This is a genomic window from Pseudomonas sp. MWU12-2345, assembly GCF_023242385.1.
Taxonomy (GTDB): Bacteria; Pseudomonadota; Gammaproteobacteria; order Pseudomonadales; family Pseudomonadaceae; genus Aquipseudomonas; species Aquipseudomonas gingeri_D.
The window spans coordinates 1-57,473 of the sequence record NZ_JALLJA010000021.1; the positions used below are offsets into that span (position 1 = coordinate 1).

At 63.5% G+C, this 57,473-nt stretch carries 49 protein-coding genes and 1 other RNA gene; 29 read left to right on the forward strand and 21 right to left on the reverse strand.

All coding sequences use genetic code 11. From position 1 onward, the window contains the following. Positions 1 to 38: 38 nt before the first annotated feature. From M5C71_RS28810 to M5C71_RS28820, 3 genes are all read right to left on the reverse strand, one after another. Entirely contained in the window at positions 39 to 1,586 is a 1,548-nt protein-coding gene (locus M5C71_RS28810) for a phosphoenolpyruvate carboxykinase (protein ID WP_177100931.1), read from the reverse strand. 179 nt (positions 1,587 to 1,765) lie between these two features. Then, the gene (gene hslO / locus M5C71_RS28815; RefSeq protein WP_248769331.1) at positions 1,766 to 2,668 is read right to left on the reverse strand and encodes an Hsp33 family molecular chaperone HslO; all 903 of its coding nucleotides are present in this window, start codon (positions 2,666 to 2,668) and stop codon (positions 1,766 to 1,768) included. A gap of 134 nt (positions 2,669 to 2,802) precedes the next feature. Further along, a complete protein-coding gene (locus M5C71_RS28820) occupies positions 2,803 to 3,207 on the reverse strand; it encodes a S4 domain-containing protein (RefSeq protein WP_248769332.1) in 405 nt (134 codons plus the stop codon). A 218-nt stretch (positions 3,208 to 3,425) separates the two neighbouring features. Between M5C71_RS28820 and M5C71_RS28825 the strand changes: the two genes are divergently transcribed. Further along, complete coding sequence (locus tag M5C71_RS28825) at positions 3,426 to 3,908, forward strand: ATP-dependent zinc protease (protein WP_103497980.1); 483 nt, start codon at positions 3,426 to 3,428, stop codon at positions 3,906 to 3,908. Next, on the forward strand, positions 3,905 to 4,810 hold the full coding sequence (rimK, locus tag M5C71_RS28830) for a 30S ribosomal protein S6--L-glutamate ligase (protein WP_100942049.1): 906 nt from the start codon (positions 3,905 to 3,907) through the stop codon (positions 4,808 to 4,810). Before M5C71_RS28825 ends, rimK begins: the two co-directional genes overlap by 4 nt. A 3-nt stretch (positions 4,811 to 4,813) precedes the next feature. Here the strand turns inward: rimK and M5C71_RS28835 are convergent, their stop codons facing one another. Both M5C71_RS28835 and ompR read right to left on the reverse strand, forming a co-directional pair. Beyond that, positions 4,814 to 6,127 (reverse strand): ATP-binding protein, encoded by a 1,314-nt coding sequence (locus M5C71_RS28835; RefSeq protein WP_152736753.1) that lies wholly within the window; start codon positions 6,125 to 6,127, stop codon positions 4,814 to 4,816. A gap of 132 nt (positions 6,128 to 6,259) precedes the next feature. Beyond that, positions 6,260 to 7,000: a two-component system response regulator OmpR gene (gene ompR / locus M5C71_RS28840; protein ID WP_100942051.1), complete on the reverse strand. Its 741-nt coding sequence runs from the start codon at positions 6,998 to 7,000 to the stop codon at positions 6,260 to 6,262. Between the two features lie 339 nt (positions 7,001 to 7,339). Between ompR and M5C71_RS28845 the strand changes: the two genes are divergently transcribed. From M5C71_RS28845 to gshA, 3 genes are all read left to right on the forward strand, one after another. Next, on the forward strand, positions 7,340 to 9,664 hold the full coding sequence (locus M5C71_RS28845) for a Tex family protein (RefSeq protein ID WP_177100929.1): 2,325 nt from the start codon (positions 7,340 to 7,342) through the stop codon (positions 9,662 to 9,664). Further along, positions 9,664 to 10,047, forward strand: a complete 384-nt coding sequence (locus tag M5C71_RS28850) for a PaaI family thioesterase (RefSeq protein WP_103499807.1) — start codon at positions 9,664 to 9,666, stop codon at positions 10,045 to 10,047. Before M5C71_RS28845 ends, M5C71_RS28850 begins: the two co-directional genes overlap by 1 nt. A 199-nt stretch (positions 10,048 to 10,246) precedes the next feature. Further along, positions 10,247 to 11,830, forward strand: coding sequence for a glutamate--cysteine ligase (gene gshA, locus M5C71_RS28855; RefSeq protein ID WP_103499806.1), 1,584 nt, complete (start codon positions 10,247 to 10,249; stop codon positions 11,828 to 11,830). 177 nt (positions 11,831 to 12,007) lie between these two features. Here gshA and argA read toward each other — a convergent pair whose 3' ends face one another. Both argA and argE read right to left on the reverse strand, forming a co-directional pair. Then, on the reverse strand, positions 12,008 to 13,306 hold the full coding sequence (gene argA, locus M5C71_RS28860; RefSeq protein ID WP_103495539.1) for an amino-acid N-acetyltransferase: 1,299 nt from the start codon (positions 13,304 to 13,306) through the stop codon (positions 12,008 to 12,010). Positions 13,307 to 13,450: 144 nt separating this feature from the next. Then, entirely contained in the window at positions 13,451 to 14,611 is a 1,161-nt protein-coding gene (gene argE / locus M5C71_RS28865) for an acetylornithine deacetylase (protein ID WP_103495538.1), read from the reverse strand. Positions 14,612 to 14,769: 158 nt separating this feature from the next. Between argE and M5C71_RS28870 the strand changes: the two genes are divergently transcribed. The 7 genes from M5C71_RS28870 (at position 14,770) to M5C71_RS28900 (ending at position 27,349) form a co-directional block, all read left to right on the forward strand. Further along, positions 14,770 to 16,137, forward strand: coding sequence for a CYTH domain-containing protein (locus M5C71_RS28870; protein ID WP_248769333.1), 1,368 nt, complete (start codon positions 14,770 to 14,772; stop codon positions 16,135 to 16,137). A 383-nt stretch (positions 16,138 to 16,520) separates the two neighbouring features. After that, complete coding sequence (gene bcsQ, locus M5C71_RS28875) at positions 16,521 to 17,591, forward strand: cellulose biosynthesis protein BcsQ (protein WP_248769334.1); 1,071 nt, start codon at positions 16,521 to 16,523, stop codon at positions 17,589 to 17,591. Then, positions 17,588 to 19,789, forward strand: a complete 2,202-nt coding sequence (gene bcsA, locus M5C71_RS28880; RefSeq protein ID WP_248769335.1) for a UDP-forming cellulose synthase catalytic subunit — start codon at positions 17,588 to 17,590, stop codon at positions 19,787 to 19,789. Before bcsQ ends, bcsA begins: the two co-directional genes overlap by 4 nt. Further along, positions 19,786 to 22,086, forward strand: a complete 2,301-nt coding sequence (bcsB, locus tag M5C71_RS28885) for a cellulose biosynthesis cyclic di-GMP-binding regulatory protein BcsB (protein WP_248769336.1) — start codon at positions 19,786 to 19,788, stop codon at positions 22,084 to 22,086. The genes bcsA and bcsB overlap by 4 nt, the downstream gene beginning before the upstream one ends. 23 nt (positions 22,087 to 22,109) lie before the next feature. Beyond that, positions 22,110 to 26,006, forward strand: a complete 3,897-nt coding sequence (locus M5C71_RS28890) for a cellulose synthase subunit BcsC-related outer membrane protein (RefSeq protein ID WP_248769337.1) — start codon at positions 22,110 to 22,112, stop codon at positions 26,004 to 26,006. 18 nt (positions 26,007 to 26,024) lie between these two features. Then, positions 26,025 to 26,684 (forward strand): SGNH/GDSL hydrolase family protein, encoded by a 660-nt coding sequence (locus M5C71_RS28895; RefSeq protein WP_103495531.1) that lies wholly within the window; start codon positions 26,025 to 26,027, stop codon positions 26,682 to 26,684. After that, positions 26,681 to 27,349: an alginate O-acetyltransferase AlgF gene (locus M5C71_RS28900; protein ID WP_248769338.1), complete on the forward strand. Its 669-nt coding sequence runs from the start codon at positions 26,681 to 26,683 to the stop codon at positions 27,347 to 27,349. The genes M5C71_RS28895 and M5C71_RS28900 overlap by 4 nt, the downstream gene beginning before the upstream one ends. A 4-nt stretch (positions 27,350 to 27,353) precedes the next feature. Here M5C71_RS28900 and M5C71_RS28905 read toward each other — a convergent pair whose 3' ends face one another. After that, complete coding sequence (locus M5C71_RS28905; protein WP_103495529.1) at positions 27,354 to 27,830, reverse strand: Lrp/AsnC family transcriptional regulator; 477 nt, start codon at positions 27,828 to 27,830, stop codon at positions 27,354 to 27,356. Positions 27,831 to 27,969: 139 nt separating this feature from the next. On the opposite strand from M5C71_RS28905, the gene M5C71_RS28910 reads away from it, so the two are divergent. From M5C71_RS28910 to M5C71_RS28935, 6 genes are all read left to right on the forward strand, one after another. Continuing rightward, a complete protein-coding gene (locus tag M5C71_RS28910) occupies positions 27,970 to 28,308 on the forward strand; it encodes a hypothetical protein (RefSeq protein ID WP_103495528.1) in 339 nt (112 codons plus the stop codon). 143 nt (positions 28,309 to 28,451) lie between these two features. Further along, the gene (locus tag M5C71_RS28915; protein ID WP_248747216.1) at positions 28,452 to 30,233 is read left to right on the forward strand and encodes a type II/IV secretion system protein; all 1,782 of its coding nucleotides are present in this window, start codon (positions 28,452 to 28,454) and stop codon (positions 30,231 to 30,233) included. 112 nt (positions 30,234 to 30,345) lie between these two features. Then, positions 30,346 to 31,266: an SPFH domain-containing protein gene (locus M5C71_RS28920; protein WP_100942067.1), complete on the forward strand. Its 921-nt coding sequence runs from the start codon at positions 30,346 to 30,348 to the stop codon at positions 31,264 to 31,266. Between the two features lie 10 nt (positions 31,267 to 31,276). Continuing rightward, positions 31,277 to 31,726 carry an NfeD family protein gene (locus M5C71_RS28925; RefSeq protein ID WP_103496107.1) on the forward strand — a complete coding sequence of 150 codons (450 nt, stop codon included), beginning with the start codon at positions 31,277 to 31,279 and terminating at the stop codon, positions 31,724 to 31,726. Between the two features lie 67 nt (positions 31,727 to 31,793). Continuing rightward, positions 31,794 to 32,114 (forward strand): DUF2388 domain-containing protein, encoded by a 321-nt coding sequence (locus M5C71_RS28930; protein ID WP_103496106.1) that lies wholly within the window; start codon positions 31,794 to 31,796, stop codon positions 32,112 to 32,114. 238 nt (positions 32,115 to 32,352) lie between these two features. Then, positions 32,353 to 33,492 carry a DegT/DnrJ/EryC1/StrS aminotransferase family protein gene (locus M5C71_RS28935; protein ID WP_103496105.1) on the forward strand — a complete coding sequence of 380 codons (1,140 nt, stop codon included), beginning with the start codon at positions 32,353 to 32,355 and terminating at the stop codon, positions 33,490 to 33,492. A gap of 78 nt (positions 33,493 to 33,570) precedes the next feature. On the opposite strand, the gene gcvH is transcribed toward M5C71_RS28935, so the two are convergent. The 8 genes from gcvH to M5C71_RS28975 all read right to left on the reverse strand — a co-directional run bounded on the left by gcvH (position 33,571) and on the right by M5C71_RS28975 (position 42,459). Continuing rightward, positions 33,571 to 33,954: a glycine cleavage system protein GcvH gene (gene gcvH / locus M5C71_RS28940; protein ID WP_103496104.1), complete on the reverse strand. Its 384-nt coding sequence runs from the start codon at positions 33,952 to 33,954 to the stop codon at positions 33,571 to 33,573. Between the two features lie 59 nt (positions 33,955 to 34,013). Next, positions 34,014 to 35,096 (reverse strand): glycine cleavage system aminomethyltransferase GcvT, encoded by a 1,083-nt coding sequence (gcvT, locus tag M5C71_RS28945; protein WP_248769339.1) that lies wholly within the window; start codon positions 35,094 to 35,096, stop codon positions 34,014 to 34,016. A 155-nt stretch (positions 35,097 to 35,251) separates the two neighbouring features. Beyond that, on the reverse strand, positions 35,252 to 36,868 hold the full coding sequence (locus tag M5C71_RS28950; RefSeq protein WP_248769340.1) for an iron ABC transporter permease: 1,617 nt from the start codon (positions 36,866 to 36,868) through the stop codon (positions 35,252 to 35,254). A 1-nt stretch (position 36,869) separates the two neighbouring features. Then, positions 36,870 to 37,871, reverse strand: coding sequence for an extracellular solute-binding protein (locus M5C71_RS28955; RefSeq protein ID WP_248769341.1), 1,002 nt, complete (start codon positions 37,869 to 37,871; stop codon positions 36,870 to 36,872). A gap of 108 nt (positions 37,872 to 37,979) precedes the next feature. Then, entirely contained in the window at positions 37,980 to 39,197 is a 1,218-nt protein-coding gene (locus M5C71_RS28960; RefSeq protein ID WP_247263088.1) for a 2-octaprenyl-3-methyl-6-methoxy-1,4-benzoquinol hydroxylase, read from the reverse strand. A 157-nt stretch (positions 39,198 to 39,354) separates the two neighbouring features. Beyond that, on the reverse strand, positions 39,355 to 40,542 hold the full coding sequence (gene ubiH / locus M5C71_RS28965) for a 2-octaprenyl-6-methoxyphenyl hydroxylase (RefSeq protein ID WP_248769342.1): 1,188 nt from the start codon (positions 40,540 to 40,542) through the stop codon (positions 39,355 to 39,357). Then, a complete protein-coding gene (pepP, locus tag M5C71_RS28970) occupies positions 40,539 to 41,873 on the reverse strand; it encodes a Xaa-Pro aminopeptidase (RefSeq protein WP_248769343.1) in 1,335 nt (444 codons plus the stop codon). Before pepP ends, ubiH begins: the two co-directional genes overlap by 4 nt. Before the next feature lie 31 nt (positions 41,874 to 41,904). Next, the gene (locus M5C71_RS28975; RefSeq protein ID WP_100942078.1) at positions 41,905 to 42,459 is read right to left on the reverse strand and encodes a YecA family protein; all 555 of its coding nucleotides are present in this window, start codon (positions 42,457 to 42,459) and stop codon (positions 41,905 to 41,907) included. A 145-nt stretch (positions 42,460 to 42,604) separates the two neighbouring features. Between M5C71_RS28975 and M5C71_RS28980 the strand changes: the two genes are divergently transcribed. The 4 genes from M5C71_RS28980 (at position 42,605) to M5C71_RS28995 (ending at position 44,030) form a co-directional block, all read left to right on the forward strand. Next, entirely contained in the window at positions 42,605 to 42,814 is a 210-nt protein-coding gene (locus tag M5C71_RS28980; protein ID WP_100942079.1) for a TIGR02449 family protein, read from the forward strand. Further along, a complete protein-coding gene (locus M5C71_RS28985) occupies positions 42,811 to 43,128 on the forward strand; it encodes a cell division protein ZapA (RefSeq protein WP_103496097.1) in 318 nt (105 codons plus the stop codon). Before M5C71_RS28980 ends, M5C71_RS28985 begins: the two co-directional genes overlap by 4 nt. A 31-nt stretch (positions 43,129 to 43,159) precedes the next feature. After that, a non-coding RNA gene (gene ssrS, locus M5C71_RS28990) (6S RNA) lies at positions 43,160 to 43,338 on the forward strand. Positions 43,339 to 43,424: 86 nt separating this feature from the next. Then, positions 43,425 to 44,030 (forward strand): 5-formyltetrahydrofolate cyclo-ligase, encoded by a 606-nt coding sequence (locus M5C71_RS28995; protein WP_248769344.1) that lies wholly within the window; start codon positions 43,425 to 43,427, stop codon positions 44,028 to 44,030. 33 nt (positions 44,031 to 44,063) lie between these two features. Here the strand turns inward: M5C71_RS28995 and M5C71_RS29000 are convergent, their stop codons facing one another. After that, a complete protein-coding gene (locus M5C71_RS29000; protein WP_103496095.1) occupies positions 44,064 to 44,222 on the reverse strand; it encodes a hypothetical protein in 159 nt (52 codons plus the stop codon). A 184-nt stretch (positions 44,223 to 44,406) separates the two neighbouring features. Between M5C71_RS29000 and M5C71_RS29005 the strand changes: the two genes are divergently transcribed. The 4 genes from M5C71_RS29005 (at position 44,407) to M5C71_RS29020 (ending at position 49,905) form a co-directional block, all read left to right on the forward strand. Next, a complete protein-coding gene (locus M5C71_RS29005; protein ID WP_248769345.1) occupies positions 44,407 to 44,856 on the forward strand; it encodes an EVE domain-containing protein in 450 nt (149 codons plus the stop codon). A 245-nt stretch (positions 44,857 to 45,101) separates the two neighbouring features. Beyond that, entirely contained in the window at positions 45,102 to 46,067 is a 966-nt protein-coding gene (locus tag M5C71_RS29010; RefSeq protein WP_248769346.1) for a biotin/lipoyl-binding protein, read from the forward strand. After that, the gene (gene rbbA, locus M5C71_RS29015; RefSeq protein WP_248769347.1) at positions 46,064 to 48,787 is read left to right on the forward strand and encodes a ribosome-associated ATPase/putative transporter RbbA; all 2,724 of its coding nucleotides are present in this window, start codon (positions 46,064 to 46,066) and stop codon (positions 48,785 to 48,787) included. Before M5C71_RS29010 ends, rbbA begins: the two co-directional genes overlap by 4 nt. Then, positions 48,787 to 49,905: an ABC transporter permease gene (locus M5C71_RS29020; protein WP_152736728.1), complete on the forward strand. Its 1,119-nt coding sequence runs from the start codon at positions 48,787 to 48,789 to the stop codon at positions 49,903 to 49,905. The genes rbbA and M5C71_RS29020 overlap by 1 nt, the downstream gene beginning before the upstream one ends. 2 nt (positions 49,906 to 49,907) lie before the next feature. Here the strand turns inward: M5C71_RS29020 and M5C71_RS29025 are convergent, their stop codons facing one another. Continuing rightward, positions 49,908 to 50,324 carry a flagellar basal body-associated protein FliL gene (locus tag M5C71_RS29025; RefSeq protein WP_103496090.1) on the reverse strand — a complete coding sequence of 139 codons (417 nt, stop codon included), beginning with the start codon at positions 50,322 to 50,324 and terminating at the stop codon, positions 49,908 to 49,910. A gap of 156 nt (positions 50,325 to 50,480) precedes the next feature. On the opposite strand from M5C71_RS29025, the gene M5C71_RS29030 reads away from it, so the two are divergent. After that, positions 50,481 to 51,458: an NADPH:quinone oxidoreductase family protein gene (locus M5C71_RS29030; RefSeq protein WP_248769348.1), complete on the forward strand. Its 978-nt coding sequence runs from the start codon at positions 50,481 to 50,483 to the stop codon at positions 51,456 to 51,458. A gap of 110 nt (positions 51,459 to 51,568) precedes the next feature. Continuing rightward, positions 51,569 to 52,162: a flagellar basal body-associated protein FliL gene (locus M5C71_RS29035; protein WP_248769349.1), complete on the forward strand. Its 594-nt coding sequence runs from the start codon at positions 51,569 to 51,571 to the stop codon at positions 52,160 to 52,162. An 18-nt stretch (positions 52,163 to 52,180) separates the two neighbouring features. Here the strand turns inward: M5C71_RS29035 and M5C71_RS29040 are convergent, their stop codons facing one another. The 3 genes from M5C71_RS29040 to M5C71_RS29050 all read right to left on the reverse strand — a co-directional run bounded on the left by M5C71_RS29040 (position 52,181) and on the right by M5C71_RS29050 (position 56,554). After that, positions 52,181 to 53,266, reverse strand: a complete 1,086-nt coding sequence (locus M5C71_RS29040; RefSeq protein ID WP_248769350.1) for a CyaA/EF/ExoY family adenylyl cyclase toxin — start codon at positions 53,264 to 53,266, stop codon at positions 52,181 to 52,183. 217 nt (positions 53,267 to 53,483) lie between these two features. Further along, complete coding sequence (locus M5C71_RS29045) at positions 53,484 to 54,131, reverse strand: gamma-glutamylcyclotransferase (protein WP_103496086.1); 648 nt, start codon at positions 54,129 to 54,131, stop codon at positions 53,484 to 53,486. Between the two features lie 26 nt (positions 54,132 to 54,157). Continuing rightward, positions 54,158 to 56,554: a TonB-dependent receptor gene (locus M5C71_RS29050; RefSeq protein ID WP_248769351.1), complete on the reverse strand. Its 2,397-nt coding sequence runs from the start codon at positions 56,552 to 56,554 to the stop codon at positions 54,158 to 54,160. A 307-nt stretch (positions 56,555 to 56,861) separates the two neighbouring features. Between M5C71_RS29050 and M5C71_RS29055 the strand changes: the two genes are divergently transcribed. Then, positions 56,862 to 57,344, forward strand: a complete 483-nt coding sequence (locus tag M5C71_RS29055; RefSeq protein WP_248769352.1) for a sn-glycerol-3-phosphate transporter — start codon at positions 56,862 to 56,864, stop codon at positions 57,342 to 57,344. Positions 57,345 to 57,473 lie beyond the last annotated feature (129 nt).

Genomic DNA, 57,473 nt, shown 5'->3' on the forward strand with positions numbered 1-57,473 from the left:
CGAAGGGCGGTTTTCTTGAGGCGGATAACCAGACTCGATTACAACTTCGGCCCAGCCGCCTTGATCGCGTCGCTCACGTCGAACTTCTTGAAGTTCTCGATGAACAGACCCGCCAGCGCTTTCGCCGCTTCGTCGTAGGCAGCCTTGTCAGCCCAGGTGTTGCGTGGGTTCAACAGGCCAGTCTCGACGCCCGGTACGGCCAATGGCACGTCCAGGTTGATGGTGTCCAGGTGCTCGGTCTCGGCACCAATCAACGCGCCGCTCTGGATCGCGGCAATCACGCCACGAGTCGTCGGGATATTGAAGCGCTTGCCAACGCCGTAGCCGCCGCCGGTCCAACCGGTGTTGACCAGGTAGACCTTGGAACCGAAACCACGGATACGCTTGATCAGCAGTTCAGCGTATTCGCCAGCCGGACGCGGGAAGAACGGCGCGCCGAAGCAGGTGGAGAAGGTCGACTTGATGCCGGCGCCCGAACCCATTTCAGTCGAGCCCACCAGAGCGGTGTAGCCGGACAGGAAGTGGTAAGCGGCCTGTTCTTCGCTGAGGATCGACACCGGTGGCAGTACGCCGGTCAGGTCGCAGGTCAGGAAGATCACGGCGTTTGGCTCGCCACCGAGGTTTTTCGGTGCGCGTTTTTCGATCAGTTCGCGCGGGTAGGCCGCACGGCTGTTCTGGGTCAGGCTGTCGTCGGCGTAGTCGGCCTTCTTGTTGGCGTCCAGCACGACGTTTTCCAGCACGGCGCCGTGCTGGATGGCTTTCCAGATCACCGGCTCGTTCTTCTCGGACAGGTCGATGCACTTGGCATAGCAACCGCCTTCGATGTTGAACACCACGCCCACGCCCCAGCCGTGTTCGTCGTCACCGATCAGGTAACGGCTTTCGTCAGCCGACAGGGTGGTCTTGCCGGTGCCCGACAGACCGAAGAACAGGGTCACGTCGCCTTCTTCGCCCATGTTGGCCGCGCAGTGCATCGGCAGTACATCGACGGCCGGCAGCAGGAAGTTCTGCACCGAGAACAGGGCTTTTTTCATCTCGCCGGCGTAACGCATGCCGGCGATCAGGACTTTCCTGGCCGCGAAGTTGAGGATCACGGTGCCGTCGGAGTTGGTGCCGTCACGCTCTGGCACGCACTCGAACTCCGGCACGTTGAGGATTTGCCACTCGTCCTTGCCACCGGCGTTGTACTGGCCGGCTTCCGGGTTGATGAACAGGCAACGGCCGAACAGGTTGTGCCAGGCAGTACCGGTGGTCATCTTGACCGGCAGGTAGTGCGCCGGGTCGGAACCGACGTGCACGTGGGAAACAAAACGCTCGCGCTCGCCGATAAAGGCTTCAACGCGGTTCCACAGGGCATCGAACTTGTCGGCCGGGAACTTGCGGTTGATCGGGCCCCAGGCAATGGCGTCCTGGGTGGAAGGCTCTTCGACGATAAAACGGTCGACCGGCGAACGACCGGTACGGTGACCGGTGCGCACGACCAGCGCGCCGGTGTCGGCGAGTTCGCCTTCACCACGAGCCAGGGCTTCTTTTACCAGATCGTCAACACTCAGATCGGTGTACACGGCATTGTTTGCTTGCGTCATGAGATTCCCCGTCGGCCACTGGCCGAGTGCTCCAAACGTTTTGTAGTAGAAAGTCGTGCACTACTACCGCGAAAAAAGTGGGCCGGATTATGCCAGAAAAGCCCAAAAAGAGTAGGGTCCTCCTGTCAGAACGCCCGTTTTCTGTCGTTTGACAGGAGATTTACCTGCGCTGAACCGTTTTAGTGACGAGTATCTGACGGGGTGTCGACGCCGGCACCGGCGAACAATTGCGAAACATCGGCGGCGTCGAACAGGTAACGCTGGTTGCAGAACTGGCAATCGACCTCGATATGGCCACCGTGTTCGACCACCAGTTGCTGCGCATCTTCCAGCCCCAGGCTGACCAGCGCGTTGCCCGAACGCTCCCGCGAACAGCTGCAATGGAAACGCAGCGGCTGGAGGTCGAACAGGCGCACGGCCTCTTCGTGGTAGAGGCGGTGCAGGACGGTTTCGTTGTCCAGGCTCAGCAGCTCGTCAGCGGTCAGGGTGCTGGCCATGGCGGTCAGGTGCTGCCAGCTGGCGTCGCGCTCTTCCTGCTCGCGCAGGTGGTCGGCGGGCAGTTGTTGCAGCAGCATGCCACGGGCACGGCGACCGTCGGCGTGGAGCCAGAAGCGTGTGCCGACCTGCTGGGACATGACGAAGTAGTTGGTGAAACACTCCGACAGGGTTTCGCCGTCCAGGTCGACAATGCCCTGGTAGCGCTGGCCCTGGGTCGGATCGACGGTCAGGGCGAGGACGCCATTGGGCATCAGGTCGGCCAGGGTCGCGTCAGCCGGGATCAGTGCCTCGTCGTAGCGAGCCAGACCACGGATCTCGCGCTCGCTGGAGCATTCGATCATCAGCAGCGGCACCGGGCCTTCGGAACGCGCCTGGAGAATCAGCAGGCCGTCGAACTTCAGGGTACCGACCAGCAACGACGCGGCGGCCATCAGCTCGCCGAGCAGTTGCGCGATAGGCTCCGGGTAGGGGTGCTTGGCCAGTACTTCGGCGTAGCTGCGCTCCAGCGACACCAATTCGCCGCGGGTGTCGCTGTCATCGAAGATGAAGCGCTGGGTGTAGTCGGTGTCCGGTAGGTCTGACATAGGTATCAATTCTGGAAGTAGGAATAGGGGTGTTCTGCCCAGGGAAGTGAGCATTTTATGAACAAACGGGATTTGTACCAAGCAACATGGGGGCGAATGGCGCTCAGTCAAGGACTGAGGCGACGCGCTGCGCCCTATTCGGCGCCGCTGCCACGAAACTTGAACAGATCGCGTCGCTGTTTCTTGCTCGGCTTGCCGTCGGTGGTCAGGCCCAGCGCACCGGCCTTGCGTTGCGCCGCCGCGGCTTCGCGCTTGGCCAGGCTCTGCTCGGTCTCAGCATAGAGCGTCTGCGCTTCGGGAGCGCCGCGACGGACCAGCGACAGCGCCTGCACCACCACGGTCCGTTCGTCGAAACCGGTGCGAATCTGGATCTCGTCGCCCACCCGTGGCTCCTTGCCCGGCTTGCAGCGCAAGCCGCGACAATGCACCTTGCCGCTTTCAATCGCCGCCTTGGCCAGGGCACGGGTCTTATAGAAGCGCGCCGCCCACAACCACTTGTCCAACCGAACCTTGTCGTCCTCTTCCGCTTTCTGCGCCACTGTCCTTCCTCAAACTGAAATATTGTCGAACTGTACTACCGTTGCCGTCGAAGCTGAATGGTCCTGGCCAGTCTAGAATGCCAGGTGATCCAGGGGGTAATTTCACGACCTGAAACAGGTCGCAGAGATAACTATCGCCATTTACCCGATATTCTGCGTGAATACCGCAATTACGGCTGCCGGGCAGCCAGAGCGCCTTTCTCCACCGGTTGAGCATTTTGAAGACATTTGACCATTTGACTGTTGTGGGTCTGCGCGAGTGGGTGGCGCTTCCGGATTTGGGAGTCGCCGGCCTGCGGGCGAAAATCGACACCGGTGCCAGCACCTCCAGCCTGCACGCCACCGAAATCGAGCCCTTCGAGCGCGACGGTGAGAAGTGGGTGCGTTTCACCGCCCACCTGGGCAGCGTGGTGCAATTGCGTCACCGCCGCTGCGAAGCGCCGTTGCTGACGATGAAGACCATCAAGAGCTCCAACGGCCATGCCCAGGTGCGTTATGTGATCGCCACCACCCTGGCCCTGGGCGACCGGGTCTGGCAGGTGCAGTTCACCCTCGCCTGCCGCAAAGCCATGCGTTATCGCCTGTTGCTCGGTTCCAAAGCCCTGATCGATGGCCAGTTGGTGGTCAATCCAGAGCACAAATACGTTCAAGACAAGCCGGTTTTCCCGGTCACTACTACCTCTGCCACAGGTGTTGCATGAAGATCGCTGTGCTGTCGCGTAACCCGCGTCTGTATTCCACTCGTCGCCTGGTAGAGGCCGGCGTTGCCCGCGGCCATGAGATGGTGGTGGTCGACACCCTGCGAGCCTATATGAACATCGCCAGCCACAAGCCGCAGATCCACTATCGCGGCAAGCCCCTGGAGGGTTTCGATGCGGTGATCCCGCGGATCGGCGCCTCGGTGACCTTTTATGGCTGCGCGGTGCTGCGCCAGTTCGAAATGATGGGGGTGTTTCCCCTCAACGAGTCGGTGGCCATCGCTCGCTCGCGGGACAAGCTGCGTTCGCTGCAGTTGCTGTCGCGGCGCGGGATCGGCTTGCCGGTGACCGGTTTTGCCCACTCGCCGGACGATATTCCCGACCTGATCGCCATGGTCAACGGCGCACCGCTGGTGATCAAGGTGCTCGAGGGCACCCAGGGTATCGGCGTGGTGCTGTGCGAAACGGCGACGGCGGCGGAGTCGGTGATCGAGGCGTTCATGGGCCTGAAGCAGGACATCATGGTCCAGGAGTACATCAAGGAAGCCGGTGGTGCCGATATCCGCTGCTTCGTGGTGGGCGACAAGGTGATTGCGTCGATGAAGCGCCAGGCCAAGCCCGGGGAGTTCCGCTCCAACCTGCATCGTGGCGGCAGCGCCAGCCTGATCAAGATCACCCCGGAAGAACGCATGACCGCGATTCGCGCGGCCAAGGTGATGGGCCTGAGCGTGGCCGGGGTGGATATCCTGCGCTCCAATCACGGCCCGCTGGTGATGGAGGTGAACTCCTCGCCTGGCCTTGAGGGCATCGAGGTGACCACCGGCAAGGATGTGGCCGGGATCATCATCGAGCACATCGAGAAGAACGGCGGCCCGAACATGACCCGGACCAAGGGTAAAGGCTGATTTCTACACCGCGTCGCGAGGCAGCATCAACCCCAGCGGCAAACGAACCCGCGCTTCCAGGCCGCCACCGGTGCGGTTGCGTAGTTCGACATTGCCGCCATGCATCGAGGCGATCCGCCTGACAATCGCCAGCCCCAGGCCCGTGCCCTTGCCGCCACGGGCCTTGTCGCCCCGGGTGAAGGGATTGAAGATGCCTTCCAGCTCCGCCGGATCAATCCCCGTCCCTCGGTCCATGACGCTCAGTACCACGTACGGCGCGCTGCTGTCGCCCGAAACATAGGCCGCCACTTCCACGCCCTCGCCGGCATGGTGCAAGGCGTTGCCGATCAGGTTATTCAACAGCCGCTTCATCGACACCCGGCGCAACGGGAACGGCTGGATCGGTTGCAACCGCGTGCGTACCCGCTCTTCGCTCTGGTTATAGGGCGCCACCACTTCGCGCACCAGCTCGCTCAGGTCGACCTCTTCCACCGACTCGTCGCGACCGTCGCGGATAAAGGCGAGGAACTGGTCGAGGATGGCGTCCATGTCCTCGATATCCCGGACCATCTCATCGCTGAGATCGTCATGACTGCCCATCAGCTCCAGTGACAGACGCAGCCGCGTCAACGGCGTACGCAAGTCATGGGACACACCTGCCAGCATCAACTCCCGTTCTCGACCCGCCTGTTCGACGTCCTCGGCCATCTGGTTGAAGGCCCGGTACACCTCGGTCATTTCGCTGGGGGTATCACTGATCGGCAGCCGTACGCTGCGCCCCTGGCCGAGTTGCCGCGCGGCATCCACCAGACGCTTCAACGGCTGGTTGAGCTGACTGACAAAGATCCACGCCGATGCGGTGGAGAGCAGCCCGATGGCCAGGAACCAGCCCAGCACGCTCCAGATTTTCTGCCCGCGCAGCGGATGCGGATACAGCGGCACTTTCAGCCAGCCGGCACCCAGGCTCGGCGCCCGCACCCAGAGGGCCGGCGGCGAGTGCATGCGCAACCGCACCTCGGTGTCGGCACCCAACTCGGCCTGCATCTGGCGCTGGTAGATCTCACTGTAGGGCCAGTGCTGTTCACCTTCCGGCACCCCACCGCTGACCACCCGGATCAAGCCGGCGGCATCGGCGATCTTGTCGCGATCGTCCTCGTCCGCCGCCCAATAGGCACGCAGGGTCAGGGCCACGCCGTGACTGTACTGACGGTCCACCAGCACGTCTTCGTTCATCAGCAGGTACACCAGGGTCAGTGCCTTGGAGAACAGCACGACGATCAGCACCAGCCAGAGGGTACGGGCGAAGAAACTTTGGGGGAACCAGAGAGGGGTTTTCATGGGCAGCCGCTGGACACTTTGCAGAGGCGAGCGGGCGGGCTCGCATATTGCGGATTGCGACTCGCCCGGGGTTTACCCGGGCGAATCGTTCCTACCGATCAACAGGCACCCGTCAACAGGCACCGGGCATCGTCACTTGGTCGCGGCGCCGTCCGGCACGAACACGTAACCCACGCCCCAGACGGTCTGGATATAGCGCGGCTTGGACGGATCCGGTTCGATCATGCGGCGCAGACGGGAGATCTGCACGTCAATGGAACGCTCCAGCGCATCCCATTCACGACCACGGGCCAGGTTCATCAGCTTGTCGCGGGTCAGCGGCTCGCGGGCATGCATGACCAGCGCCTTGAGCACGGCGAACTCGCCGGTGGTGAGCATGTGCACTTCTTCGCCGCGCTTGAGTTCGCGAGTGGCCAGGGACAGCTCGTAGTCACCGAAGGTCACGCTCTCGTCTTCGCTGCCCGGTGCGCCCGGCACCGGTGCCGACTGGCGACGCAACACCGCCTTGACCCGGGCCATCAGCTCATCGGGGTTGAAGGGTTTGGCCAGGTAATCGTCGGCGCCCAGCTCCAGGCCCTTGATCCGGCTCAGCTCATCGCCCTTGGCGGTGAGCATGATGATCGGCACCTGGTTGTTCGCCGCGCGCAGGCGACGGCAGGCGGTCAGGCCGTCTTCGCCGGGCAGCATCAGGTCGAGGACCACCAGGTTGAAAACTTCACGGGACAGCAGGCGGTCCATCTGTTCGGTGTTCGCCACTGCGCGGGCGCGATAGCCCTTGCTGGTGAAAAAACGTTCCAGCAGGCTGCTCAGCCCGGGATCGTCATCAACGATGAGTATTTTTTCGCCTTCAGCAGGGTTTGCAGTGCTGCTCATTGGATGCTCCTTTGATCTCGGCACGCATTATGGGCCCAGCGGCCCTTATCCGTATCCGGTGCATTGTTAGCAGATTTTTCCTCAACTACCAGTAAACGCTCTAAAGGCACAGCGCGGGTGCACAATCCCCGCAAGCCCGGAACGCTGGTTATAATGCGCCGCCTCTTGTCTCAGGCAACGTCTGATCATTGCTGTGGCGTGCCGCTCTTTATTTTCCAAGGCACACAGCAATGTGCTGATTTCATGGGTCTCAAGGCTGCCTTTTGATCCCAAACCAGATTCGTCCCGATGGCTTGAGAGCCTCGACGCGTCTGCTTTCACACTTTGTCAGGTGGTTTTATGGACAGCATCAACAGCCGCATCGCCGAAGAACTCGGCGTCCGCCCACAACAGGTCGAAGCGGCCGTCGCTCTACTGGATGAGGGCTCCACCGTGCCCTTCATCGCGCGCTACCGCAAGGAAGTGACCGGCAGCCTGGATGACATCCAGCTGCGTCACCTGGAAGAGCGCCTGCGCTACCTGCGAGAACTCGACGAACGGCGCATCAGCATCCTCGCCAGCATCGAGGAGCAAGGCAAGCTGACTCCGGAATTGGCCCGCGATATCAAGCTGGCCGACACCAAGACCCGCCTCGAAGACCTTTACCTGCCGTACAAGCAGAAACGCCGCACCAAGGGCCAGATCGCCCTGGAAGCCGGCCTCGGCGAGTTGGCGGACGGCCTGTTCAACGACCCGATGCTGAATCCGGAAGTCGAAGCCGCGCGCTTCGTCGACGGTGAAAAAGGCGTAGCGGACGTGAAGGCGGCCCTGGAAGGCGCCAAGTACATCCTGATGGAACGCTTCGCCGAAGACGCCGGCCTGCTGGACAAGCTGCGCAACTACCTCAAGCAGGAAGCCACCCTGAGTGCCCGGGTCATCGCCGGCAAGGAAGAAGAAGGTGCCAAGTTCCGCGACTACTTCGAACACGACGAGCCGCTGAAAAGCATGCCGTCGCACCGCGCCCTGGCGATTTTCCGTGGCCGCAACGAAGGCATCCTCAGCTCCGCGCTGAAGGTCGGCGACGAGCAGCCGGGCAGCATGCACCCGTGCGAAGGCATGATCGGCCAGCAGTTCGGCATCCAGAACCAGAACCGTCCCGCCGATAAATGGCTGGGCGAAGTGGTGCGCTGGACCTGGAAGGTCAAGCTCTACACCCACCTGGAAACCGACCTGCTGGGCGAGCTGCGCGACGGCGCGGAAACCGAGGCGATCAATGTGTTCGCCCACAACCTGCACGACCTGCTGCTGGCCGCCCCGGCCGGCCCGCGCGCCACCCTGGGCCTCGACCCGGGCCTGCGTACCGGCTGCAAGGTCGCGGTGGTGGACTCCACCGGCAAGCTGCTGGACCACGCCACCGTCTACCCCCACGTGCCACACAACAAGTGGGACCAGACCCTCGCCGTGCTCGCCGCCCTGTGCGCCAAGCATTCGGTGGACCTGATCGCCATCGGCAACGGCACCGCCAGCCGCGAAACCGACAAGCTGGCCGCCGAGCTGATCAAGAAATACCCGGCCATGAAGATGACCAAGGTCATGGTGTCCGAAGCCGGCGCCTCGGTGTACTCGGCCTCTGAACTGGCCTCCAAGGAATTCCCCGACCTGGATGTGTCGATCCGTGGCGCCGTGTCCATTGCCCGCCGCCTGCAGGACCCGCTGGCCGAGCTGGTGAAGATCGACCCGAAATCCATCGGTGTCGGCCAGTACCAGCACGACGTGTCCCAGCTCAAGCTGGCCCGTGGCCTGGATGCGGTGGTGGAAGACTGCGTGAACGCCGTCGGCGTCGACGTGAACACCGCCTCGGTGGCGTTGCTGGCGCGGATTTCCGGCCTCAACCCGACCCTGGCACAGAATATCGTCAACCACCGCGATGAAAACGGCGCGTTCAAGACCCGCGCCGCGCTGAAGAAAGTCGCCCGTCTGGGCGAGAAGACCTTCGAGCAGGCCGCCGGCTTCCTGCGGGTGATGAACGGCGACAATCCGCTGGACTCCTCCGCCGTGCACCCGGAAGCCTACCCGCTGGTGCAGCGCATCGCCGCAGAAACCGACCGCGACATCCGTTCGCTGATCGGCGACGCCAGCTTCCTCAAGCGCCTGGACCCGAAGAAATTCACCGATGAAACCTTCGGCCTGCCCACCGTCACCGACATTCTCCAGGAATTGGAGAAGCCGGGCCGCGACCCGCGTCCCGAGTTCAAGACCGCAGCGTTCCAGGACGGCGTCGAAGACCTCAAGGACCTGGAGCCGGGGATGATTCTCGAAGGCGTGGTGACCAACGTCACCAACTTCGGTGCCTTTGTCGATATCGGCGTACACCAGGACGGCCTGGTGCACATTTCGGCGCTGTCCGAGAAGTTCATCAAGGACCCCCGTGAAGCGGTGAAAGCCGGCGATGTGGTGAAGGTCAAGGTCATGGAAGTCGATATCCCGCGCAAACGCGTCGGCCTGTCGATGCGCATGAGCGACACCCCGGGCGAGAAAGTCGACGGGGCCCGTGGCTCGCGTCCGGGCTCGGCACCACGGCCGTCGCAGAACAGCGCGCCGCGCAAGGAAAGCACCCCGGCCGCGCCAAGCAACAATGCCATGGCTTCGCTGTTCGCCAACGCAAAACAGTTGAAGAAACGCTGATGGACATTCCTGAGGGCCTCACCCAGAGCGCTTTCAGCGAGATGCTCGGCTGCCGCCTGCAACGCCTGGAAACCGGTGTTGCCGAGGTGGCCCTGGCGCTGGAGCCGCACCTGCGCAATCGCGGCAACGTGATGCACGGCGGGGCGATTTTCAGCCTGGTGGACATCACCATGGGACTGGCCTGCTCCAGCTCCCATGGTTTTGACCAGCGCAGCGTGACCATCGAGTGCAAGATCAACTACATGCGGGCGGTGGCCGAGGGCGAAGTGTTGTGCGTCGCCACGGTCATCCACCCCGGCCGCCGCACCCTGGTGGTCGAAGCCGAAGTGCGCCAAGGCGACAAACTTGTCGCTAAAGCACAAGGCACCTTCGCTGTTCTCTAGCCGCCCTGGCTCGATTTGGGTTAATTTCGACACTGTGAAAGCAGTGTCGGGGTTTTCCCTTTCACTGCCTCCGACCCAGGGAGGAAGTGTCGGCGTTTTCTGATATTTACCAGGCGACCACGCCAGTTCTCAACTTCACCCTTGTAGACCGTCTTGCCCACCCCCATATTGGGGCGACCGACGCGTGAAGGAATCCAACTTGAGCGAACTTCTCAACCGCCGCCTGGCTCTGCTCGGCGAGCGCGACCACCTCTCTCTGCTCGAACAGTGCCTGCACGGCATCGAGCGTGAATGCCTGCGCGTCACCGGCGTTGCTCGTCTGGCGCAGACACCGCACCCCGAAGAGCTGGGCTCCGCACTGACCAACGAACAAATCACCACCGACTATTCCGAGTCGCTGCTGGAGTTCATCACTCCCGCCCTGGCCGACCCGGCGGACACCCTGGCCAGCCTGGACAAGATCCATCGTTTTGCCTACAGCAAGCTCGGCAACGAGTACCTGTGGAGCCCGTCGATGCCTTGCCCGTTGCCGGCGGAAGAAGATATTCCGATCGCCTATTACGGCACCTCGAATATCGGCAAGCTCAAGTATGTGTACCGCCAGGGCCTGGCCCTGCGCTACGGCAAGACCATGCAGTGCATTGCCGGGATTCACTACAATTTCTCCCTGCCGGAACAGCTCTGGCCCGTGCTCAAGCAGGCAGAGGGTTTCGTCGGCACGGACCGCGACTACCAGTCGCTGGCCTACATCGCGATGATCCGCAACTTCCGCCGATACAGCTGGCTGCTGATGTACCTGTTCGGTGCATCGCCGGCCCTGGACGCCGGTTTCCTGCGCGGGCGTGCCCATTCGCTGGAACAGTTCGACGCCGATACGCTGTACCTGCCCTACGCCACCAGCCTGCGCATGAGCGACCTGGGTTACCAGAGCAACGCCCAGGCCGGCCTGACGCCCTGCTACAACGACCTGGACAGCTACATCGACAGCCTGCGCAAGGCGGTGGCCACTCCCTACGCACCTTACGTAGAGATTGGCACACACAAGGATGGTGAGTGGGTACAGCTCAACACCAACATCCTGCAGATCGAAAACGAGTACTACTCCAATATTCGCCCCAAACGCGTGACCTACACCGGCGAGCGGCCGATCCAGGCGCTGATGGCCCGTGGCGTGCAGTATGTCGAGGCGCGCTGCCTGGACATCAACCCATTCCTGCCGACCGGTATCGATCTGACCGAGGCGCGTTTCCTCGATGCGTTCCTGCTGTATTGCGCGCTGAACGACAGTCCGCTGTTCGAAAACAACGAGTGCGGCAATGCCACCTCGAACTTCCTCAGCGTGGTCAAGGAAGGTCGGCGCCCGGGCCTGCAATTGCAGCGTCGGGGTGAGGCGGTGGGCCTGAAGGAATGGGCCAACGAGTTGCTGGAGAAGATCGCGCCGCTGGCGGCGTTGCTGGACCGCAGCCATGGTGGTGATAGTCACGCCAAGGCGCTGGACGAGCAGCTTGCCAAGGTCAAGGATTCGTCCCTGACACCATCGGCCCAGGTGTTGGCGAGCATGACCGCGCACAAGGAAAGCTTCGCGCAGTTCTCGATGCGCCAGAGCCAGGCCCATGCCGAGTTCTTCCGCAGTCAGCCGTTGAGCAAGGAAGAACAGGCCGGCTTCGAGGAAGCGGCCCGTAAATCCCTGGTGCAACAGGCTGAGCTGGAACAGAACGAGGTGGGGGATTTCGACGTGTTTGTCGGGTCGTACCAGGCGAGTATTCTGGCAATCAGTAATTGATGCGGCGTCTTCATTGACGCCTTCGCGGGCAAGCCCTGCTCCTACAGTTCCGTGTCCTACACAAGGTCAGTGGTCGACGACGTACTGTAGGAGCAGGGCTTGTCGGGACGCCGCACCGCCGCGAAGAGGCCCTTGAGACCGACAAAAAACCTCAAGGACCAGACCCGCTCATGAAGATCAGAGGGCTTTTTCGAAGATCTTCGAATTACGCTGATAGTTGTACAGCGAAGCCCGCGCGCTCGGCAGCCGTTCCACACTGCTCGGCTCAAAGCCACGCTCACGGAACCAGTGTGCCGTACGGGTCGTCAGCACGAACAAGGTCTTCAATCCCTGCTCCCGCGCCCGCGCTTCAATCCGCTCCAACAGCTCATCGCCGCGACCGCCATGGCGATACTCCGGGTTCACCGCCAGGCACGCCAACTCCCCCGCCTCTGAATCGGCAATCTGATACAACGCCGCACAGGCAATGATCATCCCCTCGCGCTCAACCACGCTGAACTGCTCGATCTCACGCTCCAGCACTTCCCGCGAACGCCGCACCAAGATGCCCTGCTCTTCCAGCGGGCTGATCAGGTCGAGCAAACCGCCGACATCTTCAATAGCCGCCTCGCGCACCAGTTCGAACTGCTCCTGGGCCACCAGCGTACCGCCGCCGTCACGGGTAAACAGCTCGGTCAACAGCGCGCCATCCTCGGCATAACTGACGATATGGCTGCGCGCCACACCGCCACGACAGGCCTGCGCCGCCGCATCCAGCAGCTCGCCCTGGTAATCGTTGCCCAGGCGCAACAGATGCGCGGGCACCTGCTGCGGACGCAGCTCGCGGACCAGCTTGCCATTTTCATCGATCAGGCCGTGATCGGCGCCGAACAGCAGGAGTTTTTCCGCCTCCAGGTCGATGGCGGCACGGGTCGCCACGTCTTCGCAGGCCAGGTTGAAGATTTCCCCGGTAGGCGAATAACCCAGCGGCGACAGCAGGACAATCGAGCGCTCGTCCAGCAGGCGGTTGATACCCCGGCGGTCGACCCGGCGCACTTCGCCGGTGTGGTGATAGTCGACGCCTTCGAGCACGCCGATCGGCCGCGCCGTGACCAGGTTGCCGCCGGCCACCCGCAGCCGCGAGCCCTGCATCGGCGAGGCGGCCAGGTCCATGGACAGGCGCGCCTCGATGGCGATCCGCAGTTGGCCGACGGCGTCGATCACGCATTCCAGGGTCGCCGCATCGGTAATCCGCATGCCGTGGTGGTAATGCGGGGTCAGGCCACGGGCCGCCAGGCGGCTTTCGATCTGCGGACGCGAGCCGTGCACCAGCACCAGCCGCACGCCCAGGCTGTGGAGCAGCACCAGGTCGTGGACGATATTGCCGAAGTTGGGGTGCTCGATACCGTCGCCAGGGAGCATGACCACGAAGGTGCAGTCCCGATGGGCATTGATATAGGGAGACGCATGGCGAAGCCAATTCACGTAATCGGGCATAAAACCTGAACCTGTATAAAAAACAGCCAATAGAAAATAGATGCAACGTCAAAACGCACAACGGGCTGTTGGTTATCGTCGGAACAGGCTTGGCGACACGCGCGCTCTCCTTGGTATCCAGGAAAAAATCAATGAGCCGCGCATTTAACGCAAGGTTGCGGCCGGGCTCAAGCAGTAATGTTGAATCAATTCACGCAGTAGATGCACGGTAGGCTGCAAACGTGACATTTCGAGGTATTCCCCCGGCTGATGCGCACACGCGATGTCGCCAGGGCCCAGGACCAGGGTTTCGCAGCCAAGGCGCTGAAGATAAGGCGCTTCGGTGCCGAATGCCACTGCCTCGGCGCGATGACCGGTGATTTTTTCCGCGACCTGGACCAGTTCCGAGTCAGCGGCCTGTTCGAACGGCGGCACTTCGGGAAACAGCGGTGCGTAGTCGATCTTCACCTGGTGCCGTTGCGCCAGGGGTTCGAGCTTGGCGCGAATCGCCGCCCGCAGCACGCTCGGGTCCATGCCCGGCAAGGGCCGCAGGTCGAATTCCAGGGAGCACTGGCCACAGATGCGGTTGGGGTTGTCGCCGCCGTGGATGCAGCCGAAGTTCAGGGTCGGCTGGGGCACGCTGAATTGCGGGTTGTTGTATTCGCGCTGCCATTGCCAGCGCAGGCCCTTGAGCTCGCCGATGGCGTCGTGCATGGCCTCCAGGGCGCTATGGCCCAGGCTCGGGTCGGAGGAGTGGCCGCTGCGCCCGAGAATCTCGATGCGCTCCATCATCACGCCCTTGTGCAGGCGGATCGGCTTCAGGCCCGTGGGTTCGCCGATCACTGCGGCGCGACCGAGGGGCCGGCCGGCTTCGGCCAGGGCCCGGGCGCCGGACATGGAGCTTTCTTCGTCGCAGGTGGCGAGGATCAGCAACGGCTGCTTGAACGGTTGCTCGAGCAGCGGGATCACCGCTTCAATGGCCAGGGCGAAAAAGCCCTTCATGTCGCAACTGCCCAGGCCGACCCAGCGGCCATCGACTTCGGTCAGTTTCAGCGGGTCGGTCTGCCACAGCGCGCCATCGAACGGTACGGTGTCGCTGTGCCCGGCCAGCACCAGGCCGCCGGGGCCGCTGCCGAAGCTGGCGAGCAGGTTGAACTTGCCGGGGCTGACCTGCTGGATATCGCAGCTGAAACCCAGGTCGCCGAGCCAGGTCGCCAGCAGGTCGATCACCGGACGGTTGGACTGATCCAGGCTCGGCTGGGTACAGCTGACCGACGGCGCGGCAACCAGCGCAGCGAATTGATCTTTCATCGACGGCAACGGCATGACGCTGACTCCCGAACTCCAAGGCGAAGCTCATCATAGAGCCATCCGGCGACTGGAATAAACCGCCGCGACGCGTGCCGCCCGCTTGTCCTGTACACTGCACGGCCTAGGCAGCCCCCTTCTCCCCGGCTGCGCTCCCGATCCTGGATTTTCCGGCCATGCAGAAAGAAACCGAAATCAAACTCCGCGTCAGCCGCGAAACCCTCGCCGCCCTGCGCGAGCACCCGCTGCTGAAAAAACGCAACAAAAGTGGCTGGGAACGTCGCGAGCTGACCAATCAGTATTTCGACACCCCCGAGCGCGACCTGGCCAAGGCCAAGGTCGCCCTGCGCCTGCGCCGTGACGGCGAAGAAGTGATCCAGACCCTCAAGACCCGCGGCCAGAGCGTCGCCGGTCTGTCGGAACGCAACGAGTACGACTGGCACCTGGCCAAGGCCAAGCTCGATGTGAAAAAACTCGACGGCGAATGCTGGCCCGAAGCGCTGGCCGAGCTGGACAAGAAAACCCTGAAGCCGATCTTCACCACCGATTTCGTCCGCGAACGCGCCGAAATCGCCTGGGGTCGCGGCAAGGCCAAGGTGGTGATCGAAGCCGCCCTGGACCTGGGCTTTGTCATCGCCGGCAAGCAGAAAGAAGAAATCTGCGAGCTGGAACTGGAATTGCGCGAAGGCGACCCGTCGGCACTGCTGGAACTGGCCGCCGAGCTGGCCGAGAAACTGGCGCTGATGCCGTGCGATATCAGCAAGGCCGAACGCGGCTATCGCCTGTTCGACGCCAACAGCTATTCGCTGAGCCTGCCGGCCCCGCAGTTGAGCGCCGAGATGCCGCTGGACGATGCGTTCGCCGCCTTGGGCTGGCATTTGCTCGCCAGCAGCCAGCGACTGGCCGAACAATATCGCTTCAATGGTCACTGGCGCTTGCTGCAGGACTGGGTCGCGCAGTTGACCGAGTTGCGCGCCCTGCTCGGCAGCCTCGGCCAGGCCGCGCCACGGCAATCCACCAGCGAACTGCGCAGCGCCCTGGATGCGTTGCTGGAAGACTGGCGCCCACTGGTCCACGCCGGCCAGGAAGACGAAGACGTGCGCAAGGCCGCGCCGGAGCAGTTCCTGGAAGAGCTGGAAGATGTGCGCTGGGGCCTGTTCTCGCTGAACACCTCGCGCTGGTTGCTGGCCCGTAGCTGGACCGCCGAGCGCACCACCCGCGGTAATCGCCAGGGCGCGGCCCAGTTGCAGAACTGGTTGCCACGGCTGCTGGCCGAAGAAGCCACCTCGTTGCAACTGGGACGCTACCAGCAGCAACCGGAAGACCTCGCCGAACAACTGCCGCGTATCGAGCGTATCCAGGCATGGCTGCATCTGGCCCGTGGCGTGCTGGAGTTGCCGGAGCTGGATCGCCTGTTCGGTGAAATGAACAAGCTGGCGCAACTGGCCGAGACCGATATCAGCGATGAAGTGCTGGAGGCCCGGGTGCAGCAGGCGCTGGCGGTGTTCCAGAGCCGTGCCTGGAAGACCTTGTTGCGTCTGTAACGCCCCAGCGCGGTCCACTGTAGGAGCCGGCTTGCTGGCGATGCGATCAGATAGCCGACATCGTTGTCGCCTGATAAATCGCTATCGCCAGCAAGCCGGCTCCTAAAGGTAAACGTGCCACAACCGTGCGCTGTTCGACATGACACACGCCGAAAATTTCTTGCATCGGTAAATCTGGTCTACATTTGAACCTGATAGATCAATAAAGCACTCTGGATTAACACTAAGTGCCTTCGGTTCTATCGCAAGACGTTCAGGCGACACCTTTAAGAACACCATCGTTTGCCCACCGCCCGGTAGGCATGCAGCACGACGGCATTGTGTGATTAGCCGTATCTGTCCCCTTTCAAGATTTTCTTAGAATGGTACGGATGGGTGCTGTCATGCAGCCTTCAGATGACGACGATGATGTTGCGAACCTGATGGGAAAGTTCGGTGCCAAGGCCGACCGCTATCGGGAAATCGAGGTGGCCCGGGTCTTCACCGAAACGCCAGCGCCCACCCCTGCGGCCCCCCAGCCTCCAGCCCCCACGCCTGCCGAACCGACCTCGCCGCCGCTCGTCCAGGGTGATACCGGCGCGCCTGAAACAACCGCAGCACCGTCCCTGCGCACACTGCTCCAGGATCTCGCCCGGCAACGCCAGGCGCAGGCCACGCAACAACCCCAGCCGGCCCTCGCCGCCCAGGTTCCGGGCCGGATCATTGCGGTGGTCTCGACCCGTGGCGGCGTCGGCCGCAGCACCTTGGCCAGTCTCCTGGCCATCCTGCTCAACAGCACTGACCGGCAGGCCATCGTCCTCGAACTCGACCCACAGAATGCGCAATACCATCACCTGGGCACCCGCCCACCCGCACAAGGTATCTGCCAGGCCAGCCTGGAACAGCGCAGCTGGCGCGATCTTGCGCAAACCGGCTACGCCAACACCCGGCTGCTGGCCTTCGGCGAGAACGACCCGCAACAGTTGCAAGCCCTTGAACACCAGCTCGAAGCCGACCCGCACTGGCTGGCCCGCCACCTGAACGAACTGGCCCTAGGCAAGCACGACACACTGATCATCGACACCCCTCCCGGCAGCACGCTCTATCAGCAGCAGGCGCTGCACATGGCCGACCTGGTGATCGCCGTCGTCCGGCCCGACGCGGCCTCCCACGCCGCCCTCGAGCGCCTGATCACGGCGATCAAGCCCCACCTGGGCGGTGACAGGCCGGCAAGCTGCTGGTTCGTGATCAACGGCGTGGACAACGCCCACCCCTTGTCCGTGGACATCGCGCAGATCCTCGAGAGCCAACTGAAAACCCAACTGCTCGGCACGATCACCTGGGACGAGGCCATCGCCGAGGCGCTGGCCTATGAATGCAATCCGTTCGAGCAATCCGCCGAATCCCGCGGCTGCCAGGACCTCCTGGCCATCGCCGACAAGCTCCACGATCAGCTGGAGTCACAGCACCCATGACCTTCGAACGCCGCGTCCAACGCCTGCTCGGCACCGCCCTGCACCACCTCCGCCAATGGTCGCAGCCGCTGCGCCTGGGCCTGATGCTGTGCGCCGCGATCCTCTGCGCCGTGGTCCTGGCCGGGGTGATCAGCGCGCCCGCGGACCTGCTCCAGCAAACCCTGTTCGGCCTTGCCTGCCTGGTCGCGGTCCTGGTCCTGCGACGCTTCGAAGGTCACCTGCCGATCATCGCCATGGTCAGCCTGTCGCTGATCGCCTCGCTGCGCTACATGTACTGGCGCCTGACCGAGACCCTGGAGTTGGAGAACTTCCACGACATGCTGTTCGGCTACACCCTGGTGCTGGCCGAGCTCTATGCGCTGCTGGTGCTGGTCTTCGGCTACGTACAGACCGCCTGGCCGCTCAAGCGCCGGCCGATCCTGCTCGGCGAAGACCCGGCGCAATGGCCCAGCGTCGATGTGTTTATCACCACCGTCAACGAGTCGCTGGAGATCGTCAAGATCACCGTGTTCGCCGCGCTGCGGATGAACTGGCCGACAGACAAGCTCAAGGTTTATGTGCTGGATGACGGCCACCGCGAGGAGTTCCGGCTGTTCTGCGAGAGCGTCGGCGCCCACTACCTGACCCGCGACAACAACCTGCACGCCAAGGCCGGCAATTTCAACGCGGCGCTCAAGGTCACCCATGGCGAATACATTGCCGCCTTCGACGCCGACCACGTGCCCTCGCGCTCCTTCCTGCAAATCAGCATGGGCTGGTTCCTCAAGGACCCGAAGCTGGCGATGCTGCAGACCCCCCATGTGTTCTTTTCCCAGGACCCCTTCGAAAAAAACCTCAAGACCTACCAGCAGGTCCCCAACGAAGCCGAGTTGTTCTACGGCCTGGTGCAGGACGGCAACGACCTGTGGAACGCCGCGATGTTCTGCGGCTCCTGCGCCCTGATGCGCCGGGCGCCGCTGGAAGCCGTCGGCGGGATGGATGAAACCACGCTCACCGAAGACGCTCACACTTCGCTGAAACTCAACCGCGCCGGCTACAACACCGCCTACCTGGCCCTGCCGCAAGCCGCCGGCATGGCCACCGAAAACCTCTCGCGGCATATCAATCAGCGGGTGCGCTGGGCCCGCGGCATGACGCAGATTTTCCGCACCGACAACCCCATGCTCGGCCGCGGCCTGACCCTGGGCCAGCGCATCTGCTACAGCAATGCCATGCTGCATTTCTTCTATGGCTTCCCGCGCCTGGTGTTTCTCACCGCGCCTCTGGCCTACCTGATTTTCGGCGCGCAGATCTTCCACGCCGCGCCGCTGATGGTGGCCGCCTACGCGGCGCCGCATCTGCTGCTGGCCAACCTGACCAACTCGCGCATCCAGGGGCGCTTCCGCCATTCGTACTGGAACGAGGTCTACGAAACGGTGCTGGCCTGGTACATCCTGACGCCGGTGCTGATGGGTATGCTCAAGCCAAAATCCGGGCACTTCAACGTCACCGACAAGGGCGGCGACCTGCACCATGGCTTCTTCGACTGGAAGATGGCCCGGCCTTACATCGTGCTGCTCGTCCTGAATATCGCCGCCGTGGTGTACGGGGTCTACGACTACCTCGGCGCCGATGTCACCACCGATGAAACGGTGCTGCTCAACCAGGTCTGGGCCCTGTACAACGCCCTGATGTGCGCCGCCGCCATCGCGGTCGCCAGCGAAACCCGCCAGGTACGGGCCGAACCCCGGGTCGAGGCGCAATTGCCGGTCGGTCTGCGGCTGGCCGACGGCACCGAGTATCACAGCCACACCCAAGACTTTTCCCAGGGCGGCCTGGGCCTGAAGCTGGCGCCGGGTCAATCGATTCCCCTCGGCACGCCGTTGCGGGTCTCGCTGTTTCGCCACCAGCAGCACTATCACTTCGACGGCAGCGTGGTCTTCAGCCGCGACAATACGGTCGGCATCCGCTTCGACCCGATGACCTTGAGCCAGCAAAGCGATCTGGTCCACCTGACCTTCTCGCGCGCCGACACCTGGGCGCGGAATTGGGGCACCAGCGTACCCGACTCCCCCCTCAAGGCCCTACGCGCGATCAGTGTCATCGCCGTGCACGGCGTTTCCGAGTTGCTCAAGGCAACCCTCAGATTACCCGGCCAGGCGCTCGAACGGCGGCGCTCCGGCACCTCTTCCTCAGCACCTGCCCTGGACACGCCATGAGCCCGATATTCTCCGCTGGCAGCGACGGACGCTGCATTCGTTACGCCCTCCTGTTGCTGCTCTGCTGCGGCGTCTATCCGGGCTCCGGCAACGCCGTGACGCAAACAGACAACCGCAGCAGCCCCGCCGCCGGCACCAGCCAGGCCCCGGTGATCGCCGCTGACAAGAACAGCTACAGCCTGACCTTCAAGCAACTGGGACGCCGCGACCCCTTGTACCTGCGCGGTGTCGAGTCGACCGACAGCGTCGACTTCGGGATTCGCGCCGACCAGGTGGTGACCGGCGTCCAGGTGGTCCTGCATTACGGTTATTCGGCGCTGATGCTGCCCGAGCTGTCGCAGATCAACGTGTTGGTCAACGACAGGGTCGCCGTCAGCCTGCCGCTACCCCGGGAACAGGCCGGCAAGGACCTGGAGCGGGTGGTCGAGATCCCCGCGCGACTGATCACCGACTTCAACCGGCTGGACCTGCAACTGATCGGGCACTACACGATGCAGTGCGAAGACCCGTTGCACTCGAGCCTGTGGGCCAGGGTCGGCAACGACAGCCAGCTGAATATCCAGTATTCGCCCATCGCCCTGAAAAATGACCTGGCCCTGCTGCCGGTGCCGTTCTTCGACCGCCACGACGCGCGCCCGCTGGTCCTGCCCTTTGTGTTCGACGCCAACCCCAGCCCCGCCAAGCTGGAAGCCGCCGCGGCGATCGCTTCCAAGTTCGGCGCCCTGGCCAGCTATCGCACCGCGACCTTTCCCGCCAGCGTCGGGCAACTACCGGCCAAGGGCAATGCCATTGTCTTCGTCACCCACCGCGAAACCCTGGCGCTGGGCGAGCTGTCGAGCAACCCGGCCAGCGGCCCCAGCGTGACCATGATGACCAACCCCAACGACCCCTATGGCAAGCTGCTGGTGATCAGCGGACGCAACGACGCTGAACTGAAGATTGCCGCCACGGCCGTCGCCCTGGGCAGCCAGTCGCTGTCCGGGGCCACCGCGCTGATCGACCACCTCGACCCGCTGCCGGTGCGCGTGCCCTATGACGCGCCCAACTGGCTGCCCACCGACCGCCCGGTAAAGCTCGGCGAACTGGTCGAAGCCCGGCAATTGCATGTCTCCGGCTACAGCCCCGAGGACATCGTCATCGCCCTGCGCCTGCCGCCGGACCTGTTCGAATGGCGCGGACGCGGCGCTCCGCTGCTGCTCAAATACCGTTACACGCCCCAGCAGTTCTCGACCAACTCGGCACTGCTGGTACACCTCAACGACCACCTGGTGCGTTCGATGCAATTGCCGTCGATCCCCAATCTCAACGGCGGCCCGGACCTGCTCGAGTGGCTGAAGAAAGACGACAGCCTGCCCCGCGAAGCCAGCATGTACCTGCCCCTGGACATCGCCACCTACGAGTCGCAGCTGCAAATGCGCTACCTGTACGACTATGTCAAACAGGGCGAATGCCGGGACGTCATCGTCGAAGACATGCGCGGCCAGATCGAGGGCGACTCGACCCTCGACCTGAGCGGCCTGGACCACTACACGGCGATGCCCGACCTGGGCAAGTTCCGCGACAGCGGCTTCCCCTTCACCCGCCTGGCCGACCTCTCGGAAACCGCCGTGGTGATGCCCGACACCCAGGAGCCCGCGACCCTCAGCGCCTTCCTCACCGTGCTCGGGCGTTTCGGCGAATCCACCGGCTATCCGGCCACCGGCCTGCAAGTGATCCAGGCCCGTGACGTCGAGGCGGTCAGCGACAAGGACCTGCTGGTGTTCGCCACCGGCAACGACCAGCCCCTGCTCAAGCAATGGGCCGACGCGTCGCCGGCCCGTAGCGAAGGCAGCCGGCACTTCTTCGACCTCAGCGACCTGGCCTTGCGCATTCACGACTGGTTCAGCCCAGACTCGCAAGCGGCGATCCGCAAGACCCGCGCCACCCTGGAATGGTCGGGCCGAGGCACGCCTTATCTGGCGGGCTTCGAGTCGCCGCTCAAAAACGGTCGCAGTGTGGTGGTGGTCGCCAGCAGCGACCCGGCGCGACTGGGCGAGGTGACCGCGGCGATGATCGGTGGCGATGACTACAAGGACCTGATCCAGGGCCGCCTGGCCGTGATCCAGGACAAGCAGATCACCACCCTGGCCGCCGACCAGCCGTACTACGTCGGTCACCTGGGCTGGTTCCGGCACTTGCAGCTGCTGCTGTCGCGGCATCTGAGCGGGATGCTGCTCGCGGTCCTGATCGGCTTCGTGTTGCTCTGTGCCTTGATCTTCCTGGGGCTGCGGGCCCAGGCCAAACGGCGGTTGTCGTGAATCCACGGCGCGGGAGAACAGGCATGCGCCACACCCTCACCCTGACATTGCTGTTTGCCCTGGCCAGCCCGGTCCTGCAGGCCCGGGCCGACGATCCACAAGCGCAATTGATCGAACAAGGGCGCTACTGGCAGTCGCAGAACAACCCCGACCGGGCCATGGACGCCTGGAACAAGTTGCTGCTGATCGCCCCCGATCAACCGGAAGCGCTCTATGGCCTGGGGCTGAGCAACGTCCAGCTCAAGCGCCCGGAGGAAGCGAAAAAGTACCTGGCCCGTTTGCAGGCACTGGTGCCGCAGCCCCGCCAGGCCCAGCAACTCGAACAGGACATTGCCCTGGGCAGCGATGAGCAGGCCCGGCTGTTGGCCCAGGCGCGGCAACTGGTGGACGCCGACAAATACGACGACGCGGTGAAAGTCTACCGCCAGTTGCTCAACGGTCGGCAGCCCCAGGGCACCCTGGCCCGCGAGTATTACTACCTGCTGGGTTACACCAAGGGCGGTGAACAGGAGGCCCGCGCCGGTCTTGAACGATTGCTGCGCGAACGCCCGGACGACCGCGCCGTGGCGCTGTTCCTGGCCAAGCACATGGTCCGCAACCTCGACACCCGGGCCGAAGGCATCCGCCGCCTGGCGGTCCTCGCCAAGGACAAGGATGTCGGCGGTGACGCCAACGAAACCTGGCGCTTCGCCCTGACCTGGATCGGCCCGCCGGCGCCGGCGCAAGTCCCGCTGTTCGAGCAGTTCCTCGCCGCGCACCCGAACGACAAGGAAATCCGCGACCTGATGAACAAGGGCAAGACCCTGGCCCGCAGCAGTGCGGCACCCGCCCGCAAAGTGCCCGCCTGGCAACGCGACCCGCAGGACGCCCAAGGCCTGCAGGCGCTTGAGGGCGGTGACCTGGCCGCCGCCGAGCAGGCGTTTCAAACCCGTCTCAAGGAAAAACCCAACGACCCCGACGCCCTCGGCGGCCTGGGTGTCCTGCGGCAAAAGCAGGACCGCCTGAACGAAGCCGAGGACCTGCTGCTGCGGGCCACCCAACAGCCCGGCGGGCATCCCTGGAAACAGGCGCTGGACAACGTCCGTTACTGGCGGCTGATGGCCGGCGCGAGCGAGGCGCAAAAGGCCGGACGTGAGGATCAGGCGCGGAACATGATCGAACAGGCCGCCCGGCAGAACCCCGGCCAGCCGGCCAGCCAGGTGGCACTGGCCAATTTGCAGGCCGAGCGGGGCCAACTGGCCCAGGCCGAGGCCAGCTACCGGCGTATCCTCGCCAGTCATCGCGACGATCCTCAGGCCCTGGGCGGGTTGATCGCGGTGCTCTCGCAGCAGGGCAAAGCCGATGAAGCGCTCAAGCTGATCGACTCGATTCCCCCGGCGGACCAGGCCCGCCTGGGCTCCGCCGTGTCCATCCGCTCGTTGCGCGCCACCCAGGTCGCGCGGCTCGCCGAACAGCGCGGCGACCTGCGCGCCGCCGAGCAAGCCTATCGCCAGGCCCTGGTGGACGACCCGGGCAATACCTGGACACGTTTTGCCTTGGCCCGGATCTACCTGGGGCAAGGCCGCACCCAGGCCGCCAAGGACCAGGTCAACGACCTGCTCAAACGCCACCCCGACCAACCCGATGCGCTGTATACCCGGACCCTGCTCTCGGCCCAGCTGGGTGAATGGCAGGACGCCCAGGCCAGCCTCGCACGCATCCCCCAGGCCAGGCGCAGCCGCGAGATGGACGAACTGGGCAAGGAGATCGCCCTGCATGTACAGACCGAAGCCGCCGTCGACAACCTCAGGCGCGGCCAGCGCCAGGAAGCCCAGGCGCTGCTGGCCCGCAGCCAGGCCCTGACCGCCGGCAAGCCGGATCGGGTGGCGATCCTGGCCTCGGCCTATATCGATGCCGGCCAACCGCAACAGGGCGTGGCCCTGATGCGCGACCTGGTGGAGCGCTCCCCCAGTCCCGACGCCAAACTGCAACTGCTGTACGCCGACATCCTGTTCAAGGCCGACCAGCACAACGATGCCGCGGACATCCTCCGCTCCCTGCAAGGGGCGCGGCTCAACGACAGCGATCACCGCCACTACGCCGAGCTGGTGAAGCTGTACCGCATCAAGCAGGCCGACCAGTTGCGCGAGAAAGGCAATCTGGCCGGGGCCTACGACCTGCTCAAGCCGACTCTGAAGCAATACCCCCATGACACCCAGGCGATTTCGGCGCTGGCGCGGATGTATGCCGCCAACGGCAATAACGCCAAGGCCATGGCCCTGTACAAACCCCTGTTGCAGAACGACCCGCGCAACGCCGACCTGCAACTGAGCGTGGCCAGCCTGGCCGCCCAGGACCACGACTATGCACAGGCCGACAAGTCCCTCAAGACCGCCCTGGCGCTCAAGCCGGGCGTGCCGAAGGTGCTGACCAGCGCCGCCGCAACCTACCGCGCCATGGGCAAAAGTGCCGAGGCCGCCGAACTGCTGCGCCAGGCCGTGGCCATCGAAGGCGGTCAACGCCGCGACGGCCAGCCCTTCGACAGCCAGGACGACGACAGCGACAACCCGTTCCGCAATCAAACCGGACAGCCGCGTCGAGGTACCGCCCGTACAGCCGATCCGCTGGCGCCGGGCAGCGAGGCCGCCGATACGATGCCACCCGACCCGGCCATGGCCCCGCAGCTCTACAGTGCCTCGGACGCCGTGCCCGACAGCGGCCTGGACAACGACCCGGCACCGAGCGCCAATCCCTTTGCCCCCGGCCGCCGTTCAGACGACCCCGCGCGCCTGAACCAGAGCCCGGCGCAGCTCGCGCTGGACGAAATTCTCCAGGAGCGCAGCGGTTATATCGCCCAGGGCCTGAGCGTGCGCAGCAACAACAATGAATCGGGCCTGAGCAAACTGACCGATGTCGAAACGCCGTTCGAAGCCAACCTGCCCGCCGGCGACAATCGCGTGGCGCTGCGGGTGACGCCGGTTTCGCTGCACGCCGGCAGCGTCAAGAGCGACAGCCTCACCCGCTTCGGCAGCGGCCTGGCCAGCGGCTCCCCCGGTTCGCAGCAGGCCAACGGCGTGGGCATGGCCGTGGCAGTGGAGAACCCGGAGCACGGCATCAAGGCCGATATCGGCGTGAGCCCGGTGGGCTTCACCTACAACACCGTGATCGGCGGCGTGAGCCTGGACCAGCCGCTGGTATCCAGCCCCAACATGCACTACAGCATCGCCCTGTCACGGCGCCCGGTCACCGACAGCGTGACCTCATTCGCCGGCACCGAGGACCGGCGGACCGGCGTGAAGTGGGGTGGCGTGACCGCCAACGGCGGACGCGCCCAGCTCGGCTACGACGACCAGGAAGTCGGGGTCTACGGCTACGGCGCCCTGCACAAGCTGGTCGGCAACAACGTCGAGTCCAACACCCGCGCCGAACTGGGCGGCGGGATCTACTGGTACCTGGACAACCAGCCCGACGACAAGCTGACCGTGGGCCTGAGCACCTCGGCCCTGTCCTACGAGAACAACCAGGGGTTCTTTACCTACGGCCACGGCGGCTACTTCAGCCCGCAGACGTTCTTCTCCATGGCGGTCCCGGTCACCTGGTCCCAGCGTTCCGACCGCTTCACTTACAAGCTCAGCGGCGCGTTGGGAGTCCAGCATATCGACCAGAAAGGCGCCGACTACTTTCCCGGCCACAGCGCCGAGCAGGCCGCCAACAACCTCACGTATCCGGGCCAGAACAGCACCGGCATCGGCTACAACCTGAATGCGGCGGGCGAATACCGGCTCGGCTCGAATGTGCTGCTCGGCGGTTCGCTGGGGGTGGATAACGCCCAGGATTACCGACAGGTGAACGCCGAGCTGTACCTGCGTTACCTGTTCGAGAAGATGACCGGGCCCATGGCCTTGCCGGTCAGCCCCTATCGTTCGCCTTACTCCAACTGACTCCAGGGAGCGTGCATCGTGGCAACCTCATCCGTACTGGCGGGCCTGACCATCCTGATCATCGGCGACAGCCACCTGGCCACTCCGGATTTCCTGCTCAACCCGCTGCACGATGCCCTCAGCCGACAGGGCGCCCAGGTCCACTCCCTGGGCATTTGCGGGGCCAATGCCGGCGATTGGCTCAAGGCCACGCCCAGCCCCTGCGGCGGCGCCGAACGCCGGGGCACGGCCGAGGCCACGGTGCTGGTCGGTGCATCGACCCGCTCGATCGGCGACTTGCTGGACAGCGACAAACCCAACCTCACCCTGATTGTCATGGGCGACACCATGGCCAGCTACGACAAACCGAGTTTCCCCAAGGCCTGGATCTGGAAACAGACCGACAGCCTGGTCAAGGCCATCGCCGCCCACCACACACCCTGCGTCTGGGTCGGGCCGAACTGGGGCAGCGAAGGCGGCATGTACGGCAAGACCTACGAACGGGTCAAGACGATGTCGGACTTCCTGTCGAAAAACGTCGCGCCATGCAGCTATATCGATTCGTTGCAATTCTCCACCAAGGGCCAGTGGGCGACCATTGACGGCCAGCACCTGACCCGCACCGGCTACCAGACCTGGAGCGAGGACATCGTCAAGGCGTTGTTGCAGGCACCGGCGCTCAAGGCAGCGGGAAAATGAATCGGATACGCGAACTGCTGTTGGGCCTGGCGACGCTGATAAGCTTCGCTGCCGCCCACGGCGATACTGCGCTGTATCCCACCGGGCCGAGCCAGGACTCGGCTTTCATCCGCTTCGTCAACGCCCTGGACAGCCCCCTCGACGTGCTCCCGGAGGGCGAACAGACACCTTCGACACTGGCGCCATCGGTGGTCTCAGTGTTCTCCGCGGTTCCCGCCGACAAACCGGTCACGGGCGCGTTGAGCAGTGCCGGCGTCAGCGTGCCGGTCAAGTTGAACCTGGTCCCCGGCGAGTTCGTGACCTTCGTGGTGGTCCCCGGCGACAAGGGCTTTGAACTGCTGACCGTGCGCGAACAACCGAAAGACTTCAATGGCCTCCAGGCGTCGCTGGCGCTGATCAACGCCGACCCGGACTGTACCGGCGGCGGTTTGCGTCGTGCAGGTCGGCAGGAGCAGCCGATTTTCCATGACCTGAACCCCGGTCTGCTGGAGCGACGCGACGTCAACCCGGTCAAGCTGTCCGTGCAAGGCTTCTGCGACGGTACCCTGGTCACCGCGCCCCTGAGCCTGGGCCCGCTGGAATCGGGAGAGCGCTACACGGTGCTGATCCTGTCCCAGAACGGCAAACCGGTCCTGGTGTTCGTCAAGGACATCTTTGCCCAATGAACCTTCAGGCCGGGCGCAATACCGGCAAGCTGGTGGTGGACTTGATCTCGGACAGGGCAACGATGGAGTTGACCTCCTGGATCCCCGGCACCATCGACAGCTTCTCGAAGAAAAACCGCTCATAGGCCTCGATGTCCGCCGTGACGATCCGCAGCAGGAAATCCACCGCGCCCATCAGCACATAACACTCCAGCACTTCCGGGAAACCGCGAATCGCCTCGGTGAACTCGGTGAAATTGGAGCGACCATGGGCGTTGAGTTTGACCTCGGCGAAGATCTGCGTGTTGAGGCCGATTTTCTTGCGATCGAGCAAGGTCACCTGGGCACGGATCACCCCCTCTTCCTTGAGCCGCTGAATCCGCCGCCAGCAGGGTGACTGGGACAACCCCACCTGCTCGGCAATCTGCGCGCTGGAAAGCGAGGCGTCTTCTTGCAGCAAGGCCAGGATCCGGCGGTCGTAGGTGTCCAGCTCGCCTTGCATAAAAAAACCCTCTAACTGGCTATTGTCGAATAGATCATCTCTTGATCAGAGCTTATCAGCCCATCATAGATAAGAAATACCCGGCTCGGCGTGTAAAAATTCCCCCAGCCTATCCCGTCGCCGCCCCAGGAAATCCACCATGCCTTCTCCCAAAGCCCTCCATGACGCCCCCACCCGTGCCGATGTCTGGGCGGCGGGCAATGCCCACTGCCAGGTGCGCTACCAGGTCCTCGCCGAAGCCGAACCGGACCTGCTCTGCCGCCTGCTGAACCTGTTTGCCCTGCAGTTCCTGACCCCGCGACAAGTGCAGGCGCAACAGGGCGACGGACTGCTGGCGATCGATATCGTGCTGGACGGCCTGAGCTGGCACCGCGCCCAGGTCATCGGTGAAAAAATGCGCAACCTGATCAGCGTCTGTTCCGTGGCCCTGCAACCGACCCAAGGCGCACAGCTGCACAGCGCACAGGCCGCGGGCTGACGGCTTTTTTGAAAAGAATCGCAATCTTTGTCTTGGTATCGACGCCAACGTCAGGCAGCCTCGCGTCTATTCTTGGCAATTGACGATCAGACAGGGACTACGTCTGAATCGCTGGTTGCAGGACCGACCGAATAGGAGCCCGCATGCCCGTCGCCCCCCTTCCCCAGGACCGCTGGCTGGATCTCAACGAGCTGTTGCGCGAACTGGTGACCCAGGGTTTTATCAGCCAGGAGGCGGCCGAACAGGCCTTGGCCACCCGGCGTACCGCGCGCGATACCCAGCAGCATCCGCTGGAGTTCATCGCCAGCCAGCAACTGGCCGACCTGAGTCGTCCCGGCAAACCCCTGGACCTGGAAAACCTCACCCTCTGGCTGGCCCGCCATGCCGGCCAGGCGTATCTGCGCATCGACCCGCTGAAGATCAACGTGGCGGCGGTGACTTCATTGATGTCCTACGCCTTTGCCCAGCGGCACAAGATCCTCGCGGTGTCGGTCGACCGCGACGGCGTGACCATCGCCAGCGCCCAGCCCTATGTGCGGGCCTGGGAAGCCGACCTCAGCCATGTGTTGAAGCTGCCGATTCGCCGGGTGGTGGCCAACCCGGTGGATATCCAGCGCTTCACCGTGGAGTTTTTCCGCCTGGCCAAGTCGGTCAGCGGGGCCAGCCTGGTCGACCAGAAAAACCATAATCCGAGTAACTTCGAGCAGTTGCTCAACCTCGGCGCCAGCGACCAGGAGCCGGACGCCAACGACGCCCATATCGTCAATATCGTCGACTGGCTGTTCCAGTACGCTTTCCAGCAACGGGCCAGCGATATCCATATCGAGCCGCGTCGCGAACAGGGCACGGTGCGCTTTCGCATCGACGGCGTGCTGCACAACGTCTACCAGTTCCCGCCCCAGGTGACCATGGCGATCGTCAGCCGCCTGAAAAGCCTGGGCCGGATGAACGTCGCGGAAAAGCGCAAACCCCAGGACGGACGGGTCAAGACCAAGACCCCGGACGGCGGCGAAGTCGAATTGCGCCTGTCGACCCTGCCCACCGCCTTTGGCGAAAAGATGGTGATGCGTATCTTCGACCCGGAGGTGCTGCTCAAGGATTTCGACCAACTGGGCTTCGGCGCCGACGACCTGCGCCGCTGGCAGGACATGACCCGCCAGCCCAACGGCATCATCCTGGTCACCGGCCCCACCGGCTCGGGCAAGACCACCACGCTGTACACCACCCTGAAGAAACTGGCGACCTCGGAGGTCAACCTCTGCACCATCGAGGACCCGATCGAGATGATCGAGCCGGCCTTCAACCAGATGCAGGTCCAGCACAATATCGACCTGACCTTCGCCAGTGGTGTGCGCGCGCTGATGCGCCAGGACCCGGACATCATCATGATCGGCGAGATCCGCGACCTGGAAACCGCCGAAATGGCGATCCAGGCCGCGCTCACCGGCCACCTGGTGCTCTCGACCCTGCACACCAACGACGCGCCGAGCGCCATCAGCCGCCTGCTGGAACTGGGGGTGCCGCATTACCTGATCAAGGCCACCGTGCTCGGGGTCATGGCCCAGCGCCTGGTGCGTACCCTGTGCCCGCACTGCAAGGCGCCGACCCAGTTGGAAGAAGACGACTGGCAAAGCCTGACCCGACCCTGGCAGGCGCCAATGCCCAGCGGTGCCCAGCGCGCCGTCGGTTGCCTGGAATGTCGCGACACCGGTTATCACGGGCGCGCCGGGGTCTACGAGATCCTGGTCCTGAACGACGGCCTGAAAGCGCATATCCACGCCGATACCGACCTCCTGGCCCTGCGTCGCCAGGCGTTCAAGGACGGCATGCGCAGCCTGCGCCTGTCCGGCGCGCAAAAGGTCGCGGCGGGGCTGACCACCGTCGAGGAGGTGTTGCGGGTCACGCCGCAGAGCGAGCAGCGCTGATGAAAGTGTCACGACATGCGTCCATTGCCGAGTAAACACTTTTTATCCCGGCAAGCCCCGTTACACTCAAGGTAACAGCCTTCTCGATCAACACTTGCAACAGGGAATCGTCATGCAAATCGGTAGCGTACTCCTGCTCTTCGTCGGCCTGGCCATTGCCCTGGTGTTCATGGGCTTCAAGGTCGTGCCCCAGGGTTATCAATGGACGGTGGAGCGCTTCGGGCGCTACACCAACACCCTCAAGCCGGGCCTCAATATCATCATCCCGGTCATGGACCGCATCGGGCGCAAGATCAACGTCATGGAAAGCGTGCTCGACATCCCGCCCCAGGAAGTCATCACCGCCGACAACGCCACGGTGCAGATCGACGCCGTGTGCTTCTTCCAGGTGGTCAACGCCGCCCAGGCGGCCTACGAGGTAAACAACCTCGAGCACGCCATCCGCAACCTGTTGCAGACCAATATCCGCACCGTGCTCGGCTCCATGGAACTGGACGCCATGCTCGGCCAGCGCGACGCCATCAACGAACGCCTGCTGCGCACCGTCGACGAAGCGACCGCGCCGTGGGGCATCAAGGTGACCCGCATCGAGATCAAGGACATCAGCCCGCCGGCCGACCTGATGGCGGCCATGTCCGGGCAGATGAAGGCCGAGCGGGTCAAACGCGCGCAAATCCTCGAGGCCGAAGGCCTGCGCGCCTCGGCGATTCTCACCGCCGAAGGCAAGAAGCAGGCGCAGATCCTCGAAGCCGAGGGCGCCCGGCAGTCGGCCTTCCTGCAATCCGAGGCCCGCGAGCGCCAGGCCGAAGCCGAAGCCCGGGCGACCCAGGTGGTCTCCGAGGCCATCGCCAAGGGTAACGTGCAGGCGGTGAACTACTTTGTCGCGCAGAAATACATCGACGCCCTGGGCAAGCTGGCCTCGGCCAATAACAGCAAGGTGATCCTGATGCCGCTGGAGGCCAGCCAGGTGATCGGCGCGATAGGCGGCATCGGCGAGATCGTCAAGGCCACCTTCGACAGCAAGAAACCCTGAGGCAACGCCCATGTGGGAATTCCTGCAACACCTGTCGTTCTGGGACTGGCTGGCCCTCGGCACGCTGTTGCTGATTTTCGAGATATTCGGCGCCGGCGGTTACCTGCTGTGGGTGGGGACTGCCGCCGCGGCCGTGGGCGTCCTGACCTACCTGATTCCCGGCCTGCACTGGGCCTTGCAGTTCGTGCTGTTCGGCGTGCTGTCGATTCTGACCGCATGGCTCTGGTGGAAGCGCCAGCGCAGCAACGCCCGGCCCAGCGACCAGCCGGGGCTCAATGAGCGCGGTCATGATCTGCTCGGCAAGACGTTCATGGTGCATGTCGCCATTGTCGCCGGCCGTGGCAAGATCAAGGTCGGCGACAGTGTCTGGATGGCCACCGGGCCGGATAGCGAAGTGGGTACCCGAGTCCGGGTGGTCGGCCAGGACGGCAGTACCCTGCAGGTGGAAAGGATTGAGTGAAGGCGATGGAACTCCGGTGAGGCAACGGTAATCAAACCTTTCAGATACCCACACCGGAGTTACTCTCATGCGTCTCAAAACAGCAGTTGTCGCATTGGCCTTGTTTACCCTTCCCGTTGGCGCAGCGATGGCCGACGAGTTCTGGCGCAACGTTCTTTCCTCTGGCGCCACCACCGGCTCCACCTACCTGACCTTCAGGAAGGACCACAAGCTGGTGGCCGCGGCCCAGGACGATGCCAGCAGCTTCGTCGCCAGCAATGGCGGCATCCGTGGCCCTTACCTGGAGGCCGCGATGCAAAAACTGCGGGCCGAAAACCCGGACCTGAAGGTCACCGACATGCAACTGGCCAACGCCATCCTGGCGAAGAACACCGTCGCCGAAGACTGATTCAAACACTTCACCCACAAACCAGAACGCCGCTCACCCGCGGCGTTTTGCGTTGCCCGGCAGAAACCGCCGATCGACACCCAGGCACCGGCCCGACGTGCTCGTTCAGCGTCCGGACAGCAAAAAAAGCACCGAATTTTCACCTTAAAACAGTATCATCGCCAGCATTGCAGCCTTGCTGTCTACTCTTCACTGCCGGTAGAGCACTGTCGGCCTTCACATCGGACGTCACGACCCCATGAGCGAACTTCCTTTCCTGCCTTTTTCCAAACCGACCATCGACGAAGCGACCATTGCCGCCGTGGGCGATGTCCTGCGTTCCGGCTGGATCACCAGCGGTCCGAAGGTCGCGGCCTTTGAAGCGCAACTGTCGGAATATTTCGGCGGGCGTCCGGTGCGCACCTTCAACTCCGGCACCTGCACCATGGAAATCGCCTTGCGCATCGCCGGTATCGGCGCGGGCGACGAAGTGATCACCACGCCGATCTCCTGGGTCGCCACCGCCAACGTGATCATCGAAGTCGGCGCGACCCCGGTGTTCGCCGATATCGACCCGGTGACCCGCAATATCGACCTGGACAAGGTCGAGGCCGCCATCACCCCGCGTACCAAGGCGATCATCCCGGTTTACCTGTCCGGCCTGCCGGTGGACATGGATCGCCTGTACGCCATCGCCAAGAAACACAACCTGCGCATCGTCGAAGACGCGGCCCAGGCCCTGGGTTCGGAATGGAACGGCCAGAAGATCGGCGCCCTGGGTGACCTGGTGTCGTTCAGCTTCCAGGCGAACAAGAACATCACTTCGTCCGAAGGCGGCTGCCTGGTGTTGAACAACGCCGAAGAGGCCCGTCTGGCCGAGAAGTACCGCCTGCAGGGCGTGACCCGTACCGGCCATGACGGCCTGGACGTGGACGTGCTGGGCGGCAAATTCAACATGACCGACGTCGCCGCCGCCATCGGCCTGGGCCAGTTTGCCCATATCGATGCCATCACCCCGCACCGCCGCGGGCTGGCCGAGTACTATTTCGAGTGCTTTGGCAGTGATTTCGAAGAGAAATACGGTGCCCAGCTACCGGTGAAGGATTTCACCAACAGCAACTGGCATATGTTCCAGCTGGTACTGCCGGAGCGTCAGGACGGCCAGCCGGCGCGGGCGACCTTTATGGAAGAGATGAAGCAGCGCGGCATCGGCATCGGTTATCACTACCCGGCGATCCACCTGCTGAGCCTGTACCGCGAACGCGGCTTCAAGGAAGGCATGTTCCCGATCGCAGAGCGCGTCGGGCGCCTGATCGTGTCGTTGCCGATGTTCAACGCCATGACCAAGGCCGATGTCGAGCGTTCGGTGGCGGCGGTCAAGGCAGTCCTGAAGCCGTAACACCGTGATCGCGAGCACGCCTGCTCTTGTAGGAGCAAGCTTGCTCGCGATGAACGATAACGCGGTCAACCTGACGAATTACTCGCCGATAGCCTTCTTGTAACCCGCCGCATCCAGCAACTTCTCCAGCTCCGCCACATTGCTCGGCTTGAGCTTGAAGATCCACGCGCCGTGCGGATCGGAGTTCAGCAGCTCAGGCTCGCCGGACAACGCTTCGTTGACCGCAATCACTTCGCCCGACACTGGCGAATAGATATCCGAAGCCGCCTTCACCGACTCGACCACACCGGCAGCCTCGCCGGCGGCGAACACGGTACCGACTTCAGTCAGTTCCACGAACACCACATCCCCCAAGGCTTCCTGAGCATGGTCGCTGATGCCGACGGTGACGCTACCGTCAGCTTCCAGGCGGGCCCACTCGTGGCTTTCGGCAAAACGCAGATCAGCAGGGATATCGCTCATATTCAGTGTCCTCACATTTAAGTATCAGTGGCGGAGCGATTGAGGGCCCGCCGGAAAATTCAGATCAGGGTTTTACCATGACGCACGAACGTCGGCCTTACCACGCGAACCGGGTACCATTTGCCGCGAATTTCAACTTCAGCGCGATCAGCCGTGGCGGCGGGAACACGCGCCAGCGCAATCGACTTGCTTAGCGTAGGAGAGAAACTACCACTGGTGATCTCTCCTTCGCCAATCTCGGCGATCCGAACCACCTGGTGAGCCCGCAGAACGCCGCGCTCTTCCAGCACCAGGCCGACCAGCTTGAGCTTGGCGCCGGCGGTTTTTTCCGCCTCCAGGGCACCACGCCCGATAAAGTCGCGATCAGCCGATTCCCAGGCAATGGTCCAGGCCATATTGGCCGCCAGCGGCGAAACGTTCTGGTGAATATCCTGGCCGTACAGGTTCATGCCGGCTTCCAGGCGCAAGGTATCCCGGGCGCCCAGACCGATGGGCGAGATACCCGCGCCCACCAGATCGTTGAAAAAGCCGGGGGCCTGGTCGGCCGGCAGGATGATTTCCAGACCGTCTTCCCCGGTGTAGCCGGTGCGGGCGATAAACCAGTCGCCGTCACTGCGGCCTTCGAAGGGCTTGAGTTGCTGGATCAGTTGGCCGCGGGACTGGCTCACCAGTTCGGCGATCTTGTGCCGGGCCTGTGGCCCCTGGATCGCCAGCATCGCCAGCTCCGGGCGCTCGTGCAGTTGCACGTCATAGCCGCCGAGCCGGGCCTGCATCCAGGCCATGTCCTGATCACGGGTCGCGGCATTGACCACCAGGCGGTAACCGCTCTCGGTGCGATAGACGATCATGTCGTCGACCACCCCACCGTGCTCATTGAGCATCGCGCTGTACAAGGCGCGACCGAGGCCGTCGAGACGCTCGACATCGTTGGCCAGCAGATGGCGCAGCCAAGCCTTGGCCTGACTGCCGGTGATATCGATCACGGTCATGTGCGAGACATCGAACACACCGCAGTCACGTCGCACCTGATGGTGCTCCTCGACCTGCGAGCCGTAATGCAGTGGCATATCCCAACCGCCAAAATCGACCATCTTCGCGCCGAGGGCGAGGTGCAGGTCATAGAGAGGCGTACGCTGTCCCATGGGTTTCTCCTTCCGGGCGTGGCGAAGGCGCGGACAGGCAGGAAACCGGCTTGAGCCCTTTATGGATGGGGCCTTGAGTCCTGTTTCGTACCCGGTCTGTCAGACGGACCGCACCGAATGCCGCGCATTGTAGCCGCAAGGGGGAGCCATGACACCTAGCCGATTCGATGCGCCGAGCGGCGAATCAAACCGATCACCGGCAACAGGCCGACCAGCACCAGGGTCAAGGCCGGCAGCGAGGCCCGCGCCCACTCCCCTTCGCTGGTCATTTCGAAGATCCGCACCGCCAGCGTGTCCCAGCCAAACGGGCGCATCAGCAGGGTCGCGGGCATTTCCTTGAGCACATCGACGAACACCAGCAGCGCCGCGCTCAAGGCGCCGGGCAACAATAACGGCAGATACACTTTGCAAAAAAGTACTGGCCCACTGACCCCAAGGCTACGCGCCGCTTCGGGCAGGGACGGTCGGATACGCGCCATGCTGTTTTCCAAGGGACCATAGGCCACGGCGATAAAGCGCACCAGGTAGGCCAGCAGCAAGGCCGACAGGCTGCCCAGCAGCAACGGCTTGCCTGCCCCGCCCAACCAGCCCGACAGCGGGATCACCAGCACCCGGTCCAGATAGCTGAACGCGAGCATGATCGACACCGCCAGCACCGAGCCCGGCAGCGCGTAGCCGAGGTTGGCCAGGCTGACCCCGGAGCGGATCAGCCGGGTCGGCGCCTGGCGCCGGGCAAAGGCCAGCAGCAAGGCCACGCCGACGGTGATCAGGGCCGCCATGACGCCCAGGTAAAGGGTGTGCAGGATCAAGCCGGTGTAGCGCTCATCGAGATCGAAGCGACCGCGCTGCCAGAACCAGACCAGCAGTTGCAGCAGCGGGATGACAAAAGCGCAGGCAAATACCAGCAGGCACCAGGCACTGGCCGCCAGGGCCTTGAACCCGTGCAGGTGATAGAGCGGCTGGGCTCGCGGGCGCTCATTGCCGCTGCGCACGGCGCCACGGGCGCGGCGTTCGCCATAGAGCACCAGCATCACCGCTAGGAGCAGCAGGCTGGCCAGCTGCGCGGCGCTGGAGAGGCTGAAGAAGCCGTACCAGGTCTTGTAGATGGCGGTGGTGAAGGTGTCGAAGTTGAACACCGCGACGGCGCCGAAATCCGCCAGGGTTTCCATCAGCGCCAGGGCCACGCCGGCACCGATGGCCGGACGCGCCATGGGCAGCGCCACCCGCCAGAACGCCTGCCAGGGCGATTGCCCGAGCACCCGGGCGGCTTCCATCAGGCCCTTGCCCTGGGCCATGAAGGCGGTGCGCGCGAGCAGGTAGACGTAGGGGTAGAAAACCAGCACCAGGACCAGGATCACCCCGCCGGTGGAGCGCACCCGGGGTAATCGCAGGCCGCTGCCGAGCCATTCGCGCAACAGACTCTGCACCGGGCCGGAGAAATCCAGCAGGCCGACAAAGACAAACGCCAGCACATAGGCCGGGATGGCGAACGGCAGCATCAGCGCCCAGTCCAGCCAGCGCCGGCCAGGGAATTCGCAGAGGCTGGTGAGCCAGGCCAGGCTCACCCCTAGCAGGGTGACGCCGAGGCCGACGCCCAGCACCAAGGTCAGGGTGTTGCCCAGCAGACGCGGCAGCTGGGTATCCCAGAGGTGGGACCAGATCTGCAGGTCGATCGACTGCCAGGACAACAGCAGCACGCTCAGCGGCAGCAGTACCAGGGCGGCGACAGCAAATACCGGAAGGTACCAGCGGCGTTGAGCGGGATGGGCCAAGTCAGTTCCAGCCGGCGCGATCCATCAGGCGGATCGCCTCGGCCTGGCGCTTGCCGGCAATCTCGACGGGCAAGGTATCGGGCACGAACTTGCCCCAGCTCGCCACTTCCGCCGACGGCGGCACCGCCGGGTTGGCCGGAAACTCCTGGTTCACGTCGGCAAAGATGCGCTGCGCCTCGGGGGTGGTCATCCACTCCACCAGGGCCTTGGCCGCTTCCGGATGCGGCGCGTGCTGGGTCAGGCCGATGCCCGAGAGATTCACGTGCACACCACGGTCGCCCTGGTTCGGCCAGAACAGTTTGACCGCCAGGTTCGGGTTCTGCTTGTGCAGGCGACCGTAGTAGTAGGTGTTGACAATCCCGACGTCGCACTGCCCGGCATTGATCGCCTCCAGCACGGCGATGTCATCGGAAAACACATCGGTGGACAGGTTGCCGACCCAGCCCTTGAGAATCTGCTCGGTCTTCTCGTCGCCATGCACCTCGATCAGCGTGGCGGTCAGCGACTGGTTGTAGACCTTCTTCGCCGTGCGCAGGCACAGGCGGCCTTCCCACTGCTTGTCGGCGAGGGCTTCGTAGGTGCTCAGGTCGGCCGGCTTGACCCGTTCGGTGGAATACGCCAGGGTCCGCGCACGCAGGCTCAGGCCGGTCCACGCATGGGCGGACGAACGGTATTGCAGCGGGATATTGGCGTCGATCACCTTGGACGTGAAGGGCTGCAGGATACCCATCTTTTCCGCCTGCCAGAGGTTGCCGGCATCGACGGTGAGCAGCAGGTCGGCACTGGCGTTTTCGCCTTCGGCCTTGATCCGCTGCATCAGCGGCGCTTCCTTGTCAGTGATGAACTTGATCTTGACCCCGGTCTTGGCGGTGTAGGCGTCAAAGACCGGCTTGATCAGTTCGTCGATGCGCGAGGAGTAGACCACCACTTCGTCGGCGGCGTGGGCAGTGCCGGCCATGAGGGAAAGGGCCAGGGCAGTCAGTAGACGCTTCGGTGCCAACATGGGAGCGGTCTCTCGATTTCGAAATGAGCGCGAAATGATAGTGACTCACATTTCGCTTCTCAAACCTAACCGGGGACGGAGGAGTTACCAGATGTTGCACGAGGCCCGTCAGGCCCTGGCCAGCTCCGGCAGGTCGCCCGTCAGCCCCAGCGCCTGGCGCACGAACAGCGCCTTGGCCTCGGGCATCTGCTCGACGCTTTTCAACCCGGTGTTACGCAGCCAGCGCAGTGCCAGCGAGTCCGCCTGGAACAGCCGCTCGAAACCTTCCATCGCTGCCATCAACCCCAGGTTGTGGGGCATGCGCCGCCGCTCGAAACGGCTGAGCACCCGCACATCCGCCAGCCGCTCGCCACGTTCGCACGCATGCAGCAGTTCTTCAGCCAGCACCGCCGCATCAAGAAAGCCCAGGTTCACACCCTGGCCAGCCAGCGGGTGAATGGTGTGCGCGGCATCGCCGATCAGCGCCAGCCCTTCGGCCACATAACGTTTGGCGTGGCGTTGACGCAGCGGCACACAGAGCCGTGAGTCCGCCGACAGCACGGTCCCCAGCCGACCTTCGAAGGCCCGCTCCAGCTCCCGGCAGAAGGCCTCCTCTTCCAGCAGCATCAGGCGCTGCGCCTGCTCCGGCGTGGTCGACCAGACGATCGAGCACCAGTCCTGCTGCCCATCACGCTCCAGGGGCAAAAATGCCAGCGGACCGTCATCGGTAAAACGCTGCCAGGCGGTCATCTGGTGCGGTTGCGAGCTGCGCACGCTGGTCACGATCGCATGATGCAAGTAGTCCCACTCGCGGGTGGCACAGCCGGCCAGGCGGCGCACCGCCGAATTAGCCCCGTCGGCGGCGATCACCAGGGGTGCGCGCAGCTTGCGACCATCGGCCAGGGTCAGCAGCCAGTCGTCGCCGGAGCGGCGCATCTGCTCCAGGCGTGCATTGGCCAGCAGGCCCATGTCGCAGTCATGCAGGCGCTCGAGCAGGGCATCCTGGACCACCCGGTTCTCGACGATATGCCCGAGCACCTCGGCATGCACGCTGGCCGCCGAGAAGTGAATCTGCCCGGTGCCGCTGCCGTCCCAGACCTGCATGTCGCGGTACGGGCTGGCCCGCCGGGCGCTGATCCCGTCCCATACGCCGAGGCGTTCGAGAATCCGCTGGCTGGCGGCGGACAGCGCGCTGACCCGCGGCTCGAAGGCTGCCTGCGGGTCGAACGGCTTGACGCTCAGGGGGCTGCCGTCGAGCAGGAGAATCTCCAGCCCGCTGTCTTTCAACGCCAGGGCCAGGGCGCTTCCGACCATTCCGGCCCCGACAATCAGCACATCTGCGCGCATTTCCATGCTTTAAGCCTTAGTGAAGGTTATGCGGACCTTGTAGGAGCAGGGCTTGCCCGCGAAGAGGGCCTTGAGGCCGCCAAAAGCTTCGCGGGCAAGCCCTGCTCCTACAGGGTTCGAGGTGTGGATACGGGCGCATTCCGGGCCCGGCAAGGCCCTAGACATCGGAACGGGTACCCAAGCCCATCGCCTGCCGGGCGAACCAGCGTTTGGCCGGCGGCAGCAGGTCCAGGCCCAGCAGGCCGATATTACGCCCCAGGGCCACCAGCGGCTGGGCATTGCCGAACAGGCGGGTGACCTGGTCGGAGAAGCCCACGGTGAGCTGTTGGTCCAGGCGCTGGCGCTCCTGATAGGCCTGCAAGGTGCTCAGGTCGCCCAAGGGTGCCGTGCTCGCCAGCAAGGCCTCGGCCAGGGCCTGGGCATCGCGCAGGGACAGGTTGAAGCCCTGCCCGGCAATCGGATGCAGGCTGTGGGCCGCGTTGCCCAGCACCACCAGATGCGCACGCACCTGTTCTTCGGCTTCCACCAGGCTCAGCGGGTACAGGTGCCGCGCGCCGACCTGGCGCAAGGTGCCCAGGCGATAGCCGAACACCCCCTGCAACTCGGCGAGGAAACTGCGCTCGTCCAGTGCGGCCAGACGCTGGGCATCCATCCCGAGACGGGTCCAGACCAGCGCACAACGATTCTCCGGCAACGGCAGCAGGGCCATCGGCCCCTCGTCGGTAAAGCGCTCGAAGGCCATGCCGTTATGGGCTTCGCTGGGGGTGATATTGGCGATCAGCGCACTCTGGTGATAAGGCCGCTTGCGCACGCCGATCCCCAACTGCTCGCGCAACCCGGAACGGCCGCCGTCGGCCAGGATCGCCAGGTCGCAGTCCAGCTGGGTTTCATCCCCCAGGGTCAGGCGATAGCCGTCTTCCAGCGGTTGCAGGTGGGTGACCTCGGCCGGACAGCGCCAACTGATCACTTCCTGGTCCAGGGCCTGCCACAGGCATTGCCCCAGCCAGGCGTTTTCCACCACATAACCCAGGGCCGGCACGCCCTCCTCCATGGCAGACAGCCGCGCGGTGGAGAAACGCCCGCGGTCGGACACATGAATCTGCTTGATCGGCTCGGCGCGCGGGCTGATCGACTGCCACACACCCAGGCGCTGATAGATCTGCCGGGCGCCGAAGGACAGCGCAGAAGAACGCGCGTCGTAGCTGGGTTGATAACTGTCGCCGGGGGCGAACGGTTCGATCAGGGTAATCTTCCAGCCCCGGGCCTTGGCCCCGGCCTGCAAGGCCAGCGCCAGGCTGGCACCGACCAGGCCACCGCCAATGATCGCCAGATTGACCCGACTCATGCCGCCTGGGTCCGGGCAGCCGCCATCAGCGCCTCGATCTCGGCCACGGTCTTGGGCACGCCGCCGGTGAGAATCTCACAGCCTTGTCTGGTCACCACTACATCGTCCTCAATGCGCACGCCAATACCTCGCCATTTCTTCGCCACGCTCTGGTTGTCCGGGGAGATATAGATCCCCGGCTCCACGGTCAGCGCCATGCCGACCTCCAGCACGCGCCATTGATCGCCGACCTTGTAGTCGCCGACATCATGCACATCCATCCCCAGCCAATGGCCGGCACGGTGCATGTAGAAGGCCTTGTAGGCTTCGCTGGCGATCAGCTCGTCGACATCGCCCTGCAGCAACCCCAGTTCCACCAGACCTGCGGTAATCACCTGCACCGTCGCCTCGTGGGCCTGGTTCCAATGCTTGTTCGGCGCGATCTCGGCAAAAGCCGCTTCCTGGGACGCCAGCACCAGTTCGTAGATCGCCTTCTGCTCCGGCGAAAACCGCCCGCTGACCGGCCAGGTGCGGGTGATATCGCTGGCGTAGCAGTCGATCTCGCAACCGGCGTCGATCAACACCAGGTCGCCGTCCTTGAGCACCGCGTCATTCTGCTGATAGTGCAGGATGCAGCTGTTGCGCCCGGTCGCGACAATGGAACCGTAGGCCGGCATCTTCGCCCCGCCCCTGCGGAACTCGTAGTCCAGCTCCGCTTCCAGGCTGAACTCATGCAATCCGGCGCGGCTGGCTTGCATCGCCCGCACATGGGCACGGCAGGAAATCGCCGCGGCCTCGCGCATCACTTTCACTTCCGCCGCCGATTTATACAGGCGCATGTCGTGCAGCAGATGATCCAGGGCAACGAATTCGTTCGGCGGTTGCGCACCAAGGTGGGCCTTGGAACGGATCACGTTGATCCACTCCATCAGGTGCCGGTCGAACTCCGGGTTGCTGCCCATGGCCGAATAGACCCGGTCGCGCCCTTCGATCAGGCCCGGGAGAATGTCGTCGATATCGTTGATCGGGAACGCGTCGTCGGCACCGAAGTCGCGGATCGCGCCCTCCTGGCCGGCGCGCAGGCCGTCCCAGAGCTCGCGCTCGACATTGCGCTCGCGGCAGAACAACAGGTACTCGCCGTGGGGCCGGCCGGGGATCAGCACGATCACCGCCTGGGGCTCGGGAAAACCGCTCAGGTACTGGAAGTCGCTGTCCTGGCGATAGACATGTTCGACATCACGATTGCGGATCGCCACGGCGGCGGCCGGCAGGATCGCGATGCTGTTGGGTTCCATCCGCGCCATGAGGGCCTTGCGGCGCCGGGCGTATTCCGCTTTCGGGATATGGATCATGGGCAGATGGAGCTCCCTGTCTGAAGGCTTCTTAGTGCAGAGAAGGCTTGGCAGCCGGTTCAGCCGGTTTGTTGATTTCGGTGAACAGCAGCAGCGGCGCGACCCGCAGGTATTCCATGACTTCCATATAGTCGCTTTCGCCGTCGTCGGACTCTTCCAGGGCTTCCTGCACCTGGGCGATGGCCGCCAGGTCCTGGAGCACCTCGGTGGCCTCGACGCTCAGGGCGTTGGCGCGATAGGTCAGGCCGAAACCGGCGAGAAAGCCCTGGCACCACTGGCCCAGGGCAATCGCGCGCTCGGTCAGGGGCGCATCGTCGGTGGGCAGCAGCAGGACAACGGTCATGTCGTCGCTGGTAAGCTCGCCCTTGACCATCTCTTGCAGGCCGATCAGGGCGTTGCGCACGTTGTCTTGCGGTTCGCCTTCGAGCAGCTCGGCGGCGTCCACCAGCCAGCTGTCGGCTTCGAAGCCGGCACCGGCGCAACTGCGGCCGAGCAACAGGCCGTGCAGTTCGGCCGGCGAGACAGGATGACCGCTGGTGCTCAGCAGGGTGGCAAAGGCGTTATACGGGGAATTCTGAATGGGCATGGGCGGCTAGGCGCCAAGCGGCGCAATGTCTAGAATGAAGGCCTTGTATCCTAGCATTCGCGCACGAGCCAGACCATCGGCCGTCCAAACGTTTGCTCCGCGCTGTGATTACTACCGCTCATCAGTCATATTCAGTGGATACCCGATGGAAGACACCGACCTGCACGCGCTGATGGCCAGACTCGAACTGTTGATTACCCGGGTCGAGCAACTAAAAAGCCAAAATGGACTCTTACTAGCTCAGGAAAAGACCTGGCGCGAGGAGCGCGCAACCCTCATTGAAAAAAACGAAATCGCCCGGCGTAAGGTCGAATCCATGATTTCGCGCCTCAAAGCCCTGGAGCAAGACTCATGAGTTCAAGCAATAACGTGACCGTGCAGATCCTCGATAAAGAATATTCGATCATCTGCCCGCAGGAAGAACGCAGCAACCTGGTCAGTGCCGCTCGCTACCTGGACGGCAAGATGCGCGAGATCCGCAGCAGCGGTAAAGTCGTCGGTGCCGATCGCATCGCCGTGATGGCCGCGCTGAACATTACCCACGACCTGCTGCACCGCCAGGAACGCCCGGATGTGCAGGCCAGCGGCTCGACCCGCGAACAGGTGCGTGATCTGCTCGAGCGTGTCGATTTGGCGCTGTCCACTGATCCGGACAACAGCAAAGGCTGATTCCTACAGCGAGTTTCGGGTATACTGATGCCACTCCCTGGAGTGCTTGCCAGTTGGTGATGTCCCTGAGCCGATTCGCAAAACCACGGGAGTTGCACGTTGGGGCCGGTGCGCATGTCCGCTAGACGGAAAGCCTTAAGGCCTCCTGCAACTTCCACCTTGAACTCTCGGGTTCAAGGGCTAAGCCGACAGCGGTACGTCGGGGAGCCTGATTTCAACCCAGTGCCGGCTTTCACTGCCGGCATTGGTGTTAACGAGTTGCCGTCCTGGCCGCTCGATTGCCCAAGCCAGATGCCATGACCGAACCTGCGCCGCCTTCCCGCCCGCAACTTCGACGACTGCTGCGCAAAGCCCGCCGCGCGCTCAGCGCCAGCAAACAGCGCCAGGCTGCCCGTGGCCTGTATCGGCAATTGGCGCAACACCCGCTGTTTCGCCGCGCCCGCCATATTTCCCTGTACCTGCCCACCGACGGCGAGATCGATCCGCGCCTGCTGCTGCGTGAAGCACAACGGCGCGGCAAGCACACCTATCTGCCGGTGCTGAGCGCCTGGCCGCGCACGCGGATGGTGTTCCAGCGCATTCGGCCGGGGGAGAAGCTGCAACCCAATCGTTTTCGCATCCTTGAGCCAAGGGTCAAGCTGGCCGCGCAACGCAAGGTCTGGACGCTGGACCTGGTGCTGCTGCCACTGGTGGGTTTCGATGTGGAAGGCGGACGACTGGGGATGGGCGGCGGTTTCTATGACCGCAGCCTGGCGTACCTGGCCCGCCGTCAAAGCTGGCGCAAGCCGACGCTGCTGGGGCTGGCCCATGAATGCCAGAAAGTCGCGAAGTTGAATCAGGCCAGCTGGGATGTGCCGTTACAGGGCACGGTCACCGACCGCGCCTGGTATTTCGCGCAATAAAGAATCGGTTGGATCCGGCAAGAACCGCCGGGATCAGCGCTTGAACAGAGTCGACTGCTGAGGCTGCTTCTGGACGATTTCCACCGGCACGTCTTTCTTGCCGGACCAGAGGCCCTGGGCATAGCCCGTAGTGACCACGCCCAAACCGAACAAAATCACCAAAATCCATAGTAAATCCGGTTTGCGTTTCATCGATTGCCCCCCTAGGCAAATGATCCACGATGACAGCAACGGTTTTCGTTATAGGCCGTGCAGCAGCGTCAAGCTTAAAATCCCGGCATTTTGCGATAACGTGAAGCACTACGCAAACACTGGCGTCAACCGACCGTCGGTTAGTGCCCGAAATTGCCCGACAAATTGCCCAAGGAGCAAAACCATGGCCTATTGGCTGATGAAATCCGAGCCCGACGAACTGTCCATCGAAGGCCTGGCCAAGCTCGGCGAGACACGCTGGGATGGCGTGCGCAATTACCAGGCGCGCAATTTCCTGCGGGCGATGGCCGCCGGTGATGAGTTTTTCTTCTATCACTCCAGCTGCCCGGAGCCGGGGATTGCCGGGATTGGTCGGATAGTGGCGGCGGCGTACCCGGACCCGACGGCGCTGGACCCCGAGAGCGCTTATCACGACCCCAAGGCCAGTGCCGAGAAGAATCCCTGGAGCGCGTTGCAGGTGGCCCATGTGGAGACCTTTGGCAAGGTGCTGGGGCTCGGCTATCTGAAGCAGCAGGCCGAGTTGGCGGAGATGCCGCTGGTGCAGAAAGGCAGCCGATTGTCGGTGATGCCGGTCACAGCCGGGCAGTGGGCAGCGGTTCTGGCTTTGCGCTGAGCCTACTGGCCTCTTCGCGGGCAAGCTCCGCTCCCACAGTACAGTGTCGATCACGGATTTTGTGCACGACACTGACCTAATGTGGGAGCGGAGCTTGCCCGCGAAGAGGCCGGCACGAACAACACAACATCCAACGATGCACCCTGCACTCGATTCAGGTTAGGCTTGCCGTTCATTTGACCAATATCAACGCGTTTCGCCGCGTATCCGGTCAAAATTGGACGCTACTGACGCAGGATGCCGTAATGTCGATGAATCAACACAGTTCCCGTCTTTTCGCCGCTGCCCTGCTCGTGCTGCTGGCCGCCGCCGGTGGCTTCGGCTACTGGAAATCCCTTCACGACCGCCTGCCCGAAGGCCTCGGCATGGGCAACGGCCGCCTTGAAGCCACCGAAGTACAGATCGCCAGCAAAACCCCGGGCAGGCTGGCCGAAGTGCTGGTCAACGAAGGCGACAAGGTCACCCGGGGCCAACTGCTTGCCCGCCTCGACACCCGCACCCTCGAAGCCCAGCGCAACCAGGCTGAAGCCGAAGTGCTGCGCGCCCGCGAGAACTTCGCCGCCAACCAGGCCAACGTGCAACTGCGCCAAAGCGAACTGTTGCTGGCCGGCCAGGAGCTCAAGCGCTTTCGCGAACTGTCCCAGCGTGGTTTCGCCAGCGGCCAGGTGATCGACCAGCAACAGGCCCGCTACGACACCAGCACCGCCGCGCTGACCGCCGCCAAGGCCCAGGTCTCGGCCACCAACGCCGCCATCGGCGCGGCCCAGGCCCAGGTCGCCCAGTTGACCAGCGAAATCGATGACAGCAGCCTGCGCGCGCCCCTCGACGGCATCATCCAGCTGCGCCTGGCCGAACCCGGGGAAGTCCTCGGCGCCGGCGGCCGGGTGTTGCTGCTGATCGACCCCAACGACCAGTACATGAACCTCTACCTGCCCGCCTCCGTGGTCGGCCGCCTGACCCAGGGCGACGACGCGCGGATCCTGCTCGACGCCCTGCCCGAACATCCCCTGCCGGCGAAAGTCGCCTTCGTCGCCGCCAAGTCGCAGTTCACCCCCAAGGAAGTGGAAACCCGCGACGAACGGCAGAAACTGGTGTTCCGGGTCAAACTGCGCCTGACCGAACCCGCCGCCGTGCCCCAGGCCAAACCCGGCATGCCCGGCGCCGGTTACGTGCGCACAAGTCCCGTGGACTGGCCGGCCAACCTGAAATGAGTGACCTGGCGCTACAAGCCAGTGGCATCCAGCATCGCTACGGCGATCAGCAGGCCCTGATCGACATCGCCTTCAGCCTGCCCGCCGGTACCCGCTGCGGCCTGATCGGCCCGGACGGCGCCGGGAAATCGAGCCTGCTGGGACTGATCGCCGGGGTCAAGAAACTCCAGCAAGGCCAGTTGCAGGTGCTCGGCGGGGCCATCGACGAGCGCCGCCACCGCAGCAGTCTGTACCCGCGCATCGCCTTCATGCCCCAGGGCCTGGGGGGCAACCTTTACCCCGACTTGTCGATCAGCGAAAACATCCGTTTCTTCGCCACGCTGTTCGGGCTGGGCAAGGCCGAGTGCGACCTGCGCATGCACAGTCTGCTGCGCGCCACCGACCTTGAGCACTTCAGCGAGCGGCCGGCCGGCAAACTCTCCGGCGGCATGAAGCAGAAGCTCGGCCTGTGCTGTGCGCTGATCCACGACCCCGACCTGCTGATCCTCGACGAGCCCACCACCGGCGTCGACCCGCTGTCGCGGCGGCGCTTCTGGGAACTGGTGGATGAATTCCGCCGCCAGCGCCCGCAGTTGACGCTGCTGGTGGCCACCGCTTATATGGAGGAGGCCGAACAGTTCGAGCACTGCCTGATGCTCGACCGTGGCCGCCTGATCGCCGCCGGCCTGAGCCAGGAACTGGCCGCCAGCACCGCGAGCGGCAAGCTCGACGACGCCTTCACCCATTTCCAGGGCGACAGCGGCCACGACAACCAGCCCCTGGTGATCCCGCCCCGGGACGCCGGCCAGACCGATATCGCCATCGAAGCCCACGAACTGACCTTGCGCTTCGGCGACTTCACGGCGGTGAACAAGGTCAGCTTCGCCATCGGTCGCGGCGAGATCTTCGGTTTTCTCGGTTCCAACGGCTGCGGCAAGACCACCACGATGAAGGTCCTCACCGGCCTGATGCCCGCCAGCGAAGGCAGTGCCACGCTGCTCGGCAAACCGGTGGACGCCGCGGACCTGGCGACCCGCAAGCGGGTCGGCTTCATGTCCCAGAGTTTCTCGCTGTACGGCGAACTCAGTACGCGGCAGAACCTTGAATTGCACGCGCGCCTGTTCGACCTGCCCAAGGTCGACAGCGCGACCCGGATCGAGGAACTGATCCAGCGCTTCAACCTTGGCGAGATCGCCGACCAGCCGTCCGGCGCCCTGCCCCTGGGCCTGCGCCAACGCCTGTCGCTGGCGGTGGCGGTACTCCATCGCCCGGAAGTGCTGATCCTCGACGAACCCACCTCAGGGGTCGATCCGGCGGCACGGGATGACTTTTGGCGCCTGCTGATCGAGCTGTCCCGGGAACAGGGTGTGACGATCTTTCTCTCCACCCACTTCATGAACGAAGCCCAGCGCTGCGATCGCATTTCCTTGATGCATGCCGGCCAGGTGCTCGCCTGCGACACCCCCGATGCCCTGCAACGGCAGTTTCACGGCGACACCCTGGAGGCCGCCTTTGTCCGCTGCCTGGAGCAGGCGCAGGGCAGTTCGCCGGAACCGCAGGCCGCCAGCGGTGACACAGCGCTGCCATCGTCCGGCCTGGCACCGAACAAGACCGGTTTCAGTCCGGCGCGCTTGCTGGCCGTGGCCAGCCGCGAAGGCAAGGAACTGCTGCGCGACAAGGTGCGACTGGCTTTCGCCCTGCTGGGATCGCTGTTCATGATGGTGATCTTCGGCTACGGGATTTCCCTGGACGTGGAAAATCTTGCCTTCGCCGTCTATGACCAGGACCAGACGCCACAAAGCCGGGCCTACCTGGAAGCCTTCCGCGGCTCGCGTTACTTCGAAGAGAAAACCCCGATCCGCGATGCCGCGCAACTGCACCAGCGCCTGCAACGCTCGGAGATCAAGCTGGCGCTGGAGATCCCCCCGGGCTTCGGCCGCGACCTGTATGCCGGGCGCCAGCCCACGGTCGCCGCCTGGCTGGACGGCGGCATGCCGTTCCGCGCCGAAACCAGCCGCAACTATGTCGAGGCCGTGCACCAGGCCAACCTCGAGCAACTGGCGGCGCAAAGCAGCCCGGCCTATGACGCCCGCCCCGCCGCCCGACTGGAAACCCGCTTTCGCTACAATCAGGACGTGGTCAGCGTGAATGCCATCGGCCCCGGCGTCATGGCGCTGATCCTGGCCTTTATCCCGGCGATGCTCACCGCCCTGGGCATTGTTCGGGAGAAGGAGCTCGGTTCGATCACCAACTTCTATGCCACGCCCCTGACCCGCCTGGAGTTCCTGCTGGGCAAGCAGGCGCCGTATCTGGTGGTCAGCCTGATCAACCTGGCCCTGCTGGTGGCGATGAACCGCTGGCTGTTCGGCGTGCCCTTCAAGGGCAGCGGCCTGACCCTGGCCCTGGGCGGCATGCTCTATGTGCTCGCGACCACCGGCATGGGCCTGCTGATCTCGGCCTTCACCCGCACCCAGATCGCCGCGATCCTCGGCACCATGATCATCACCAGCCTGCCGACCATCCAGTTTTCCGGATTGATCGTGCCGCGCTCGTCGCTGGAAGGCGGCGCCGCGTTGATGGGCATGCTGTTCCCCGCCGGGCACTTTCTCGATATCGCCGTCGGCACCTTCACCAAGGCCCTGGACCTGCGCGAACTATGGCCGCAGTGCCTGGCGTTGTTCGGGTTCTTCGTCGCCTTTACCGGCCTGAGCCTGCTCATGCTCAAGAAGCAGGAGGCCTGATGCACAAGCTCGCCCATATCCTGCGCCTCGGCATCAAGGAACTGACCAGCCTGCGCCATGACAGCGTCCTGCTGCTGTTCCTGTTCTATGCCTTCAGCGTGGCGATCTACATGCCCGCGGCCGGCTCGGTGATCGGCGTGCACAACGCCAGTGTCGCCCTGGTGGACGAGGACCGCAGCGCGCTGTCGCGCAAACTGGGCGATGCCCTGCAACCGCCGGAATTCCAGCGCCCGGCGCCGTTGGCCTACGACCGCCTGGACGCGGCCCTGGACAGCGGCCAGTACACCTTCGTGATCAATGTGCCGGCCAACTTCCAGAGCGACCTGCTGGCCGGCCGCTCACCCACCGTGCAGGTCAACGTCGACGCCACCGCCATGAGCCAGGCATTCATGGGTGCCGGCTATATCGGGCGGATCTTCCAGCGCGAACTCCTCGAGTACGGCGGCCAGGCCGACGCCGCGAGCCAGACGCCGGTGCTACTGACCAGCCGGGCGTTGTTCAACGCCAACCTGGAGGGCGGCTGGTTCCTGGCGGTGATCCAGATCGTCAACAACATCACCATCCTGGCGATCATCCTCACCGGCACCGCACTGCTGCGCGAACGCGAGCACGGCACCCTGGATCACCTGCTGGTGCTGCCGCTCACGGCCCTGGAAATCATGCTGGCGAAAATCTGGAGCAACCTGCTGGTGGTGGTGATCTGCACCTGGGTATCGCTGGAAGTGATCGTCAAGGGCGCGCTGGGCGTGCCGTTGGCCGGCTCGTTGGGCTTGTTCCTGGGGGTGACGGCGCTGTATCTGTTCGCCAGCACGGCCCTGGGGATTTTCCTCGCGACCCTGGCCCGCTCGACTCCGCAGTTCGGCCTGCTGGCGATCCCGGTGATCATCCCCATGCTCCTGCTGTCCGGCGGCAGCACGCCGCTGGACAGCATGCCGACCTGGCTGCAATGGGTGATGCAGGGCTCGCCGTCGACGCACTTCGTCAGCCTGGCGTCGGCGATCCTGTTCCGCGATGCCGGGGTCAGCGTGGTCTGGCCCGACCTGCTGGCGCTGGCGGGCATCGGCCTGGTGTTCTTCAGCGTGGCCCTGGCGCGGTTCCGCAGGAGCCTGGCGTCCTAGGTTTACTGAACGATCAGGTTATTGAACAGCAGGTCCTCGACCACCGGCTTGCCGGTTTCGTCGCTCATCACCTGCTGAACCTGCTTCAGCGCTTCCTGGCGCATCTTTTCCTTGGCGTCGACGTTGCTCATCGAATCCACGGTCTGCTGGGCGAACAGCGCCACCAGTTGGTTACGGATCAACGGCTCGTTGGCCTTGACCGCCTTGGCCGCTTCCTCGCCGGTCACGCGCAAGGCCACATCGGCCTTGTAGACCTTGAGTTTCGGACTGCCATCAAGACCATAGTTACCGACAAACGGCGGCGTCAGGCTGATATAGCTGACTTTCGGACCCGCGCCTTCCCCTTCCTTGGCTTCTTCCGCCGCCACTGCCGCCAACGGCAGGGACAAGGCCAACATCAACATGATCAACGCTTTCACAATTCGCTCCTTATCCGGTTTGCGGCCTAGCATAGCGACCCGCACCGCCCTGCCCAAGCAAAAGCTTATGGCGGACTATCAGGGTGGGGCATGCTCGTTGACCCTTCGACTCACACACCTACACTTATCGGCCATCACTCCCAAAGGAATAGCCCGATGAAAGCCGTGCTCTGCAAAGCCTTCGGCCCCGCCGAAACGCTGGTGCTGGAAGAGGTCGCCAGCCCGGTGCCCGCAAAGAACGAGATCCTCTTGCAGGTACACGCCGCCGGGGTGAACTTCCCGGACACGCTGATCATCGAGGGCAAATACCAGTTCAAGCCACCCTTCCCGTTTTCCCCGGGTGGCGAAGCGGCCGGCGTGGTCGCCGCGGTGGGCGAGAAGATCAGCCACCTCAAGGTCGGCGACCGGGTGATGGCCCTGACCGGCTGGGGCAGTTTTGCCGAAGAGGTGAAAGTGCCCGGCTATAACGTGCTGCCGATCCCCCCCGCCATGGACTTCACCACCGCCGCCGCCTTCAGCATGACCTACGGCACCTCCATGCACGCCCTCAAGCAGCGTGCGCAGTTGCAGCCAGGGGAAACCCTGCTGGTACTCGGCGCCTCCGGAGGCGTGGGCCTGGCCGCCGTGGAAATCGGCAAGGCCATGGGCGCCCGGGTGATCGCCGCCGCCAGCAGCGCGGAGAAGCTGGCGGTGGCCAAGGCCCTCGGCGCCGATGAGCTGATCAACTATGGCCAGGACAATCTCAAGGATGAAATCAAGCGCCTGACCGACGGCAACGGCGTCGACGTGATCTACGACCCGGTCGGCGGCGACCTGTTCGACCAGGCCATCCGTTCCATCGCCTGGAACGGCCGCCTGCTGGTGGTGGGTTTTGCCAGCGGGCGAATCCCGGAGCTGCCGGTGAACCTGGCACTGCTCAAGGGTGCGGCGGTGATCGGGGTGTTCTGGGGCTCGTTCGCCCAGCGCCAGCCCCAGGACAACGCCGCCAACTTCCAGCAACTGTTCAACTGGTTTGCCGAAGGCAAATTGAAGCCACTGGTATCGCAGACCTATCCCCTGGCGCAGACCGCCCAGGCCATCAATGACCTGGCCCAGCGCAAGGCCGTCGGCAAAGTGGTGGTGCAGGTGCGTTGAGCCGCTGACGACAGTTTCACCCGGCACGCTGCCTGAATACCGCTATATTTTGCCCATGGCCCGGGCGCGCTCATGACGAGCGCGCCCCTGCATCCCATCGAGGCAAATCCATGCTCAAACTGCTACAGACCCTGCTCCCCGGCGTACTCGCTTTCTCGGCGCTGATACTTGCCACACCGGCCATGGCCCACAAGGAAGTCGGCTTGAGCGATGTCACGGTGCTGATCGTCCGCCACGCGGAAAAACCCGACCAGGGCCGCGGGCTCAGCCCCGCGGGCGAACATCGGGCCCAGGCCTACGCCAGCTACTTCGATCCCTTGTCGCTGGACGGTGCGCAACTGACCCCGCAACGCCTGATTGCCACCAGCGACAGCAAGGAAAGCGACCGGCCACGCCTGACCCTCACCCCGCTGTCGCTGCGCTTGAACCTGCCCATCGAACAACCCTACGCCGACGACGAGGTCGACAAGCTGGTCAAATCCCTGGGCAAGGACAACAGCGTGCCGGTGGTACTGATCGCCTGGCACCACGGGCATATCGACAACCTGATCGAAGCCTTCGGTGGCGATGCGAAAAAGCTCACCGGCTACAAACACTGGCCCGAGGAGGTGTATGACTGGCTGATCGTGCTGCGCTTTGACCACAAAGGGCAGTTGATCGAGTCCCGCAGCGAAAAGGTCGATGAACCGCCGTTTCCCGGCTGACACCGAAAGGGGGCGGCGCTACACCTCGTAGTGTCCTTCCCGGCTTACTGTGAGCCCCAACTGACGATGCCAACCCGGATTCAGGCCGAGGACATAGTCAAAGCTCAACACACTGAGCAGGTGCTTCACATCGTGCACATTCCGGGCGCAATAGGCCTCTTCATGTGGGGTAAAGAACAGGCAGGGAAAATCAATGTCCGAAACCAGCGGACGCCCCGCTTCGTCGCTGTGGTGCACCACATCTCCGCCCTGATAGCCTTCCGTACGAACCGCAGTGTTCAGCGCGGTCCGGAGTAGATTGATACGCGGCGTGATGTTGCCCAGGTGGGGATCCTCATGCTGGATAAAAGACTTCAGCCCCTGACGCAGGCGATCACTGCCCGGCACCCGACGTCGGTCCGCCCCTGAGCGGGAATAGCTGCTGCGCCTGGGGAAAACCGCCCACAGGTCATAATCACAGGTGGTCGCGGCCCGATAAGTCTGGCGCACCTCCACCGGGCAATAGGGGTCGACAATGGCCATGACCGGGAGCAGGTTTGTCCGATCCTGTGCCTGGTTGAGTCCCGTCAGGCTATTGGACAGGCGGCTTTCCTGCGGTCCATAAAACACGCCCCAGAGTCCCTCGCCCTTGGTGCCCGCCACACCCGTTGTATATTTCAATATGAAACTCATGGAAACACCCGTTGGACCAGACGCCATATAACGCATTTCCTGGTTATTCCCACCCACCAGCGTCATGCACTTCAGCTGAGTTTCCAGTGCCTTGCGTCGCTCATTGGTTATATACAACGGCGTCTCGTCGCCCCCTGAACTGACTGCTCCTTGCAAGGCTTTACGCTGACTGGCGATATCCGGGTTTTTGGTAAATCTTGGATCCGCCAGGACAAACCCGGCCATCGGCCCCCAGGTGCAACTTTTGGCTTTATTGTGAAAGCCCTTGGTGGCATAACTTTCCAACAACAACCCCGTGGCGCAAGGCCCCACGGCCCGCACGGCAATGACACACTCATGAGTGTCGGCCACACGCTGAAAGGCTCGGCCATGTTGTATTGGCATGCCGGTACTGACAATGGCAGATAGCCCACGCACTATATTCAGTTTCATATGGAGCTTTACCCGAGTGCAAAAGATCACTCGTTATAGCACTGCCCCAGCTCATTCATGAACGCGGATAATGAAACAATTCTTGAACATAAAAACGGCCCCACAAAGAGCCTCTCTCTTTGATAACGTCTTCCACATCGATATCAAATAGCGCTTTTGAAGATTATAAAAATAGGGCGGTATATTTCACTGAATGGTTTTAAACATCGCCGTGATATTAATGCGAGGCCGAACGGCAGCGCTTGAGTCGCGCTTCCAGATTGCGATCCGGCATGGCGTGGCTGCGCAAGGCGCTGGCGGTCTGCTCGACGTAGTCGCGGGTGGTGCCATAACGCCCACAGGCGCTTTCGAGCACCTGGTTCAGCACATGGTCCGGCAGGTTGCCGGCATAGCTGGGCAAGTGCCGCTCGAGCACGAAACCCAGCGCCTGAACCGTCTGCCCCGTGGCCAGGCGGCAATTGAGCCAGTGCGGCCGATAGGACGGCACCGGCATCTCCCGCTGCCACAAGGCATAGAGCGACGCTTCCAGCTGATCGTCCGGCAACCGATAGGCAAAACCGCTGCAGGAACCGCCGCGATCCAGGCCGAACACCAGCCCCGGAAACTCCGGTGTGCCCCGGTGTTCATGGGACCACAGGTACAAGCCCCGGTGGTAACCATGAACCCGCCCGCGCACCCGCTCCACGGCGGAGCACTCGGGACGCCAGATCAACGAGCCGTAGGCGAACAGCCAGACCGGTCCGCCCTTGTGCCGGGCCATGGTGGCCTGCATGGAGCAGAGCAGTTGCTCGTGGGTCAGTTGCGCCCCCAGTTCCAGGCGCGGCGGATAGGCCAAACTCGACAACGCGGGATCGATAGCGGTCATGACGAATTGCGCGGGGTTCCTGATCATTACCAGTTGTAAGTCACTTTACCGTAATAAAACGCACCGCTGTAACCGTACGGCGAAAAAGTGCTGTAGGCCAGGTTGCCGCCGTTGCTGGCGTAGGCATTGAGTTTCTCCGGGTATTTGTCGGTGACGTTGTCGCCGCCCACGGTAAAGGTCCAGTTCTTCAGCTTGTAGTCCGCCGCCAGGTCCAGCAGCCAGGCCGCCTTGAAGGTTTGGTCATAGGTCGGATCGGCCTGGTAGCTGGTGAAGGAACCATAACGCACCAGGGTCGTGTGCAGCGTCCAGTTGCCGTAGTTGAAGTCGTTACCCAGGGTCAGTTTCTGCTCCGGAGTGCTGTCACCCAGCAGACCGAGCTCTTCACGGCGGTCCACCCGCAACAGATTGACCCCCAACTGATTGAGAATCGCCGGGTTGGCCTTCACGTCGGTGACCTTGGTGTGATTGAAGTTGTAGCCCAGGGTGCTGTTCCAGCTCACCCCGTTGTCCAGCTGGTAGCGATAGTTGGCCACCAGGTCGATGCCGTCGGTGCGGGTACTGGTTGCATTGGTGAAGTAGCGGGCGCTGGTGTAGTTGATATTGCCCACACCGTTGGCCTGCAGATAGGCGATCGCCGCGTTGTTCAGCGACAGGTTGGACGACAGGCTGATGCGGTCGCTGATATCGATCCGGTAGATATCGGCGGTCAGCGTCAGGTTGTCCGTCGGCTGCAGCACCAGGCCGAGGCTGTAGTTGCGGGACTTCTCCGGTTTCAGATCATCGGAGCCGAGCAACCGCGCCACTTTGCCGTTGGCCGGGAACACCCCGGTTTCCTGCACGGTCGAGCCGATCAGTTGCGAGGAGGTAAAGGCGAAGTTCTGCTGGGCCAGGGACGGTGCGCGGAAGCCGTTGGAGACGCTGCCGCGCAAGGCCACCTGCGGGGTGAAATCGTAGCGCGCCGACAACGAGCCGCTGACGTTGGCACCGAAGTCGCTGTAGTCCTCGCGACGTACCGCCGCCGAGGCACTGAGTTTTTCCGTGAAGTTGGTTTCCAGGTCCAGGTACTGGGCGAAGTTATGCCGCGAATAGCTGCCGGCATCCGATTCGCGGAAGCCGCCGAGGCCGGAGCTACCGGTCTGGTAATAGGACTCAGGCTGGCCGGCGCTGATCTGATAACCCTGGCGCAGGTATTCGCCGCCGAACGCCACGGACACCGGATACGGCAGCCAGCCGAGGCTGAATTCCCGCGACAGGTCCAGGCTCAGTTGGCGCTGGTCGTTGCTCAGGGTGCCGTTTTCAAATTTGCGCGGGGTGTTCAGGCCCAGGGAGGTGTTGATCGTCTCGGTGCTCAGGTCGTACTGGTTCTTGCCGTAGTTGGCGGACAGGTCGTAGTGCCAGTTATCCGTCAGCAGGCCGCGCAGGCCGACCACCAGGGAAGTGTCCTCGAGGTCGCCGCGAATCAGCGGCAGATAACCGTTGGGGAAGATCGCCGGAAGGTTGTTCGAGGCATTGCTGGCGCGATAGAAGCCGGCGGTTTCGCCCCGGCGCTTGCTATAGCCACCGAAGCTGTAGAGTTCGGCGGCGTCGTTGAAGCTGTAAGCCGAGTTGAAGGCCAGCTTGCCTTCGTCGCTGGCCGGCTCCCCCTGGCGGAACACTTGCTGGCCATAGGTGGTGGAACCGACGCTGGCGGGACGGTAGTCGTTACCGGCACGGTTGGTGTAATCGTTGTCGGCACCTTCGCCGGACAGGTTGAAGTAACCGTTATCACCGATGGCGAACCCGCTGTTGCCGGAGATCTGCCGCTGGATACCGTCGCCCTTCTTGTATTCACCGAATTTGCTGGAGATCGAACCGCCATGGTCGGCGTTCTTGAGGATGATGTTGATCACCCCGGCAATCGCGTCCGAGCCGTAGCGGGCGGACGCACCATCGCGCAGCACTTCGATATGGTCGATCGACGACAGCGGGATCGCATTCAGGTCGGTCGGAGCCGAACCCCGGCCCACCGCGCCACCCAGGTTGACGAAGGCGCTGGTGTGGCGCCGCTTGCCATTGACCAGCACCAGCACCTGGTCCGGTGACAGCCCGCGCAATTGCGCCGGGCGCACCAGCTCGGCGCCGTCCACCAGGCTCGGACGCGGGAAGTTGATGGACGGAATCAACTTCGCCAGCACCGTGCCCAGCTCATCCGAGCCGGTGCCGCGCAGGCTGTCGCCGCTGATCACATCGATGGGCGACAGCGACTGGCTGGCCGTGCGCTCCTGGGAGCGCGTGCCGGTGACGATAACGGTGTCGAGCTTTGGCGCTTCGGCGCTTTCCGCCTCGGCGGCAGCCGTCGAACTGAAGGTAAAAGCGCTGGCGGCGGTCAGCAAATGTGCCGACAAAATCGCCGTGTACAAACGTTGTTGCGTGTTGCTCCCCATACCGCTCCCCTTTGAATCCAAGGTCGAGGCGTCTTGCCCCGAGTTCGCACGATCGGTCCGTGTGGCGAACGGTGTCGGTCATTGTGGTGTTGATTGGCAGATACAAAGCCGGTGGTCCGATGGGCATATAGCCTAATGTTATGTAAAAAATAAATTAAATATCAAAATCATATAACGATAAGCTAAACATCGCGTACGGGAAAACCCCTACAGATATTTCAGAGGCCACGATCTGATAATCCGATTTGGACTTACGTATAACGGCCGCCTACTTCAATCGCTACGGTTTCACCAGGGGCCAATGACCATGAACCCATCACTCCTTATCCAGGCCCTGTGCCTGTTTCTGCTGGCGCCCAGCGCCTGGGCGTCGAACGATTCGGACGCGGCTGACAAGGGCTTCTGGTACCTGCAAACCAGCGTCTTCACCCGCCATTTCTCACCGGACCCGGACCACAACAATCACCAGGACCTGATCGGCCTGGAGCGCAATGACGCTTCGGGATTTCTGTATGGGGCGGCGACGTTTCGCAACTCGTTCAGCCAGCGTTCGTATTACGCCTATGCGGGTAAACGCTTCGAGAGCGCCGACTATCCGGTGTACCTGAAAGTCACAGGTGGCTTACTTCAGGGATACAAAGGCGAATATCGCGACAAGATCCCGCTGAATCACCTGGGCGTTGCGCCGGTGATCATTCCTTCCGTCGGCGCGCATTATGGGCCGGTGGCGGCGGAGGTGGTGTTACTGGGTTTTAATGCGGCGATGCTTACCGCCGGGGTGCGTTTCTGAGGGATTTGCAGCGGTCTTGAAGCCCTCTTCGCGGCGATACGGCGTCCCGACAAGCCCTGCTCCTACAGTTCTGTGTCGTACACAAAATCTGCAGTCGACGCCGTACTGTAGGAGCAGGGCTTGCCCGCG

Coding starts and splice junctions, on each gene's coding strand:
- M5C71_RS28810 (WP_177100931.1), bottom strand. CDS start 1,586: ATGACGCAAGCAAACAATGCCGTGTACACCGATCTGAGTGTTGACGAT.
- hslO (WP_248769331.1), bottom strand. CDS start 2,668: ATGTCAGACCTACCGGACACCGACTACACCCAGCGCTTCATCTTCGAT.
- rimK (WP_100942049.1), top strand. CDS start 3,905: ATGAAGATCGCTGTGCTGTCGCGTAACCCGCGTCTGTATTCCACTCGT.
- M5C71_RS28835 (WP_152736753.1), bottom strand. CDS start 6,127: ATGAAAACCCCTCTCTGGTTCCCCCAAAGTTTCTTCGCCCGTACCCTC.
- ompR (WP_100942051.1), bottom strand. CDS start 7,000: ATGAGCAGCACTGCAAACCCTGCTGAAGGCGAAAAAATACTCATCGTT.
- M5C71_RS28845 (WP_177100929.1), top strand. CDS start 7,340: ATGGACAGCATCAACAGCCGCATCGCCGAAGAACTCGGCGTCCGCCCA.
- M5C71_RS28850 (WP_103499807.1), top strand. CDS start 9,664: ATGGACATTCCTGAGGGCCTCACCCAGAGCGCTTTCAGCGAGATGCTC.
- argA (WP_103495539.1), bottom strand. CDS start 13,306: ATGCCCGATTACGTGAATTGGCTTCGCCATGCGTCTCCCTATATCAAT.
- argE (WP_103495538.1), bottom strand. CDS start 14,611: ATGCCGTTGCCGTCGATGAAAGATCAATTCGCTGCGCTGGTTGCCGCG.
- M5C71_RS28870 (WP_248769333.1), top strand. CDS start 14,770: ATGCAGAAAGAAACCGAAATCAAACTCCGCGTCAGCCGCGAAACCCTC.
- bcsQ (WP_248769334.1), top strand. CDS start 16,521: ATGCAGCCTTCAGATGACGACGATGATGTTGCGAACCTGATGGGAAAG.
- bcsA (WP_248769335.1), top strand. CDS start 17,588: ATGACCTTCGAACGCCGCGTCCAACGCCTGCTCGGCACCGCCCTGCAC.
- bcsB (WP_248769336.1), top strand. CDS start 19,786: ATGAGCCCGATATTCTCCGCTGGCAGCGACGGACGCTGCATTCGTTAC.
- M5C71_RS28890 (WP_248769337.1), top strand. CDS start 22,110: ATGCGCCACACCCTCACCCTGACATTGCTGTTTGCCCTGGCCAGCCCG.
- M5C71_RS28900 (WP_248769338.1), top strand. CDS start 26,681: ATGAATCGGATACGCGAACTGCTGTTGGGCCTGGCGACGCTGATAAGC.
- M5C71_RS28905 (WP_103495529.1), bottom strand. CDS start 27,830: ATGCAAGGCGAGCTGGACACCTACGACCGCCGGATCCTGGCCTTGCTG.
- M5C71_RS28910 (WP_103495528.1), top strand. CDS start 27,970: ATGCCTTCTCCCAAAGCCCTCCATGACGCCCCCACCCGTGCCGATGTC.
- M5C71_RS28915 (WP_248747216.1), top strand. CDS start 28,452: ATGCCCGTCGCCCCCCTTCCCCAGGACCGCTGGCTGGATCTCAACGAG.
- M5C71_RS28920 (WP_100942067.1), top strand. CDS start 30,346: ATGCAAATCGGTAGCGTACTCCTGCTCTTCGTCGGCCTGGCCATTGCC.
- M5C71_RS28925 (WP_103496107.1), top strand. CDS start 31,277: ATGTGGGAATTCCTGCAACACCTGTCGTTCTGGGACTGGCTGGCCCTC.
- M5C71_RS28930 (WP_103496106.1), top strand. CDS start 31,794: ATGCGTCTCAAAACAGCAGTTGTCGCATTGGCCTTGTTTACCCTTCCC.
- M5C71_RS28935 (WP_103496105.1), top strand. CDS start 32,353: ATGAGCGAACTTCCTTTCCTGCCTTTTTCCAAACCGACCATCGACGAA.
- gcvH (WP_103496104.1), bottom strand. CDS start 33,954: ATGAGCGATATCCCTGCTGATCTGCGTTTTGCCGAAAGCCACGAGTGG.
- gcvT (WP_248769339.1), bottom strand. CDS start 35,096: ATGGGACAGCGTACGCCTCTCTATGACCTGCACCTCGCCCTCGGCGCG.
- M5C71_RS28955 (WP_248769341.1), bottom strand. CDS start 37,871: ATGTTGGCACCGAAGCGTCTACTGACTGCCCTGGCCCTTTCCCTCATG.
- M5C71_RS28960 (WP_247263088.1), bottom strand. CDS start 39,197: ATGCGCGCAGATGTGCTGATTGTCGGGGCCGGAATGGTCGGAAGCGCC.
- ubiH (WP_248769342.1), bottom strand. CDS start 40,542: ATGAGTCGGGTCAATCTGGCGATCATTGGCGGTGGCCTGGTCGGTGCC.
- pepP (WP_248769343.1), bottom strand. CDS start 41,873: ATGATCCATATCCCGAAAGCGGAATACGCCCGGCGCCGCAAGGCCCTC.
- M5C71_RS28975 (WP_100942078.1), bottom strand. CDS start 42,459: ATGCCCATTCAGAATTCCCCGTATAACGCCTTTGCCACCCTGCTGAGC.
- M5C71_RS28980 (WP_100942079.1), top strand. CDS start 42,605: ATGGAAGACACCGACCTGCACGCGCTGATGGCCAGACTCGAACTGTTG.
- M5C71_RS28985 (WP_103496097.1), top strand. CDS start 42,811: ATGAGTTCAAGCAATAACGTGACCGTGCAGATCCTCGATAAAGAATAT.
- M5C71_RS28995 (WP_248769344.1), top strand. CDS start 43,425: ATGACCGAACCTGCGCCGCCTTCCCGCCCGCAACTTCGACGACTGCTG.
- M5C71_RS29000 (WP_103496095.1), bottom strand. CDS start 44,222: ATGAAACGCAAACCGGATTTACTATGGATTTTGGTGATTTTGTTCGGT.
- M5C71_RS29005 (WP_248769345.1), top strand. CDS start 44,407: ATGGCCTATTGGCTGATGAAATCCGAGCCCGACGAACTGTCCATCGAA.
- M5C71_RS29010 (WP_248769346.1), top strand. CDS start 45,102: ATGTCGATGAATCAACACAGTTCCCGTCTTTTCGCCGCTGCCCTGCTC.
- rbbA (WP_248769347.1), top strand. CDS start 46,064: ATGAGTGACCTGGCGCTACAAGCCAGTGGCATCCAGCATCGCTACGGC.
- M5C71_RS29020 (WP_152736728.1), top strand. CDS start 48,787: ATGCACAAGCTCGCCCATATCCTGCGCCTCGGCATCAAGGAACTGACC.
- M5C71_RS29030 (WP_248769348.1), top strand. CDS start 50,481: ATGAAAGCCGTGCTCTGCAAAGCCTTCGGCCCCGCCGAAACGCTGGTG.
- M5C71_RS29035 (WP_248769349.1), top strand. CDS start 51,569: ATGCTCAAACTGCTACAGACCCTGCTCCCCGGCGTACTCGCTTTCTCG.
- M5C71_RS29040 (WP_248769350.1), bottom strand. CDS start 53,266: ATGAAACTGAATATAGTGCGTGGGCTATCTGCCATTGTCAGTACCGGC.
- M5C71_RS29045 (WP_103496086.1), bottom strand. CDS start 54,131: ATGACCGCTATCGATCCCGCGTTGTCGAGTTTGGCCTATCCGCCGCGC.
- M5C71_RS29050 (WP_248769351.1), bottom strand. CDS start 56,554: ATGGGGAGCAACACGCAACAACGTTTGTACACGGCGATTTTGTCGGCA.
- M5C71_RS29055 (WP_248769352.1), top strand. CDS start 56,862: ATGAACCCATCACTCCTTATCCAGGCCCTGTGCCTGTTTCTGCTGGCG.